59 protein-coding genes and 1 tRNA gene (2 of these 60 only partly in view) are annotated in these 55206 nt (G+C 67.3%); 42 read left to right on the forward strand and 18 right to left on the reverse strand.

The features are described from left to right. A protein-coding gene (locus tag JT720_RS10310) for an acyl-CoA dehydrogenase family protein (protein WP_205481175.1) crosses the window boundary here: on the reverse strand, positions 1 to 594 show its 5' end (the start). 663 nt of this gene lie to the left of the window's left edge; only the first 594 of its 1257 coding nucleotides appear in the window; its start codon is at positions 592 to 594; its stop codon lies off the left edge, out of view. 67 nt (positions 595 to 661) lie between these two features. Here JT720_RS10310 and JT720_RS10315 point away from each other — a divergent pair, with 67 nt between their 5' ends. Next, entirely contained in the window at positions 662 to 1816 is a 1155-nt protein-coding gene (locus JT720_RS10315) for an acyl-CoA dehydrogenase family protein (RefSeq protein WP_205481176.1), read from the forward strand. Between the two features lie 5 nt (positions 1817 to 1821). Continuing rightward, a complete protein-coding gene (locus JT720_RS10320) occupies positions 1822 to 2952 on the forward strand; it encodes an acyl-CoA dehydrogenase family protein (RefSeq protein ID WP_205481177.1) in 1131 nt (376 codons plus the stop codon). Positions 2953 to 3024: 72 nt separating this feature from the next. On the opposite strand, the gene JT720_RS10325 is transcribed toward JT720_RS10320, so the two are convergent. Continuing rightward, positions 3025 to 3405 (reverse strand): PaaI family thioesterase, encoded by a 381-nt coding sequence (locus tag JT720_RS10325; RefSeq protein WP_205481178.1) that lies wholly within the window; start codon positions 3403 to 3405, stop codon positions 3025 to 3027. A 199-nt stretch (positions 3406 to 3604) separates the two neighbouring features. Between JT720_RS10325 and JT720_RS10330 the strand changes: the two genes are divergently transcribed. Together JT720_RS10330 and spt are read left to right on the forward strand one after the other, a co-directional pair. Then, a complete protein-coding gene (locus JT720_RS10330) occupies positions 3605 to 3850 on the forward strand; it encodes an acyl carrier protein (RefSeq protein ID WP_205481179.1) in 246 nt (81 codons plus the stop codon). Positions 3851 to 3872: 22 nt separating this feature from the next. Beyond that, positions 3873 to 5111, forward strand: a complete 1239-nt coding sequence (gene spt / locus JT720_RS10335) for a serine palmitoyltransferase (RefSeq protein ID WP_237219870.1) — start codon at positions 3873 to 3875, stop codon at positions 5109 to 5111. Here spt and JT720_RS10340 read toward each other — a convergent pair. Next, positions 5104 to 6264 carry a chymotrypsin family serine protease gene (locus tag JT720_RS10340; RefSeq protein WP_205481181.1) on the reverse strand — a complete coding sequence of 387 codons (1161 nt, stop codon included), beginning with the start codon at positions 6262 to 6264 and terminating at the stop codon, positions 5104 to 5106. The two genes, spt and JT720_RS10340, sit on opposite strands and share 8 nt — an antisense overlap. Positions 6265 to 6338: 74 nt before the next feature. Between JT720_RS10340 and JT720_RS10345 the strand changes: the two genes are divergently transcribed. Next, positions 6339 to 8288, forward strand: a complete 1950-nt coding sequence (locus JT720_RS10345; protein WP_205481182.1) for an ATP-binding protein — start codon at positions 6339 to 6341, stop codon at positions 8286 to 8288. A gap of 10 nt (positions 8289 to 8298) precedes the next feature. Here the strand turns inward: JT720_RS10345 and JT720_RS10350 are convergent, their stop codons facing one another. Both JT720_RS10350 and JT720_RS13855 read right to left on the reverse strand, forming a co-directional pair. Further along, positions 8299 to 9612, reverse strand: a complete 1314-nt coding sequence (locus JT720_RS10350) for a DNA-packaging protein (RefSeq protein WP_336511987.1) — start codon at positions 9610 to 9612, stop codon at positions 8299 to 8301. After that, positions 9609 to 10124 (reverse strand): hypothetical protein, encoded by a 516-nt coding sequence (locus JT720_RS13855; protein WP_237219807.1) that lies wholly within the window; start codon positions 10122 to 10124, stop codon positions 9609 to 9611. The genes JT720_RS10350 and JT720_RS13855 overlap by 4 nt, the downstream gene beginning before the upstream one ends. A 380-nt stretch (positions 10125 to 10504) precedes the next feature. On the opposite strand from JT720_RS13855, the gene JT720_RS10355 reads away from it, so the two are divergent. Genes JT720_RS10355 through JT720_RS10365 form a run of 3 tightly spaced genes read left to right on the forward strand, consistent with a single transcriptional unit; the run spans position 10505 to position 12470 of the window. Continuing rightward, the gene (locus JT720_RS10355; protein ID WP_336511988.1) at positions 10505 to 11065 is read left to right on the forward strand and encodes a glycoside hydrolase family 108 protein; all 561 of its coding nucleotides are present in this window, start codon (positions 10505 to 10507) and stop codon (positions 11063 to 11065) included. A 30-nt stretch (positions 11066 to 11095) separates the two neighbouring features. Continuing rightward, a complete protein-coding gene (locus JT720_RS10360) occupies positions 11096 to 11509 on the forward strand; it encodes a holin family protein (RefSeq protein ID WP_205481185.1) in 414 nt (137 codons plus the stop codon). Positions 11510 to 11549: 40 nt separating this feature from the next. Further along, positions 11550 to 12470 carry an alpha/beta hydrolase gene (locus JT720_RS10365; protein WP_205481186.1) on the forward strand — a complete coding sequence of 307 codons (921 nt, stop codon included), beginning with the start codon at positions 11550 to 11552 and terminating at the stop codon, positions 12468 to 12470. Here JT720_RS10365 and JT720_RS10370 read toward each other — a convergent pair. After that, positions 12467 to 13039, reverse strand: coding sequence for a hypothetical protein (locus JT720_RS10370; RefSeq protein WP_205481187.1), 573 nt, complete (start codon positions 13037 to 13039; stop codon positions 12467 to 12469). The two genes, JT720_RS10365 and JT720_RS10370, sit on opposite strands and share 4 nt — an antisense overlap. A 152-nt stretch (positions 13040 to 13191) precedes the next feature. Between JT720_RS10370 and hslV the strand changes: the two genes are divergently transcribed. The 4 genes from hslV (at position 13192) to JT720_RS10390 (ending at position 16855) form a co-directional block, all read left to right on the forward strand. Continuing rightward, complete coding sequence (hslV, locus tag JT720_RS10375) at positions 13192 to 13725, forward strand: ATP-dependent protease subunit HslV (RefSeq protein WP_205481188.1); 534 nt, start codon at positions 13192 to 13194, stop codon at positions 13723 to 13725. A gap of 41 nt (positions 13726 to 13766) precedes the next feature. After that, a complete protein-coding gene (locus tag JT720_RS10380; protein WP_336511989.1) occupies positions 13767 to 14882 on the forward strand; it encodes an FAD-dependent oxidoreductase in 1116 nt (371 codons plus the stop codon). 80 nt (positions 14883 to 14962) lie between these two features. Further along, a complete protein-coding gene (gene hslU / locus JT720_RS10385) occupies positions 14963 to 16264 on the forward strand; it encodes an ATP-dependent protease ATPase subunit HslU (protein ID WP_205481408.1) in 1302 nt (433 codons plus the stop codon). 288 nt (positions 16265 to 16552) lie between these two features. Next, the gene (locus JT720_RS10390; RefSeq protein ID WP_205481189.1) at positions 16553 to 16855 is read left to right on the forward strand and encodes a GIY-YIG nuclease family protein; all 303 of its coding nucleotides are present in this window, start codon (positions 16553 to 16555) and stop codon (positions 16853 to 16855) included. Between the two features lie 153 nt (positions 16856 to 17008). On the opposite strand, the gene JT720_RS10395 is transcribed toward JT720_RS10390, so the two are convergent. After that, entirely contained in the window at positions 17009 to 17662 is a 654-nt protein-coding gene (locus JT720_RS10395; RefSeq protein WP_205481190.1) for a TIGR02117 family protein, read from the reverse strand. Positions 17663 to 17754: 92 nt separating this feature from the next. Here JT720_RS10395 and JT720_RS10400 point away from each other — a divergent pair. The 9 genes from JT720_RS10400 (at position 17755) to JT720_RS10440 (ending at position 28241) form a co-directional block, all read left to right on the forward strand. Next, positions 17755 to 17831 (forward strand) — tRNA-Pro (locus JT720_RS10400). Positions 17832 to 17860: 29 nt separating this feature from the next. Continuing rightward, positions 17861 to 18208, forward strand: a complete 348-nt coding sequence (gene yajC / locus JT720_RS10405; protein WP_205481191.1) for a preprotein translocase subunit YajC — start codon at positions 17861 to 17863, stop codon at positions 18206 to 18208. Continuing rightward, positions 18208 to 19803, forward strand: coding sequence for a protein translocase subunit SecD (secD, locus tag JT720_RS10410; protein WP_205481192.1), 1596 nt, complete (start codon positions 18208 to 18210; stop codon positions 19801 to 19803). Before yajC ends, secD begins: the two co-directional genes overlap by 1 nt. Before the next feature lie 14 nt (positions 19804 to 19817). Further along, complete coding sequence (gene secF / locus JT720_RS10415; RefSeq protein WP_205481193.1) at positions 19818 to 20771, forward strand: protein translocase subunit SecF; 954 nt, start codon at positions 19818 to 19820, stop codon at positions 20769 to 20771. Positions 20772 to 20857: 86 nt separating this feature from the next. Then, positions 20858 to 21649, forward strand: coding sequence for an outer membrane protein assembly factor BamD (locus JT720_RS10420; RefSeq protein ID WP_205481194.1), 792 nt, complete (start codon positions 20858 to 20860; stop codon positions 21647 to 21649). A 19-nt stretch (positions 21650 to 21668) separates the two neighbouring features. Next, the gene (recN, locus tag JT720_RS10425; RefSeq protein ID WP_205481195.1) at positions 21669 to 23321 is read left to right on the forward strand and encodes a DNA repair protein RecN; all 1653 of its coding nucleotides are present in this window, start codon (positions 21669 to 21671) and stop codon (positions 23319 to 23321) included. Continuing rightward, the gene (locus JT720_RS10430; RefSeq protein WP_205481196.1) at positions 23318 to 24025 is read left to right on the forward strand and encodes a dienelactone hydrolase family protein; all 708 of its coding nucleotides are present in this window, start codon (positions 23318 to 23320) and stop codon (positions 24023 to 24025) included. Before recN ends, JT720_RS10430 begins: the two co-directional genes overlap by 4 nt. 46 nt (positions 24026 to 24071) lie before the next feature. Next, entirely contained in the window at positions 24072 to 26072 is a 2001-nt protein-coding gene (gene ligA / locus JT720_RS10435; protein ID WP_205481409.1) for an NAD-dependent DNA ligase LigA, read from the forward strand. 63 nt (positions 26073 to 26135) lie between these two features. Next, positions 26136 to 28241 (forward strand): S9 family peptidase, encoded by a 2106-nt coding sequence (locus tag JT720_RS10440; RefSeq protein ID WP_205481197.1) that lies wholly within the window; start codon positions 26136 to 26138, stop codon positions 28239 to 28241. 7 nt (positions 28242 to 28248) lie between these two features. Here JT720_RS10440 and JT720_RS10445 read toward each other — a convergent pair whose 3' ends face one another. From JT720_RS10445 to JT720_RS10465, 5 genes are read right to left on the reverse strand one after another with little or no spacing between them, the layout of a single operon-like run. Then, entirely contained in the window at positions 28249 to 28491 is a 243-nt protein-coding gene (locus JT720_RS10445) for a hypothetical protein (protein ID WP_205481198.1), read from the reverse strand. Continuing rightward, complete coding sequence (gene mce, locus JT720_RS10450) at positions 28491 to 28910, reverse strand: methylmalonyl-CoA epimerase (protein ID WP_205481199.1); 420 nt, start codon at positions 28908 to 28910, stop codon at positions 28491 to 28493. Before mce ends, JT720_RS10445 begins: the two co-directional genes overlap by 1 nt. A 9-nt stretch (positions 28911 to 28919) precedes the next feature. Further along, entirely contained in the window at positions 28920 to 30452 is a 1533-nt protein-coding gene (locus JT720_RS10455; protein WP_205481200.1) for an acyl-CoA carboxylase subunit beta, read from the reverse strand. Next, the gene (locus tag JT720_RS10460; protein ID WP_205481201.1) at positions 30449 to 31483 is read right to left on the reverse strand and encodes a sensor histidine kinase; all 1035 of its coding nucleotides are present in this window, start codon (positions 31481 to 31483) and stop codon (positions 30449 to 30451) included. The genes JT720_RS10455 and JT720_RS10460 overlap by 4 nt, the downstream gene beginning before the upstream one ends. Next, complete coding sequence (locus JT720_RS10465; protein WP_205481202.1) at positions 31470 to 32180, reverse strand: Crp/Fnr family transcriptional regulator; 711 nt, start codon at positions 32178 to 32180, stop codon at positions 31470 to 31472. The genes JT720_RS10460 and JT720_RS10465 overlap by 14 nt, the downstream gene beginning before the upstream one ends. 212 nt (positions 32181 to 32392) lie before the next feature. Here JT720_RS10465 and JT720_RS10470 point away from each other — a divergent pair, with 212 nt between their 5' ends. The 3 genes from JT720_RS10470 to JT720_RS10480 all read left to right on the forward strand — a co-directional run bounded on the left by JT720_RS10470 (position 32393) and on the right by JT720_RS10480 (position 37302). Then, positions 32393 to 32581: a con-10 family general stress protein gene (locus JT720_RS10470; RefSeq protein ID WP_205481203.1), complete on the forward strand. Its 189-nt coding sequence runs from the start codon at positions 32393 to 32395 to the stop codon at positions 32579 to 32581. Between the two features lie 234 nt (positions 32582 to 32815). Further along, positions 32816 to 35125, forward strand: coding sequence for a UDP-galactopyranose mutase (gene glf, locus JT720_RS10475; RefSeq protein ID WP_237219806.1), 2310 nt, complete (start codon positions 32816 to 32818; stop codon positions 35123 to 35125). Between the two features lie 20 nt (positions 35126 to 35145). After that, entirely contained in the window at positions 35146 to 37302 is a 2157-nt protein-coding gene (locus JT720_RS10480; RefSeq protein ID WP_205481204.1) for a family 1 glycosylhydrolase, read from the forward strand. A gap of 47 nt (positions 37303 to 37349) precedes the next feature. Here the strand turns inward: JT720_RS10480 and JT720_RS10485 are convergent, their stop codons facing one another. Both JT720_RS10485 and JT720_RS10490 read right to left on the reverse strand, forming a co-directional pair. Next, on the reverse strand, positions 37350 to 37724 hold the full coding sequence (locus JT720_RS10485; protein WP_205481205.1) for an ammonium transporter: 375 nt from the start codon (positions 37722 to 37724) through the stop codon (positions 37350 to 37352). After that, positions 37721 to 38014 (reverse strand): autorepressor SdpR family transcription factor, encoded by a 294-nt coding sequence (locus JT720_RS10490; protein WP_205481206.1) that lies wholly within the window; start codon positions 38012 to 38014, stop codon positions 37721 to 37723. Before JT720_RS10490 ends, JT720_RS10485 begins: the two co-directional genes overlap by 4 nt. Before the next feature lie 174 nt (positions 38015 to 38188). On the opposite strand from JT720_RS10490, the gene JT720_RS10495 reads away from it, so the two are divergent. After that, entirely contained in the window at positions 38189 to 38962 is a 774-nt protein-coding gene (locus tag JT720_RS10495; protein WP_205481207.1) for a histidine phosphatase family protein, read from the forward strand. Beyond that, entirely contained in the window at positions 38959 to 39828 is an 870-nt protein-coding gene (locus JT720_RS10500) for an NAD(P)H-hydrate dehydratase (protein WP_205481208.1), read from the forward strand. The genes JT720_RS10495 and JT720_RS10500 overlap by 4 nt, the downstream gene beginning before the upstream one ends. A gap of 93 nt (positions 39829 to 39921) precedes the next feature. Here JT720_RS10500 and pyk read toward each other — a convergent pair whose 3' ends face one another. After that, entirely contained in the window at positions 39922 to 41376 is a 1455-nt protein-coding gene (gene pyk, locus JT720_RS10505; RefSeq protein ID WP_205481411.1) for a pyruvate kinase, read from the reverse strand. Between the two features lie 131 nt (positions 41377 to 41507). Between pyk and JT720_RS10510 the strand changes: the two genes are divergently transcribed. The 13 genes from JT720_RS10510 (at position 41508) to pal (ending at position 50681) form a co-directional block, all read left to right on the forward strand. Continuing rightward, positions 41508 to 41750 carry a DUF2312 domain-containing protein gene (locus JT720_RS10510; RefSeq protein ID WP_192584888.1) on the forward strand — a complete coding sequence of 81 codons (243 nt, stop codon included), beginning with the start codon at positions 41508 to 41510 and terminating at the stop codon, positions 41748 to 41750. Positions 41751 to 41759: 9 nt separating this feature from the next. After that, positions 41760 to 42503 (forward strand): YebC/PmpR family DNA-binding transcriptional regulator, encoded by a 744-nt coding sequence (locus JT720_RS10515; protein ID WP_205481209.1) that lies wholly within the window; start codon positions 41760 to 41762, stop codon positions 42501 to 42503. Then, positions 42500 to 42988, forward strand: coding sequence for a crossover junction endodeoxyribonuclease RuvC (ruvC, locus tag JT720_RS10520; RefSeq protein WP_205481412.1), 489 nt, complete (start codon positions 42500 to 42502; stop codon positions 42986 to 42988). The genes JT720_RS10515 and ruvC overlap by 4 nt, the downstream gene beginning before the upstream one ends. Positions 42989 to 43094: 106 nt before the next feature. Further along, positions 43095 to 43691: a Holliday junction branch migration protein RuvA gene (ruvA, locus tag JT720_RS10525; RefSeq protein WP_205481210.1), complete on the forward strand. Its 597-nt coding sequence runs from the start codon at positions 43095 to 43097 to the stop codon at positions 43689 to 43691. Further along, positions 43688 to 44086: a GFA family protein gene (locus tag JT720_RS10530; RefSeq protein ID WP_336511992.1), complete on the forward strand. Its 399-nt coding sequence runs from the start codon at positions 43688 to 43690 to the stop codon at positions 44084 to 44086. The genes ruvA and JT720_RS10530 overlap by 4 nt, the downstream gene beginning before the upstream one ends. Continuing rightward, a complete protein-coding gene (ruvB, locus tag JT720_RS10535) occupies positions 44087 to 45127 on the forward strand; it encodes a Holliday junction branch migration DNA helicase RuvB (protein WP_205481211.1) in 1041 nt (346 codons plus the stop codon). Then, positions 45127 to 46233: a DUF3089 domain-containing protein gene (locus JT720_RS10540; protein ID WP_205481212.1), complete on the forward strand. Its 1107-nt coding sequence runs from the start codon at positions 45127 to 45129 to the stop codon at positions 46231 to 46233. Before ruvB ends, JT720_RS10540 begins: the two co-directional genes overlap by 1 nt. A gap of 129 nt (positions 46234 to 46362) precedes the next feature. Then, positions 46363 to 46821, forward strand: a complete 459-nt coding sequence (locus tag JT720_RS10545) for a YbgC/FadM family acyl-CoA thioesterase (protein WP_205481213.1) — start codon at positions 46363 to 46365, stop codon at positions 46819 to 46821. Continuing rightward, the gene (gene tolQ, locus JT720_RS10550) at positions 46818 to 47507 is read left to right on the forward strand and encodes a protein TolQ (RefSeq protein WP_205481214.1); all 690 of its coding nucleotides are present in this window, start codon (positions 46818 to 46820) and stop codon (positions 47505 to 47507) included. Before JT720_RS10545 ends, tolQ begins: the two co-directional genes overlap by 4 nt. A gap of 2 nt (positions 47508 to 47509) precedes the next feature. Next, positions 47510 to 47953: an ExbD/TolR family protein gene (locus JT720_RS10555; RefSeq protein ID WP_336511993.1), complete on the forward strand. Its 444-nt coding sequence runs from the start codon at positions 47510 to 47512 to the stop codon at positions 47951 to 47953. Then, positions 47950 to 48729, forward strand: a complete 780-nt coding sequence (locus JT720_RS14055) for a hypothetical protein (protein ID WP_205481438.1) — start codon at positions 47950 to 47952, stop codon at positions 48727 to 48729. Before JT720_RS10555 ends, JT720_RS14055 begins: the two co-directional genes overlap by 4 nt. Before the next feature lie 37 nt (positions 48730 to 48766). Continuing rightward, entirely contained in the window at positions 48767 to 50149 is a 1383-nt protein-coding gene (gene tolB / locus JT720_RS10565; RefSeq protein ID WP_237219804.1) for a Tol-Pal system beta propeller repeat protein TolB, read from the forward strand. Between the two features lie 13 nt (positions 50150 to 50162). Next, entirely contained in the window at positions 50163 to 50681 is a 519-nt protein-coding gene (gene pal, locus JT720_RS10570; protein WP_336511994.1) for a peptidoglycan-associated lipoprotein Pal, read from the forward strand. Between the two features lie 131 nt (positions 50682 to 50812). On the opposite strand, the gene JT720_RS10575 is transcribed toward pal, so the two are convergent. Next, positions 50813 to 51121: an SEL1-like repeat protein gene (locus JT720_RS10575; RefSeq protein ID WP_205481216.1), complete on the reverse strand. Its 309-nt coding sequence runs from the start codon at positions 51119 to 51121 to the stop codon at positions 50813 to 50815. 80 nt (positions 51122 to 51201) lie between these two features. Then, the gene (gene panC, locus JT720_RS10580; RefSeq protein ID WP_205481217.1) at positions 51202 to 52029 is read right to left on the reverse strand and encodes a pantoate--beta-alanine ligase; all 828 of its coding nucleotides are present in this window, start codon (positions 52027 to 52029) and stop codon (positions 51202 to 51204) included. A gap of 67 nt (positions 52030 to 52096) precedes the next feature. Between panC and JT720_RS10585 the strand changes: the two genes are divergently transcribed. Then, entirely contained in the window at positions 52097 to 52879 is a 783-nt protein-coding gene (locus JT720_RS10585; protein ID WP_336511995.1) for a division plane positioning ATPase MipZ, read from the forward strand. 124 nt (positions 52880 to 53003) lie between these two features. Then, a complete protein-coding gene (gene pgmG, locus JT720_RS10590; RefSeq protein WP_205481218.1) occupies positions 53004 to 54383 on the forward strand; it encodes a phosphoglucomutase/phosphomannomutase PgmG in 1380 nt (459 codons plus the stop codon). Positions 54384 to 54517: 134 nt separating this feature from the next. Here the strand turns inward: pgmG and JT720_RS10595 are convergent, their stop codons facing one another. Further along, entirely contained in the window at positions 54518 to 54769 is a 252-nt protein-coding gene (locus JT720_RS10595; RefSeq protein ID WP_205481219.1) for a CsbD family protein, read from the reverse strand. Positions 54770 to 54902: 133 nt separating this feature from the next. Here JT720_RS10595 and JT720_RS10600 point away from each other — a divergent pair, with 133 nt between their 5' ends. Next, on the forward strand, positions 54903 to 55206 hold the 5' portion of the coding sequence (locus JT720_RS10600) for a hypothetical protein (protein WP_205481220.1). It continues 68 nt past the right edge of the window; the window shows 304 of its 372 coding nt (coding positions 1-304); it begins with the start codon at positions 54903 to 54905; the stop codon falls past the right edge of the window.

Here is a 55206-nt window from a genome sequence, read left to right on the forward strand (position 1 = left end):
GCGGTCGGTCTTGCCCATCAGGATCGCGACCTTGCAGCGCGGATCGCCTGCGCCGCTGGACCACCACTTGCGGCCGTTGATGACATATTCGTCACCCTCGCTTCGGATATCGCACTGGATGTTTGTCGCATCGGAGCTCGCCACCCCCGGCTCGGTCATCAGAAATGCGGAGCGAATCTCCCCCCGCATCAGCGGCGCCAGCCATTGGTCCTTCTGCGCCCGCGTTCCGTAGCGGTGCAGCACCTCCATGTTGCCGGTGTCGGGCGCCGAGCAGTTGAACACCTCGCTCGACCACAGGATTCGCCCCATCTCTTCGGCGCACAGCGCATATTCGAGGTTGGTCAGCTGCTCGCCCTCGAACGGAAAGCTCTCGTCCACATGCTGCAGCGCGCCGCCCGGCGGCATGAACAGGTTCCACAAGCCCTGGCGCTTCGCCACGGGCTTCAGCTCCTCGATCACCTGCAGCGGCCGCCAGCGGTCGCCGGTCGCCAGCTCACGATAATAATCGCCGACTCGCGGCCGCACATGAGCATCGATGAATTCGCGCACCCGGTCCCGGAAGTGGGCCTGTCTTTCGGTCAGGTCGAAGTCCACTCGATCACCTCCTACTTTCCGTGCGCGTAAAGTGCGCTAGAACGCATGGCATCGGAGGACAAGTGTGATGGCTGACCTGGATCAATTCCGCGCCGAGACCCGTGCCTGGCTCGAGGCGAACTGCCCGGCGGAGATGCGCACGCCGATGCGCTCCGAGGACGACGCCTGCTGGGGTGGCCGCAACTGGACCTTCCAGTCAGATGCCCAGCGCCAGTGGCTCGAGGTCATGGCGACACGCGGCTGGACCGTCCCCGACTGGCCGAAGGAATATGGCGGCGGCGGCCTCTCCGCTGCGGAAGCCAAGATCCTCCGCGAAGAAATGCGCAGCCTCGGCTGTCGCAGCCCGCTGTCCAGCTTCGGCATCTCCATGCTCGGGCCGGCGCTGCTGAAGTACGGCACCGAAGAGCAGAAAAAGCGCTTCCTCCCCGAGATCGCTCGCGGCGAAATCCGCTGGTGCCAGGGCTATAGCGAACCCGGCGCCGGCTCCGACCTCGCCGGCCTGCAGACCAAGGCTGAAGACAAGGGCGACCACTGGCTGGTCAACGGCCAAAAGGTCTGGACCTCTTACGCCGACAAGGCCGACTGGATCTTCTGCCTCGTCCGCACCAGCACCGAATCGAAGCACGGTGGCATCAGCTTCCTGCTGTTCGACATGGAGTCGGAAGGCGTCACCACCAAGCCGATCCTCCTCATCAGCGGCTATTCGCCCTTCTGCGAGACCTTTTTCGACAACGTCCGAGTCCCCAAGGACCAGGTGGTCGGCGAAGTGAACAAGGGCTGGGACGTCGCCAAATATCTCCTTGGCCACGAACGCGAGATGATCAGCGGCATGGGCCTGGGCGGCGGCTCGTCCGTGCTCGGCAAACAGGTCGGCCCGATCGACGACCCCGCTCTGCGCGCCGAGATCGCCATGTTCGATGTCGATGCCCTCGCCTTTACCGCCATGAGCGAGCGCTTCATCGACCAGCTGAAAGCCGGCGAGGCCCACCCGGCCATGCCGTCGATGATGAAATACGCCGGCACCGAGCTCAACAAGCGCCGGCACGAACTGATCATGGCCGCCGGCGGCTCCGAAGCACTCGAATGGGACTCCGACCGCACGCGCGGCGGCAAGCCCGCCCGCGACTGGCTGCGCACCAAGGCCAACTCTATCGAAGGCGGCACCAGCGAAATCCAGCTCGGCATCGTCGCCAAGCACATCCTGCGCCTTCCCGGAGCCTGACCCGAATGACCCTCCTCACCGACGACCAGAAGATGCTGCAGGACACCGCCCGGACGTTCCTGGCGGAAGAAGGCACGATCAAGAAGCAGCTCCGCCACTGGCGCGACACCGGCTGCAAGGACGGCTTCGGCCACGCCCTGTGGAAGCAGTTCGCGGGGCTTGGCCTCACCGGGATTGCCATCCCCGAGTCGGCCGGTGGCCTCGGCCTCGGCTCCACTGAAGCCGCGCTGGTGCTGGAGGAGATCGGCCGCAACCTCACGCCGTCGCCGTTCCTCACCACGGCGGTCGCCGCCACCCGCGCCCTCGACGGCACTGCGCAGGGCGACAAGTGGTTCCCCGGCATCCTCGCCGGCGAGACCGTCGCCGCCCTGGCCATCGATGAGGCCAAGCGCCACGCGCCCGAACAGACCGCGCTGGAGGCCAAGCGCTCCGGCAACGGCTTCACCCTCAACGGCGCCAAGCAGTTCGTGGTCCACGGCGCCTCCGCCGACGTGATCCTCGTCGCCGCCCGCACCGCCGGCAGCCCCGGAGAGCGCGACGGTATCACCCTGTTCGCGGTCGAGCGCGGCGCCTCCGGCCTCGACACGGAAAACCTCGGCCTTACCGACCACAGCAAGGCCGCCCGCCTGACCTTCGACAACGTCGGGGTCGACGCCGACGCCGTCGTCGGGGAAGTCGACCACGGCTGGGCTCCGCTCCAGCGGGCCCTCACCGCTGGCCGCGCCGGCTCGGCTGCGGAGCTCGTCGGCGTCGCCGCCGGCGCGTCCGACATGACTGTCGACTATCTCAAGCAGCGCAAGCAGTTCGGCAGGCTGATTGGCGAGTTCCAGGTCCTCCAACACCGCGCCGCCTACCTCTACGGCGAAATCGAGATCGCCCGCGCCGCCGCCTACAAGGCCGCCGAACTCATCGACTGGGCCGACCCCCGCGCCGAGCTGATGACCAGCGTCGCCAAGGCCAAGGCCATCACCTCCGCGGCGCTCGCCGTGCAGGAAGGCGTCCAGATGCACGGGGGCATCGGCATGACCGACGAGCACGACATCGGCTTCTACATGAAGCGGGAAGCCGTGCTGGCCCAGCTGTTCGGCGACGCGCGCTACCACGCCGCAAGGGTGGCGGAACTCAGCGGCTACTAATGAGACCGCGCTCACCCTGAGCCTGTCGAAGGGTTCTTCCGACGCTTCGACAAGCTCAGCGAGAGCGCACCCTCACCGCTCCAAAAGGAAATTCATCCGCGCACTGGCAATCGGCGTCGCCCGGTCCTTCTGCCACGCAAACGCCTCGACATTGGCGATCCGAGTTCCCAGCCGCTCCACCGTGGCGCAGGCGAACGTGTCCCGGTCCCGCCCGCCGAGCATATAGTCGACCGTCACCGTAATCGGCTTCATCGCGAGCCGCTCGTCCCCGACCCGCTCCAGCAGCGTGGAATAAGCCGCAAACTCCAGCAGCCCCGCAATCGCCCCGCCGTGCAGATAGTCCGGGCGCCCCACCACATCGTCATGGAAGGGCATCACGAACAGCACGCTCCCGTCCTCCCGCCGTTCGGACCGAAGTTGCAGCAGGTGGGCATAAGGAGGAAGCTCGCGCATGCGAGGCACTTACCTCCTGCACCCCCATTCCGTCACCCCCGCGAAGGCGGGGGTCCATCCCCGAAACTCCGCACCTGCTGCGGCGGCTGGAGATGGAGCCCCGCCTTCGCGGGAATGACGGCGCGGCCGGGCCCACCCCCCGCCACCTTCCCGCCCCATTCGATTGTCACGGGCAGCCGCGACCATTAGGAACCCGCCCATGACCGACCGCGACGAACGCTTAGCGACGATCCTCCGCCTGATCGAAGAGTTCAACAAGAAGGGCGTGGAGGTCACCGAAGCCACCCGCTTCGCCCAGGACCTCGAATGGGACAGCCTGACGGTGATGGACTTCGTGGCCGCGGTCGAAGACGAATTCGACATCATCATCACCATGAACCGCGCGGCCGAGATCGAGACCGTCGGCCAGCTGGTCGATGCCGTCGCCGAGCTCAAGGGCGAATAAGATGACCGATCCGGGCCTCGCCATGACCGCCGACGCCGGCAAGCCCGCCCCGCGTGGCACGGCGCCCGACCTGTTCGACAAGTTCCAGCCGCTGATCGACCAGCGCGCCGCGCTGCTGTCGACCGGCCTCACGGACCCGTTCAACCTGGTCATGCAGCGGGTCGAAAGCCCGACCGTCGCCATCTGCAACGGCCGCCGCACCATCCTGCTCGGCACCTACAATTACATGGGCATGACGTTCGACCCGGACGTGATCGCCGCCGGCAAGCAGGCGCTCGACGAGTTCGGCAGCGGCACCACCGGCAGCCGCGTGCTGAACGGCACCTACCAGGGCCACCGCGAGTGCGAGGACGCGCTCCGCGACTTCTACGCCATGGACCACGCCATGGTCTTCTCGACGGGTTACCAGGCGAACCTCGGCATCATCTCGACCATGGCCGGCAAGGATGACTACATCATCCTCGATATCGACAGCCATGCGTCCATCTACGACGGCTGCGCGCTCGGCAACGCCCAGGTCGTCGCCTTCCGCCACAACGACGTGGACGCGCTCGAAAAGCGCCTCAAGCGCCTGCCTGCGGAAGCCGGCAAGCTGGTCGTCCTCGAAGGCGTCTATTCCATGCTCGGCGACATCGCGCCGCTAAAGGAGATGGTCACCATTTCCAAGGCTCACGGCGCGATGGTGCTGGTGGACGAGGCTCACTCCATGGGCTTCATCGGCGAGAACGGCCGCGGCGTGTCCGAAGCCGCCGGAGTGATCGACGATGTCGATTTCATCATCGGCACCTTCTCGAAATCGGTCGGCACCGTCGGCGGCTTCTGCGTCTCCAACCATCCCAAGTTCGAGATCCTGCGCCTCGTCTGCCGACCCTACGTCTTCACCGCTTCGCTCCCGCCAAGCGTGGTCGCCACCGCCGCCACCTCCATCCGCAAGCTAATGCACGGCGGCGACAAGCGCCGGCACCTGCTGGAGAACAGCAAGCGCCTCCACTCCGGCCTGAAGACCCTTGGCTTCCAGCTCGGCACCGACGAACCGCAAAGCGCGATCATCGCCGTCATCATGCCCGACCTCGAACGCGGCGCGGCCATGTGGGAAGCGCTCCTGCACGAGGGCCTCTACGTGAACCTCGCCCGGCCTCCCGCAACTCCGCAGGGCATGACCCTGCTCCGCTGCTCGCTCTGCGCCGAGCACTCGACCGAGCAGGTCGCGGAAATCCTCGGCATGTTCGAAGCCGCGGGGAGAAAGACGGGCGTTATCTAGCCCGCACCAACCGCCAGCCATCAGGCAGGTAATCGACCGACATATAGTAATAAAAGGCGCATTCGCCCCCCGGTCGGTAGGCGCCGCCCTTCAGGATCCCCACCGCCGTTGTCCCAATGAACACCGGCGACCCGCTGTCCCCGCGCTTGCAGGCCGGACCCGTGGCCGTCACCCAGCTGGCGGCACATGGCCCGCCGCACAATTCCCCCGGGGGCGCGAAGTCGACCAACTCGATCGCCGAACAGGCATAGCCGCTGCTCTCGCCGCGCATGCAGACGAAGTCGCCGGCCCGGGTCTGCGGCCGGGTCCGCCAGGTCTGGAGCGGCCGCAATACCGATCGCTCCCGGTCGACGTAGAACCTCCCCTCGGGCGCTCCGACCCCCGTGTTCACCTGCACGTCGCGATAGCTGAAGCCCCATTGCCCGGCGAAAGTCAGCCCGCGCTCTTCCCCATCCGGTCCCCGGTACAGCAGCTGGTCCGGGCAATGCGCCGCCGTGGTGATCCCCGCCCGGCTTCCATCGCTCACCACGAAGCTGGTCGTGCAGACGTAACGCCGCGCGTCCTGGAACCCTTCCACCCGCGATCCGCCCACCGCCGCCGCATTGCGCATCGCGGCCGGGAACGCCCGCACCAGCACGGGCACGCCGGTCAGCGCCGTCAGCTCCTCCGCCAGTCCCGGCATCTCGTCCCGGGGGAGGACCAGCAGCGCACCCGTTCGCGGGTCATGGCCAAGTCCCCGCAGTCCGGGAACCCGTCCGGCGATGGTGAAGCGGTGCCGCGCGATCGCGTCCAGCACCTGCAGTCGGGTTGCCGCCGCACCCACCTGGAAACGCACCGGCACGCCGTCCTCGACGAAGCTCGCCGGCTGCTCCGCGCCCGTCAGCAGCACCGTGATTCCCCAGTCCGGCTGGTGATCGATCGCCATGCCAGCCAGCCGCGGCGCATATTGCACCCGCAGCCGCTCGGTCACCGCCACGCTCGCCTCCTGCAACCGCAGCCGACGCTCCGCCTCGTCCAGCGCCACTCCGAACGCGCGGGCATACTCGGCCGCATCCTGCCGCCATGCGTCGGCCGGTGTCTGCACGGTGGGATCGGCCGCGTTTGCGGGGGCCGCAGCAAGCGCCAGGAGCAGCGGAATAACCGGGAATCGCATCGACCCGCCCCTTATCACGCCTTTGCTGAACGAACGGACTTCCTTCGCTGCGTCGGGAAGCTTACAGAGGTGCCATGACGGCAGTTGCCGAAGAACGGCAGTTCGACTGGCGCCGGGGGGGCGCCGCCGCTGGAGCATTGTTCGCCACGCTGATCCTGCTTGGCATGGTGCTCCTTGTCGCCCTCTCCAACCAGGCCCGCGACACCGCCCTCAACCAGGAGCGGCGGTCCTACGACGTCACCCTGCTGACCCGCACGGTGGACGCCACCATCGCCCGGGCCGAGGCCGCGCTCGGGCGCTTCGTCCTCGACGAACTCCCCGACAAGAGCGGCGCAATCTACTCGGACCAGTGGCGCCTCGCCGAGCTCCAGATCAACCAGCTCGACACGCTGGTCCGACGCAATCCGGATCAACGCCAGCGCGTGGCCGAGCTTCGCCAGCTCTACCAGCAGCGCGGTGCGGAGCTGAACGAGGCCGCTCTCGCCGCGCTCAAGCGCAAGGGCCAGGGCGGCCTCCTCATCTATTGGCAGACTTCCAAGGACACCAACAAGGGGCCCGGCCCGGCGTTGCGCCGCAAGCTCAACGAGATCGCCGATGCCGAACGCGCCGCCTTGCGCGCGAGCATGGCGCAGACCCAGTTCTTCTCGGCCGAAGCGGACCGGCTGACGGACTATCTCTCCTGGCTTGGCGTGATCGTCGGCCTCAGCGCCATCTTCCTTGGCCTGGTCGCCGTCCAGAACGTCCGCCAGATCGCCGCCGCACGCCGCGAGGCCGAAACGCTGGAGCGCGCGGTTGCCCTGCGCACCCTGGAGCTGTCCGAAGCCAACGCCGCTCTGAAGCAGGAGGCGCAGGAGCGGCAGGCCGCCGAGGCGCAGCTCCGCCAGGTCCAGAAGATGGAAGCCGTCGGCCAGCTGACCGGCGGTATCGCGCACGACTTCAACAACATGCTCGCCGTGGTCGTCGGCGGCCTGGACCTCGCCCGCCGCCGCCTCAACGGTCCGAAGCGCGAAGTCCTGCTGCACCTCAACAACGCGATGGAGGGGGCCACCCGCGCTGCCGCGCTGACCCGCCGCCTGCTGTCCTTCGCCCGGTCCGAGCCGCTGATGCCCGCCCGCGTGGACCCGAACGGCCTCGTCACCGGTATGATCGACCTCCTCGATCGCACCATCGGCGAGCGGATCACGATCGAGACCGACACCGCGCCCGACAGCTGGCCGATCTTCGTCGACCCGCACCAGCTCGAGAATGCCATCCTCAACCTCGCGGTGAATGCCCGTGACGCCATGAACGGCGACGGAGCGATGCGCATCACGACCGAGAACGTCCGCCTCGCTGCGAACCAGGTCGGCGACATCCAACCCGGCGATTACGTCCGCATTGCCGTCAGCGACACCGGCTGCGGCATGACGCCCGAAGTGATGGAGCGCGCGTTCGAGCCCTTCTTCACCACCAAGGAGGTCGGCAAGGGCACGGGCCTCGGCCTTTCCCAGATCTTCGGCTTCGCCCACCAGTCGGGCGGCGAGGTCGGCATCGAGAGCACGGTCGGGGTCGGCACCACTGTCTCCATTTACCTGCCCCGCTCCGAAGGCGCGGAGGTCCGCATGCACCCCGCCATGTCGCGCACCGAGGCGGAGCCTGCCGTGCCGGGGGCCCGGATCCTGCTGGTCGAGGACGACCCCCGCGTCCGCGCCGCCACGGTCGGTGCGCTGGAGGACCTCGACTACCAGCCGGTCTCCTGCTCCTCCGGGGCCGAGGCCATCCGCCTGTTCGAGGCGGGCGACTTCGACCTCGTCATCTCCGACGTGATCATGCCGGAGATGACTGGCCCCGAGCTGGTCCGCGAACTCAAGCGCCGCCGTCCCGACCTCGCCGTGCTGTTCGTCACCGGCTATGTCGGCGACGAGGGCGAGGACCTCGTCGGCCACGACCTCCTGCGAAAGCCGTTCACCGTCCACGCCCTCGCGACCGCCGTGGCGACCGCGCTCACCAGCCACCCGCCCCAGCCACAGCGCAAGGCCGGCTGACCCCAAGGCGTTACAACCGCCGGACCCGCGGCGCACCCGCGCCCTGCAGCATCAGTTCGCTCAAGGCCCAGACCATGGCATCGGCTCGGTCCGGCGATCCGTGCCCCTGATAGCCGCCCACGGTCAGCTGCGTCAGTTCGTCCTCCAGTTTCGGAAACATCCCTGCCAGCTTCACCCGGCCAGCCTCGAACAGCGTGGCGATCGGCTCGGCCCGCGCCGCCTTGCCCCGGCTGGCCCATGCGCGCCTGACCGGCAGACCGCAGTCGGCGGCGCGCAGCACCTGCTCCACCATCGCCCCGCCATTGTTCGCCTCCGCGATCACCCGGTCGGCGCCCCATCCCGCAGCCGCCTCCCCCACCCTTCGCGCCCAGCCCTCCGGCCCCTCGCGCTCCACGCTGCAATCGGCCAGGACCGCCGCGGTCTGGTCCGCCAGCCGCGCACAGACCACGATCCCGCAGGCATCGCCCCGGTCACCGGCCGGAGGATCGACCCCGATCACCACCCGGGTGATCGACTCCTGCGACAGCGCACCGACCCGGCAATCCTCCAGCGTCGCCCGCCGCCACAGCGCACCCTCGGCCTCCCCCAGCACCTCGCCGTCCAGCTCTTGCCGGGCGAGCCGCGTGCCCGCGTAGGCTTCCTCCATGGTCTCCAAGAAAGCGGACGGGAGATGATAATTCTCGCGCGTCCGCCCGCCGGTCGTGCGCGTGCCCGACAGCTTCTGGATCTCGCCCAGCAACTCCGTGTTGCCCGGCGTCGTGGTCACGACCACCCGCGGGCAATCACCGAGGCGCAGCCCCATCATCAGATTGTCCCAGGTCGGCTTCGCGTCGCTCCACTTCCCCAGTTCGTCCGCCCACGCGAAATGATGCTGCGGCCCGCGCAGCCGGTTGCCGTCCGCGCCCGAGAACAGCTGCGCGACCGCCCCGTTGGAAAAGCGCAGCTCATGCTTGCCCGGCTTCCAGTCCGGCAGGTCGTTGGGTGGCGCACAGGCCAGTAGGCCGCTCTCGCCTTCCACCATCACGCGCGCCGCCTCGTCCAGGTTGCCGCCGACCAGCGCAATCCGCGCCCCGGGCGTTCGGCGCACCTGTTCGAGCACCCACTCGGCCCCGGCGCGCGTCTTGCCGAAGCCGCGGCCCGCCAGCATCAGCCACACCCGCCAGTCGCCCTCGGGCTCCAGCTGCCGGTCGAGCGCCTGCCAGTCCCACCGGAACGCCAGCCCGCAGCGTTCCTCCGGCGGCAGTTGCAGCCATAGGCCAACCCTCTTCTCCAGGCTCAGATCGTTGGCGCGCCGTAACGCGTCATGCAGTCGCTCCAGGCTCACTCGCCCTGCCCCTGCTTGCGCGCCTTGGCTTCGGCTTCCCGGTCGTAGCGCTTCAATCCTTTCTCCAGCCGCTCGATGATCTTGAGGTCGTCGACCGGCGTGAAGCCCTTCCCCTCCTTCAGCGCTGCCAGCTTGCGTTCGTGGTTCTGGAGCAATGCAAAGGCCAGCTTCGCATCCATCGGAGCCACAAGCTCGCCAGCCCTCCCTCCCGGTGCGATCTCCCCTACCGCTTCCCGGGCCCGCTCCAGCAGCCCGGCCTCCAGCGCGGCATAGCCGTCCTCCAGCACCCGTTCCCACCGCGCGCGGAACTCCGGCTTGGTCCGTCGCCACCGGTATGCGGACGCATAGGACACGCCCGCCCGATCCGCGCTCTGCCGGACATTGGCCGTCTCGGTCAGCGCGTCCAGGAACACCTTCTGCTTGGCCCTGCCGAACGCGTCGGACCGCCCGCGACGCGCCTGCACGACGCGCCCCTTGCCGCCACCGAATGTCCCCTCCTCTTCGCCCATCATGCTCTCCCCTCCCCGGGCACAAAAAAAGCCGCGGAAGGAACACCTCCCGCAGCCCAGTGCCACTCATGCTGCCACTTACCGGAGGAGCGTGACGATGTCAAGCATTTTGTGCCGTTCTGGTTACATATTATTGCTGATCGACCGCGCTCACGCTGAGCCTGTCGAAGCGCTTTTCCGCCCTTCGACAAGCTCAGGGTGAGCGCTCGAAGCTAGAACTCGACCACTAGCGCTTACGCTGAGCCTGTCGAAGCGCGGATTATATGCCTCGAAGTGCTTACGATGGTTCCACGCCCCACTCCACTATCTGGAGAAGACGCTGTCCTACAGCAAACCTGTTTGGTTACCTGCTCTCGACTCGGACCAATCAATGGAGTGCAAACGTGGAAACGCCAGACATCGAAGACCTGATCGACGCCCTGATCGACCGCGAGGGAGGCTTTGTGAACCATCCGGCCGACCGGGGTGGCCCGACCCGCTACGGCATCACGGAGGCCGTCGCCCGCGCACACGGCTATGCCGGCGCCATGGCCTGCCTCCCCCGCCAGGACGCGGAAGCCATCTACCGGCGCCTCTACTGGACGCGGCCCCGCTTCGACGAGGTCGCCTCCCGCGCTCCCCGGGTGGCGGCCGAGCTGTTCGACACCGGCGCCAACATGGGCCCCGGCGTTGCCGCCACCTTCCTTCAGCGTGCGCTGACTGCCCTTAACCGCAATGGCGGGGATTACATGGACCTCGTCCCCGATGGCCGGATCGGTCCGCGCACTCTCAATGCCCTCGACGCCTTTCTCGCGGTCCGCGGCTCCTCCGGAGAGATCGTCCTGCTGCGTGCGCTCGAGGCGCTGCAGGGCGAACGCTACCTGCGCCTGGCCGAAAAAAGGCCTGCGAACGAGGCCTTTCTTTACGGCTGGCTCGCGAACCGGATTGGTGAGTCCGTCGGCTGACCCCGAAACGTAAGATCCCAGGAGACCCCCATGTCCATTCTCGAAGCCGTGATCGGCCCCGTCGCCAAGCTCATCGACAAGATCATCCCCGACCCGCAGGCGCGCGATCGTGCCAAGCTCGAACTGCTGAAGCTCCAGGGCGACCAGGAAATGGCCGCCATCGCCCAGCAGATGCAGGCGATCATCGCCGAGGCCCAGTCCCCCGACCCGTGGACCAGCCGCGCCCGGCCGAGCTTCCTCTACGCCATGTATGCGCTGATCCTGTGGGCCATCCCCATGGGCCTGATCGCGGCGGTGAACCCGGCCATGGCCGACGGCATCGCGCGGGGCATGACTGCCTACCTGCGCGGCATCCCGGAAGAACTCTATGCTTTGTTCGGGACCGGCTACCTCGGCTACACGGCCGCCCGGACCTGGGGCAAGGTGAAGGGCGCCGAGAAGTAGGCGAGGCAACCGAACGGAGGAGGGGAGGGTTGGCAGCGGAATGAACGACAACCGGCCCCTCTCCCGTCCTCGTCCCGCCCCCCACCGGTGGCGCAAGGGACCGGCATGGCTTGCCTCGCTGGCGGCGCTCAGCGGCTGCACGCCCGCCGGCCTGCTCAACGGGCTCGACCGTCTGACACCCACCGCCGAAGGGTCTCGCCGGGCCGCCCGCGGGATCGCCTACGGTCCCGAACCCCGCCAGCAGCTGGATATCTGGGTCCCGAGCGGCAGGCGCCACCAGAACCAGAAGCTCCCCGTGGTGGTCTTCTTCTACGGCGGCGGGTGGAATAGCGGCAGCCGGGGGGACTATGGCTTCGCTGGCGCGGCCTTCGCCGGCCAGGGCTTCGTCGCGGTCGTCCCCGACTACCGCCTCGTGCCCGAGGTCCGCTTTCCCGCCTTCGTCGAGGACGGGGCACTCGCCATCCAGTGGGCGCAAGATCATGCGGCGAGGTTCGGCGGCGATCCCGACCGGATCACCGTCGCCGGCCATTCCGCCGGTGCCTACATCGGCGCCATGCTTGCCCTCGATCCCAAGTGGCTCCGGCAGGCGAGCGTCGATCCGCAAGTGATCAAGGCGGGCGCCCTGCTCGCCGGCCCGTACGACTTCGCCCCGTTCACGGAGCAGCGCGGCCGCGACGCCTTCGGTCATTGGGTGAGCCCGCACGAAACCCAGCCTGTCAACTTCGCCCGGAAAAACGCGCCCCCGTTGTTCCTCGCGCATGGCAGCGCCGACCGCGTAGTCCTCCCTCGCAACAGCCGCCGCCTCGCGCAGCGGCTGCAGCAGGCCGGTGCTCCCGTCACCCTGAAGCTGTACGAAGGCGCGTCCCACACGGACGTGATCGTGGCCCTGTCCCGTCCCTTCCGGCGCAAGGCGACAGTGCTCGCCGACAGCGCCGCCTTCCTGCGCGACAACTCGCGCTAGAAGCGGATCCGCGCCGTCGCCTGCAGGCTGTGGCCCCGCTGGCGGCTCTCCGTGTCCGGCACCGCCATGGAGCCTTCCGGACCGGTCAGGCTCATCATCCGGTCCGCACTGCTCTCGGACGCGGCGCCGGTCGGATCGATCGCTCCGCCCTTCACCCGCGTGAACTGATAATGCGCCCCGATCTCCAGCGGCCCGACCCGACGCTCCAGTCCGGCGCCCATCTGCTTGCCGCTTTCCAGCCGCCCCATGGACCCGGCACCCAGCGCCAGCGGATCGCCCGGCCGGGTGCGCCGCTGGACCTTTCCGCTGCTCGCCACCAGCCGGGTCCTGTCACCGACCGGCACCACCAGCCGCGCGCGCTTGCCGGTAAGGTCGCTTCCGTCGCGCTGCAGGGTGAACGGCGGCGGCTCGACCAGCCCTTCGGTCGACGGGTCGGACAGCTTCATCCGCGCGGTTAGGTCGGCCCGGTGCTGATCCTCGGGAAGGCCGAGTGCAAGACCGCGCACCGGCTCGATGCTGAGCTTGGAATCCTTGGCGATCGCGGGCGCAGCCGCGGGCAGCAGGACCATCAACGACAGCAATCGAAACGGACCCGTCACCATGCCAGGCACAACACTCCGTTCGTCGTTTGGCTCCGGCCTGCATCATGGCGGGACTTGCGCAGCTTGCAACCGGGAAAAACCCTTCCCACTTCGCTGTCCGCACCAGAGCGGGAGAAATCATGGAAAGCTGGCACGGGACCACGATCCTGGGCGTGAAGAAGGACGGGCGGACGGTGATCGCCGGCGACGGCCAGGTCTCGATGGGCAACACGGTGATGAAGCCCAACGCCCGCAAGGTCCGCCGCCTGGGCGCCGACGGCAAGGTCATCGCCGGCTTCGCTGGCGCGACCGCTGACGCCTTCACCCTGTTCGAGCGGCTGGAGAAGAAGCTTGAAGCCAGCCACGGCCAGCTGATGCGCGCCGCGGTCGAACTCGCCAAGGACTGGCGCACCGACAAGTACCTGCGCAACCTCGAGGCGATGATGATCGTCGCCGACGCTGAGGTTCTGCTGATCCTCACCGGCAACGGCGACGTGCTGGAGCCCGAGGGCGGCATCGCGGCGATCGGGTCCGGCGGCAACTACGCCCTCGCCGCCGCCCGCGCCCTCACCGAATATGAGCCCGACCCCGAAAAGCTCGCGCGCCGAGCCATGGCGATCGCGGCCGAGGTCTGCGTCTTCACCAACGACCGGCTCACGATCGAGACCGTCTGACCGCTCGCCTTGCGCGGGCGCAGCCACTAAAGCTCCGGCGGGTGATCGAATCCCCTCTCGCCCGCCGCACGCTTCTTCGTTCCGCCGCCCTCACCGGCGCAGCCCTCGCGCTGCCCGGCTGCGCCACCGTCTCCATTCGCCGCACGGTCCAGGCGACCTGCCTCCCGCCCGTCAACGTCGACCCGAGCCGGGTCATCCGCACCGTCGCGGGCCTGCGCCCCTATCGCGCCTCCGGCTTCGTCGTCCGCGCCGAGCCGCTCGGCTCCAAGCGCCTCGTCCACAATTACGGCCATGGCGGCGCCGGCATCACGCTGAGCTGGGGCAGCGCCCGCCTCGCCACCCAGCTCGGCCTGCAAGGTCACGCCGGTCCCGTTGCGGTCATCGGCGCCGGCGCGCTCGGCCTCAGCACCGCACGCCTGGTGCAGGAGGCCGGCTTCCCCGTCACCCTCTACACCGCCCAGCTCCCGCCGGAGACCACCTCCAACATCGCCGGCGGCCAGATCTCCCCCTTCGGCCACTACCGCGAGGGCTCCGTCACGCCGGAGTGGCAACAGCAGTTCCTGTCCGCGATGGAATACAGCTGGCGCCGCTTCCAGCTGCTGGTCGGCGACGACTACGGCATCCGCTGGCTGACCACCTACACGCAAGGCCACGGCGACCCGGACCCGACCGACCCGCTCCACCGCTTCCACCCGGCCAGCCGCACCCTCACCTCCGCCCAGCATCCCTTCGCGCTCGACGGCATGGCCAGCTACGACACCATGTACGTCGAGACTGGCCGCTATCTCCGCCAGCTCACCCGCGACATCCTCCAGGCCGGCGGCAAGCTGGAGGTGCGCCGCTTCGCGACCCCGGCCGACATCGCCACCCTGCCCGAACCCCTCATCTTCAACTGCACCGGCCTCGGCTCGCGCGAGCTGTTTGGTGACACGGAGCTTCAGCCCGTGCGCGGCCAGCTCGCCATCCTCCTGCCTCAGCCGGAGATCCGCTACGCCTTCACGGGCGACGCCGGCTACATGTTCCCCCGCCCCGACGGCATCATCCTCGGCGGCACCTTCGAGCGCGGCCAGTCCTCCACCATCCCCGAGGCCGCCGCCATTGCCCGCATCCTCCAGACGCACCGGCAGGTCTTCTCCTCCTTCCGCTGCGTCGCTTGAAGTGCCCCGCCCCGCCACTCATCTAGCGGGGGATGAACTACCAATCTCCCATCCCGCAGGGCAGCGGGGAGCAAACTGACATGACCGCCGGCCTCACCCCCAAGGCGATCGTCGCCGCCCTGGACGAGCATATCGTCGGCCAGACCGAGGCCAAGCGCGCAGTCGCAGTCGCGCTGCGCAACCGCTGGCGCCGCCAGCGCCTCAGCCCGGAGCTGCGCAACGAGGTCACGCCCAAGAACATCCTGATGATCGGGCCCACGGGCTGCGGCAAGACGGAGATCAGCCGCCGCCTCGCCCGCCTCGCCGACGCGCCCTTCGTCAAGGTCGAGGCCACAAAGTTCACCGAGGTCGGCTATGTCGGTCGCGACGTCGAGCAGATCGCCCGCGACCTCGTCGAGGAAGCCGTCCGCCTGGAGAAGGAACGCCGCCGCGAGCGCGTCCGCGAAGCCGCGGAGGACGCCGCCATGGACCGCCTGCTCGACGCCCTTACCGGCAAGGGCTCCAGCGAGGCGACCCGCGCTTCCTTCCGCCAGCGCTTCTCCGACGGCAGCCTCGACGGGGCGGAAGTCGAGATCGAGGTCAGCGAGGCACCGCAAATGCCGTTCGACCTGGGCGGCATGGGCGGCCAGGTCGGCATGATCAATCTCGGCGAGATGATGGGCAAGGCGTTCGGCGGCCCGCCCAAGAAACGCCGCAAGCTCAAGGTCCGTGAAGCCTTCCAGCGCCTCACCGAGGAGGAGGCCGACAAGCGCCTCGACCAGGACGACGTCAACCGCACCGCGCTCGCCGATGCGGAGGCTAACGGCATCGTCTTCCTCGACGAGATCGACAAGATCGCCGTCTCCGACGTGCGGGGCGGCTCCGTCAGCCGCGAGGGCGTTCAGCGCGACCTCCTGCCGCTGATCGAGGGCACCACCGTCGCGACCAAGTACGGCCCGATTAAGACCGACCACATCCTGTTCATCGCGTCGGGCGCCTTCCACGTCGCCAAGCCCGCCGACCTGCTGCCGGAGCTCCAGGGCCGCCTGCCGATCCGGGTGGAGCTACAGGCCCTGACGCAGGAGGACTTCGTCCGCATCCTCTCCGACACCCGCGCCAGCCTGACCGAGCAGTATCGCGCCTTGCTGGCGACCGAGGAGGTCACGGTCGAGTTCGCCGAGGACGGCATCCACGCCCTCGCCCGCGTCGCGGCGGAGGTGAACCAGGCGGTCGAGAACATCGGCGCCCGCCGCCTGCAGACGGTCATGGAGAAGCTGCTCGAAACCATCAGCTTTGAAGCGGAGGATCGCCGGGGCGAGACCCTCGTGGTGGACGCCGCCTTCGTCGACCAGCAACTCAGCGGCATCGCCCGCAACGCGGACCTCTCACGCTACGTGCTCTAACGACGCGCCAGGCAACCTGAACACCTCGCGCTCACGCTGAGCCTGTCGAAGCGTGTCCCCACGCTCACGCTGAGCCGGTCGAAGCGTCCTCAACCACCCTTCGACAAGCTCAGGGTGAGCGCGTGGGGAGAAGCCCCCCGACCAAGCCGCGCTCACGCTGAGCCTGTCGAAGCGCGTCCCCACGCTTCACTCAACGCCCGTCGAAGCCCACTCCACATCCATGTCGCCCGCCCCTACAGCCCGCGCGCTCACCCTGAGCCTGTCGAAGGGTGACCAGGACCAAAGCCGATGCCCTTCTTCACCTACATCCTCCGCTGCAGCGACGGCAGCTATTACACCGGCCACACCGACGACCTCGACACCCGCATGGCGCAGCACGCGGTCGGCGAAGGTGCCAAGTACACGGCCGAGCGCCTGCCCGTGCAACTGCTCTGGTTCACGGACTGCCAGACGCGGGAGCAGGCCTTCGAGCTCGAGAAACAGCTGCAAGGCTGGTCTCGCCGAAAGAAGGAAACCCTGATGCGCGGCGACTTTCACCTGTTGCCGGAGCTCAGCCGGTCACGAGGTCACCCTTCGACAAGCTCAGGGTGAGCGCAAAGGAGCCAAGCCTCAACCGCTTGCGCTCACGCTGAGCCTGTCGAAGCGCCGCCCTCGCGCTCACGCTGAGCCTGTCGAAGCGTCTCCCCACCACCCTTCGACAAGCTCAGGTTGAGCGCACCGCCTCCTCACAGCCACCCCCGACCCTCAAGCCGGAGGCGACCCCACCCGATACCGCCACAACAGCCCCTGCGCGAACGGCGACCACACACTCGCCTCCACCCCCGCGATCCGCAGCCGGTCCGCCACCCAGTTGTTGCATGTGCTGAGCGCACTCGCCCGCCCCCGCCCGACAAAGAACGCATCCTCCGGCGTGTACCCGGGATGGTCGATCCGCTGCGGCCGCCCTTCCGCATCCAGCGTCAGCTCGGCCCGGACCGCGGCCCACAGTCGCCGGTACTCCTCGGGCCGCAGCCGCACCGCCCGCATCTCGGTACCCGGATCGTTGGTCCGCTCGACATGCATCACCCGCTCGCCGCCCGCGACCGCAGCCCACAAGGTCCGCGGGCTGATGTCCCACCAGGTCGGCGTTTCCAGATAGACCCGCCGCTCACCAGCCCCGAACGCGAACCACCGCGCATCGGCCGGTGCCCCCCGGAACGCCGACGCAGGAAACAGCGGTCGCCAATCGAGCCCCTCGGCCTCCGCCGGCATGATGATGTCGACGTGGATGCCGTTCGACCGGAGATACACCGTCGTCCCCGCCCCGGCCTCCTCCCACGCCCGATTGACGGGGATCAGCGCACCCGCCAGCGCCGCCGCCAGATACAGCAGGGGCACGGCCGCGAGTGCCAGCAGCACCCTTTTGCCCCAACCCCGACCCCGCCCTCGTCGCCCCAACTCACACCTGCCTTGCCTAGATTGCCGAGCACCACTAGATGCACGCCCTCGGTCGGAGCGTAGCGCAGCCTGGTAGCGCATCACACTGGGGGTGTGGGGGTCGCTGGTTCGAATCCAGTCGCTCCGACCAGCTTTCTTCAGGCACGAGATTCACGAACCATGTCCAGCCTTTACCTGACCACGGCCGCGGCGGCCGGAGCCGCGCAAGCGCCGGGGGGCGCTACGGCATTCTTCGTGCAGATCTTCCCGCTGCTGCTGATCTTCATCATCTTCTACTTCCTGCTGATCCGCCCGCAGTCGCGCCGGATGAAGCAGCACCGTGAGATGCTGGGCGCCCTCAAGAAGGGCGACGAGGTGATCACCGGTGGCGGCCTTCGCGCCCGCGTCACCCGCATCATCGACGACAATGACGTCGAGGTGGAGATCGCCCAGGGCATCAAGGTCCGCGCCGTGAAGAGCACCATCACGCAGGTGATCACGCCGCAGTCGAAGCCGGCCAACGACTGATGCTCGACTTCCCGCGCTGGAAAGTCTGGGCGATCACGCTCACCATCGTGGTGGGCATCCTGCTCGCCATCCCGAGCCTGTTTCCCAAGCACCAGGTCGCGCAATGGCCTTCGTGGGTTCCGCGCTCGCAGATCAGCCTTGGGCTCGACCTCGCCGGCGGCAGCCACCTGCTGTTTGAAGCCGACCTCGCCGACGCGGAGCGGCAGCGGCTCACCGCCATGGAAGAAAACGTCCAGACGGAGCTTCGCCGTTCGCCGCGGATCGCGGTCGGTGACGTGTCCACCAGCGGCGGGCGCATCTCCTTCATGGTGCGTGATCCGGCGCAGCTGGATGACGCGGTAGAGCGGCTGCGCGCGATCACCAGACCGGTCGGCTCCTTCAGCGCCGAACGCGACTGGAACGTCAGCGTGGTCGACTCGACCCGGGTGGTCATGACCCAGACCGAGGCCGGCGCGACCGAAGCGCTGAAGCAGGCGATGACCGTTGCCCGCGACGTTGTCCGCCGGCGCATCGATCCGGGCGGAACCAAGGAAGTCACCGTCCTGGGCCAGGGTGATCGCCGAATCCTGGTGCAGGTCCCGGGGGTCGAGGATCCGGAGGCGCTCGTACGCCTCGTGGGTCAAACCGCCCGTCTCGAGTTCAAGCTGGTCGATCTCAGCGCGGATCCGACCCTGGTTGCGCAGGGCCGTGCTCCGGCCGGAAGCCAGGTCCTGCCCATGGCCGACGGCAGCGGCGCGATCGCGGTGCAGCGCCGCGTGATGGTTTCCGGCGACCAGCTGGTCGACGCCACCCAGGCGTTCGACCCGCAGTCGGGCGCCCCCGTCGTTACCATCAAGTTCAACTCCGCTGGCGCCCGCCGCTTCGGCCGGGTGACGCAGGAAAATGTCGGCAAGCCCTTTGCCATCATCCTGGACAACAAGGTCCTGTCGGCACCGAACATCAACGAACCGATCCTCGGTGGCACCGCGCAGATCAGCGGCAATTTCACCGTCGAGAGCGCCAACGAGCTCGCCAGGGCCCTGGCTTCGGGCAAGCTGCCGGTGAAGCTGAACGTCGTCGAGGAGCGCACCGTCGGCCCCGACCTCGGCCGCGACTCGATCGAGGCGGGCGCCATCGCGTCGGTCATCGCCATCCTGGCCGTCATGACCTTCATGCTGATCACCTACGGCCGGTTCGGCGTCTATGCGAACATGGCGCTGGTCGTTAACGCGCTGCTGATCCTCGGCATCATGGCCATCTTCAACGCCACGCTCACACTCCCCGGAATTGCGGGTTTCGTGCTGACCATCGGCGCCGCGGTCGACGCCAACGTGCTCATCAACGAACGCATCCGCGAGGAGCAGCGACGGGGGCGCAAGATCCTCGACGCCATCGAGACCGGCTACAAGGAGGCGAGCACCGCCATCTTCGACGCCAACATCACCAACGTCATCGCGGCGGTGCTGATGTTCTACTTCGGCTCGGGCCCGATCCGCGGCTTCGCCGTGGTGCTGCTGATCGGCATCGTGACGTCCGTGTTCACGGCCGTGAACTTCACCCGCATGCTGGTGGCGCTCTGGATCAAGCGCAAGCGCCCGCGCGTCCTCCACATCTGAGGCGATAAAGCTCCATGAAGCTGCTCAAGCTCGTTCCCGACAACACCAACATCGACTTCATGCGCGTGCGCAACATCGCGCTCGTGCTGTCGATCCTGGTGACGATCGCCTCGCTCGTGATGGTCGGGGTCCGCGGCCTCAACCTCGGCGTGGATTTCGTCGGCGGCCAGATGGTCCGCGCCACCTTCGCCCAGCCGCTCGACGTCGAACAGCTGCGCTCCAATGTCGACCAGCTCCAGCTCGGCGAATCGAGCATCCAGGAATTCGGCGGCCCCCGCTCCTACCAGATCCGCCTGCCCAAGCCGGACGGGGGCGAAGCGGCCGCCAACGCCGCCGCGGTCAAGGTCCGGCAGATGCTCGGCCAGCAATATCCGGGCAGCCGCGTCGATTCGGTCGAGACCGTCTCGGGCAAGGTGTCGGAGGAACTCGCCACCGACGGCCTCCTCGCCATCAGCCTGGCCATGCTCGGCATCGCCATCTACATCTGGATCCGCTTCGAATGGCAGTTCGGCGTCGGCGCCCTCGTCACCCTGTTCCACGACGTGTCGATGATCCTGGGCTTCTTCGCGCTGACCCAGTTGCAGGTCGACCTCAACATCGTCGCGGCCTTCCTCGCGGTGGTCGGTTACTCGCTCAACGATACCGTGGTCATTTACGACCGGATTCGTGAAAACCTGCGCAAATATCGCAAGATGGCGATCATCCCGCTGCTCAATTTGTCACTCAACGAGACTCTGTCCCGCACGATCGTGACCTCCGGCTCGATCATGCTGGCGCTCGCCATGCTGCTGTTCTTCGGCCCGGACGTGATCTTCGGCCTGACGCTCGCCATCCTGCTCGGCACGTTCATCGGCACTTATTCGTCCATCTACATCTCGGCCCCGATCCTGGTCTGGCTCGGCATGAAGCCCGACAGCTTCCTGCGCTCCGACGAGCCGGTCCCGGGCGTTGAGAAGGCTCCAGCCTGACGCCCGCGAAAGACAGCCGGCATTCATCTGCCTCGCCTATCCAAGCCGCTTGGCTCCCCCCTATGGCAACGCTAGAAGGCCGTCCCATGTCATCGCTTCCCCGCATCGCCTGCGCGATCGCTGCCTGCATCATCCTGGCCACGACGGCGGGCTGCTCCCGCAACCGGTCGAACACGGATGTCGGCTATGTCGCGCGCGACGTCAGCACGCTCTACCTGCTGGCGAAGGAGCGCCTCGACGACCAGCGCTACGAAGATGCCGCCAAGCTGTTCGACGAGGTGGAGCGGCAGCATCCCTATTCCGTCTGGGCCCGCCGCGCGCAGCTGATGAGCGCGTTCAGCTACTACATGGCCAAAAAGTATCCGGAGACGGTCAGCTCGGCCCAGCGCTTCCTGACCGTGCACCCCGGCAACAAGGACGCGCCCTACGCCAACTATCTGATCGCCATGAGCTATTACAACCAGATCGCGGACGTCACCCGCGACCAAAAGCTCACGAGCCAGGCGTCCGATTCGTTCAACGAGCTCATCCGCCGCTATCCCGAAAGCGGCTATGCCGCGGACGCGCGGTTGAAGCTCGATCTCATCAACGACCATCTCGCCGGCAAGGAGATGGAGGTGGGCCGTTTCTACCAGCGCTCCGGCAACTGGCTCGCCAGCGTCACCCGCTTCCGCGCCGTGGTCGACAAGTATCAGACCACCAGCCACACGCCCGAAGCGCTGATGCGCCTGACGGAAAGCTACCTCGCGCTCGGCGTTCCCGACGAGGCTCGCAAGTCCGCCGCCGTGCTCGGCCGCAACTATCCAGGCACGGACTGGTACAAGCGCGCCTTCGCGCTGATCCAGCGGCACGCGCCGCAGACCGCCCAGCAGAGCTGAGGAGCGCCGACGCCGCGCGATGCTGAGGCAGCTCGTCATCCGCGACGTGGTGCTGATCGACCGGCTGACCCTTGATTTCGGCGAAGGGCTCGGCGTCCTCACGGGTGAAACCGGCGCGGGCAAGTCGATCCTGCTCGACGCCTTAGGCTTAGCGCTGGGAGCACGGGCCGACAGCGGCCTGGTGCGGTCGGGCCAGGACGGCGCGTCCGTATCCGCCGAGTTCGACCTTCCCGCCGCGCATCCGGCGGTCGCCCTGCTGGACGAGAACGGCATCGACGTTGAGCCGGGCGAGCCGCTGATCCTGCGCCGTCAGGTCAAGGCCGACGGCGGCAGCCGCGCCTTCCTCGGCGGCTCCGCCGCTCCCGCCTCCACCTTGCGAGACGTGGGCGGCACACTGGTCGAGATCCATGGCCAGCACGACGACCGCGGACTGCTGAACCCAAAGGGTCACCGTGCCCTGCTCGACGCCTTCGGGAAGATCGACACGCGTGGCATCGCGGCTGCGTGGAGCGAGGTGACGCGGCTCACGGCCGAGCTCGAGCAGGCTCGCGCCATCGCCGCCGAAGCGGAACGCGACCGCGACTATCTTACTCATGCGGCCGAGGAGATTGCCAAGCTGGCGCCGGAGCCCGGCGAGGAAACCAGCCTCGCCGAGCAGCGCGCCGCCATGCAGGCTGGCGCCAAGGCCGGTGAATCGCTGCAAGGACTTGACGAACTGCTCGGTGGCTCGGACGGAGCGCTCGCGCAGCTCCGGCTGGCGGCGCGCCGCATCGAACGCGGCGTAGCCGACCACCCACTGCTCGCCGAGGCGCTCGCCGCACTCGACCGGGCCGTGATCGAAGCCGCCGAGGCCGAGGACAAGATCGAGCGCGCGGCGGACGCCCTGGCATTCGATCCCTCCCGGCTCGAGCTGGTCGAAAGCCGTCTGTTCGACATCCGGGCCCTCGCCCGCAAGCACCGCGTCGAGCCCGATGCGTTGGCCGCGCTCGGACAGGAGATGCAGGCAAAACTCGCCCTCATCGAGGCGGGCGGCGAGCGGATCGCTGAGCTCGAACGGTTTCTCGAACAGTCACGGGCTGCTTACGACGAAGCGGCGCAGATCCTGTCCGACCAGCGCCGCGCCGCCGCTTTGCGCCTGGACAAGGCCGTCGCCACCGAACTCGCGCCACTGAAGCTCGAAGCCGCCACCTTCCGCACTGTGGTCGCCCCGGGACTGTCGGGCCCCTCCGGCACCGACCGAGTCGAGTTCGAGGTTTCGACGAATCCCGGCGCACCTTTTGGCGCTCTCACGAAGATCGCCTCTGGCGGTGAGCTGTCCCGCTTCATCCTGGCGCTGAAGGTCGCGCTGGCTGAGGCCGGCGGCGCATCCACCATGATCTTCGACGAGATCGACCGCGGTGTCGGGGGCGCCGTCGCCAGCGCCATCGGAGAGCGACTGTCGCGCCTGTCGCAGCGCTCGCAATTGCTGGTCGTCACCCACTCGCCGCAGGTAGCGGCGCGCGCTCAGCATCATTATCGCATCGAGAAGAGCCACGGCCCCGATGGCACCCGCACCACGGTGCGCAAGCTGGACGCGGCTGAACGGCGAGAGGAAATCGCCCGCATGCTGTCCGGCGCTGCCGTCACCGACGAGGCCCGGGCGCAGGCGGCACGTTTGTTGGAGGCAGCATGAGCGAACAGAACATCCCCCACGATTTCCGCGGCGAGGCGCTGGAACATGTTTTCATGCCCGCGTCCGATCAAGCCGACGGAACGGTCATCATCGTCCCCACCGTCATGGGCATCACCGACCTGGAACGCGGCTTCGCCGCCCAGCTGAACGCCCGCGGGCTCAACGCCTTGATCGCCGACCTGTTCGGCAAGCAGTTCCGCGGCGCCGACCGCGACACCATGTTCGGCGAGATGGGCCGCCTCAAGGGCGACCGCGCGGCCCTGCGCGACCGGATGCTTGAGGTGCTCGAGGTCACTCGCCAGCAGCAAGGCGTCGCGACCGACCGCATCGCGGCCATCGGCTTCTGCTTCGGCGGCCTCTGCGTCCTCGACCTCGCCCGTGCCGGCGCAGAGGTAGCGGGTGTCGCCAGCTTCCACGGCCTCTTCGACCCGCCCGGCCTCGATCGCCAGCCGATCAGCGCCAAGGTCGTCGCCTACCACGGCTGGGACGACCCCATGGTGCCGCCAGAGGCTGTCGTCGCGCTCGGTCAGGAGCTGACGGAGGCGGGCTGCGACTGGCAGATTCACGCCTACGGCCATGTCGGCCACGGCTTCACGAACCCACAGGCGCACCAGATCGGCATCGAGGGCGTCGCCTACGACGAAGCCGCGGCGCGCCGTAGCTGGGCCTCGCTGAACCTCTTCCTGGACGAACTGTTCGGCTGAGGTGGCCACGCACGACCTGTCCGAAGCTGACGCCGCCAACCGCCTGATGCGGCTGGCGCGGGAGATCGCGCGCCACAACCGGCTCTACCACGACCAGGACGCGCCGGAGATCAGCGACGCCGAGTATGACGCGCTGGTGCGGGAGAATCTGGAGCTGGAAGTCCGCTTCCCGCATCTGGTTCGCGCAGACTCGCCCTCCAGCGTGGTCGGAGCGGCCCCCAGCGGCCCGCTGGCCAAGGTCACGCATGCGCGGCCGATGCTCAGCCTGGAGAATGCCTTTTCGACCGAGGAGGTGGAGGAGTTCGTCCGCCGCGTCCGCCGCTTCCTGAGCCTGGGCGAGCAGGAGCCGGTCGCGCTCACCGCCGAGCCGAAGATCGACGGCCTGAGCTGCTCCCTCCGGTACGAAAGCGGGCGCCTCATCCTCGCCGCCACCCGCGGCGACGGCACGGTGGGGGAAGACGTCACGCCCAACGCTCGAACGATTGGCGACATCCCGCAACAGCTAACCGGAGCACCCGTCGTCCTGGAGGTCCGCGGCGAGGTCTACATGTCCAAGACAGACTTCGCCGCCCTCAACGCGCGTCAGGAAGCTAGCGCGGCCAAGATTTTCGCCAATCCGCGCAACGCCGCTGCCGGCTCACTCCGCCAGAAGGACCCGAGCATGACCGCGGCGCGTCCGCTGCGCTTCCTTGCCCACGGCTGGGGCGAGTGTTCGGAGCCACTGGGCGCCACCCAGGCCGAAGCGGTCGAGCGGCTCCGCACCCTAGGCTTCCCCATCGCCGACCAGTTCCGCCGTTGCGACACGGTTGAGGACGCCCTCGCCCACTATGCCGCCATCGAACATGCCCGCGCGGACCTGCCGTTCGATATCGACGGCGTGGTGTACAAGGTCGACCGCCTAGACTGGCAGGAGCGCCTTGGCTTCGTCGCTCGCGCGCCGCGCTGGGCCCTCGCCCACAAGTTCCCGGCCGAGAAGGCGGAGACCACGCTCGAGAAGATCGAGATCCAGGTTGGCCGCACCGGCAAGTTGACACCGGTCGGCCGTCTCACGCCCGTCGGCGTCGGCGGCGTGATCGTCTCCAACGTTACTCTCCACAACCGCGACGAGATCTCCCGACTGGGCCTCCGGGAGGGCGACCGCGTCCGCATCCAGCGGGCCGGCGACGTCATCCCGCAGGTGGTCGAGAACCTCACCCGCGACGAACCTCGGACGCCCTTCGTCTACCCCGACCATTGCCCCATCTGCGGCAGCGAGGCCGTTGCCGAGGAAGGCGAGGTCGACATCCGCTGCACCGGGGGCCTGATCTGCCCCGCCCAGCGCATCGAGCGCCTGAAGCATTTCGTCAGTCGCGGCGCGCTGGACATCGATGGTCTGGGCGAAAAGACCATTGAGGAGTTCACGACGCTGGGTTGGCTGCATGGACCCGCCGACATCTTCCGCTTGGCCGAGCACCGCGCCGACCTGTTGGGACGGGAGGGCTGGAAGGAGAAAAGCGTCGACAACCTCCTCGCCGCGATCGATGCGCGCGTGGGGTTCGACAGCGCTCGCCTGCTGTTCGGACTTGGCATCCGGCACATCGGCGCCGTCACGGCCAAGGACCTGCTCCGCCACTTCGGCACCATTGAAGCCCTCCGCGACGCGGCGACCGGCCCCGACGCCCAAGCCGAGCTCTCCGCGGTCGAAGGCGTCGGACCTGCGGTCGCCGAAGCCATCGTCGACTTCTTCCACGAGGAGCATAACCAGGACGAACTCGCCGATCTGCTCGCCCTCGCCCGTCCAGCGCCGTTCGTCAGCAACGCACGCCAGACCGAGTGGACCGGCAAGACCATCGTCTTCACCGGCAGCCTTGAAACCATGAGCCGTGACGAGGCCAAGGCACAGGCCGAGCGCCTCGGCGCCAAGGCGGCTGGCTCCGTCAGCGCCAAGACCGACCTGGTGGTCGCAGGCCCTGGCGCAGGCTCGAAGCTCAAGAAAGCGGAAGAACTCGGCATCCGCGTGGTCGGCGAGGAGGAATGGGCCCGGATCGTCGCCGGCGCCACGGGCTGAGGCTTGTAAGCGACCCCTCGCGGATGCAACGCTATGGCCCGATCAGTCTTGCGAGGGCCTTTCATGAAGCGCGTTACGTTCCTCCTTGCCGCGGGCATTTCGTCCGCCGCCCTGGCCCAGTCCGCGCCGGTGCCGCCCGTCGCCGAACAGCGACCCCACACCGTCAAAGGCCCGGTGGAGCGCGACGACCCTTACTACTGGCTGCGCGACGACACGCGGAAGGACCCTAAGGTTCTCGCCTACCTCAATGCCGAAAACGCCTATGCCGACGCCGTGCTGACGCCACTCGCCTCGTTCAAGCAGAAGCTATTCGCCGAGTTCACCAGCCGCATCAAACAAGACGACGCCAGCGTGCCGGTCCGCGATCGCGGCTACTGGTACTACAGCCGATTCGAGACCGGTGCCGACTACCCGATCATCGCCCGCCGCAAGGGCAGCATGGACGCGCCCGAGGAAGTCCTGCTCAACCAGCCCGAAATGGCGAAAGGCCACGGCTTCTTCTCCGTCAGCGATTACCAGGTCAGCCAGGACAATCGCCTGCTCGCCTACGCCGAGGACACGGTGGGGCGGCGCCAGTACAACCTGAAGGTCAAGGACATCGCCTCCGGCCGCGTGCTGGCCGACGAGGTGAAGAACGTCGAGCCGAACCTCGTCTGGGCGGACGACAACAAGACCATCTTCTACATCGAGAAGGACCCGGTCACCCTGCTGAGCAAGCGCGTCAAGGCGCATGTCCTCGGCACTCCGGCGTCGGCCGATCGCCTCATCTACGAGGAGAAGGACAACAGCTTCTACATGGGGCTGATGCGCACGCGCGACGACAAGTTCGTCTGCATCATCCTCCAGAGCACCGTCAGCAACGAGCAGCGCTGCACCTCCGCCGCGACTCCGGGCGAGTTCGTCGTCCTGTCCCCCCGCGAGCGCGACCATCTGTATGGCGCGGACCACGTTGGCGACCGCTGGGTCGTCCGAACGAATTGGCAGGCACCCAACTACCGGTTGATGACGGTGGAGGACTCCGCCGTTGCTCGAGGCCGCTCCGCCTGGCGAGACCTCGTTCCACACGATCCCAAGGCTTTCATCGAGGACTTCGCGGCGTTCGACGGCTTCCTGGCCATTGAGGAACGGAGCGATGCCAACAAGCGGCTGAGGCTGGTGCCGACCGGCGGCAAGGGCAGCTTCGTCACCTCTGACGAGCCGGCCTACAGCATGACCCTCGCCACCAACCCGGAGGTCGATGCGACCAAGCTGCGCTACACTTACGACAGCCTGACGACGCCCCAACGAACTTACGAGGTGGACGTCGCCAGCGGGAAGCGCACCCTGCTAAAGCAGACCCCCGCGCCCGGCTACGATCCCTCGCAATATGTCACCGAGCGCGTGTGGGCGAGCGCGCGTGACGGGACGAAGGTGCCCGTCAGCCTGGCGTACAGGAAGGGCTTCACGCGCGACGGCACTGCCGCCATGCTGCAGTACGCCTATGGCAGCTACGGCAGCTCGACTGATCCACGCTGGTCCACCACGACCACCAGCCTGCTCGACCGCGGCATGGTCTATGCCATTGCCCACATCCGAGGCGGTCAGGAGCTGGGCCGCGCCTGGTACGACCAGGGCAAGCTCCTGAACAAGAAGAACACCTTCACTGACTTCATCGACGTGACCCGCTTTCTCACGGGCCAGGGCTACGCCGCCAAGGACCGCGTCGCGGCGATGGGCGGCAGCGCCGGCGGCCTATTGATGGGTGCGGTCACCAACATGGCACCGCAGGATTATCGCGTGATCGTCAGCCAGGTCCCGTTCGTCGACGTGGTTACCACCATGCTCGACCCCACCATCCCGCTGACCACCAACGAGTGGGACGAGTGGGGCAATCCCGTGAACCGCGAATATTACGACTACATGCTGAGCTACTCACCCTACGATCAGCTGAGCCGGCAGGCTTATCCGGCCATGTTCGTGGGCACCGGCCTGTGGGACAGCCAGGTGCAATATTTCGAGCCTTCGAAGTATGTCGCGCGCCTCCGGACGGTGAACACCGGGACCCACCCGGTTATTTTCCGCACCAACATGGATGCGGGGCACGGCGGCAAGTCGGGACGCTTCCGCCGCTACGAGGAGACCGCGGAATACTACGCCTTCATGCTCGACCAGCTCGGCGTGAGGCAGTGAGGCGGGACTAAAGACGGAAGCCCAGGCCGAGCAGCAGGTCGGCGGCGATCACGAACAGCAGGACGAACAGGCCCGCGTTGATCGCCACCAAAGTCCAGAACCGCGCGTCCCCCGCCTCAGCGCGGTTCAGGCGGGTGCGATAAAGGGGGATCTCGCCGCTGCGAAGTGCAAGCGCAATGCGACGTAGCAGCAATAGTGCGAGCACGACGCACACCGCACCGACGAATAATTCTTCCGCACGCCCGGTCATCAATGCGCCTGCTTCGGCGACTCCATGATCTCGGTCAGCACCCCGCCCATGTCCTTGGGGTGGAGGAAGAAGATCGGCGTTCCGTGTGCGCCGATGCGCGTCGGACCGAGGATGCGGGCGCCCTGCCCTTCGAACCAGGCGCGTGCTTCCTCAATGTCCGGCACCTCGAAGCAGAGGTGATGCTGCCCCCCTTCGGGGTTTTTTTCGAGGAACTTCGCGATCGGCGACTCCGGCCCGAGGGGCTGGATCAGTTCGATCTGCGTGTTCGGTGCATCCACGAAACACACGCGAACGCCCTGGGTGGAAAGATCGAAGGGCGCCCCGTGCGGCTCTGCCCCGAACTGGGTTCGGTAGACCTCAAGGCTCCTCTCGATCGAAGGCGTCGCAACGCCAACATGATTCAGTCGGCCGAGTGTCATCGCGCACCGTCACAACGGAATGTTGTCATGCTTCTTCCACGGGTTCTCCAGCTGCTTGTTCCGCAGCTTGCGTAAGCCGAGCGCCACGCGCCGCCGGGTCGAATGCGGCATGATGACTTCGTCGATGAAGCCCATGCTCGCCGCCACGAAGGGGTTGGCGAAGCGCTCTTCATACTCCGCCGTTCGAGCCGCGATCGCTTCCGCGTCCCCGATGTCCTTGCGGAAGATGATCTCCACCGCGCCCTTGGCGCCCATCACCGCGATCTCGGCGGTTGGCCAGGCGTAGTTCAAGTCCCCGCGCAGGTGCTTGGAGGCCATGACGTCATAGGCGCCGCCGTACGCCTTGCGCGTGATCACCGTGATCTTCGGCACCGTCGCCTCGGCGTAAGCGAACAGCAGCTTGGCGCCGTGCTTGATGATGCCGTTATGCTCCTGCCCGACACCGGGGAGGAAGCCCGGCACGTCCACGAAGGTCAGGATCGGAATGTCGAACGCGTCGCAGAAGCGCACGAAACGCGCCGCTTTCTTCGACGAATTGATGTCCAGCACGCCCGCCAGCACCATTGGCTGGTTCGCGACCACGCCCACAGTGCGGCCCTCGACCCGGCAGAAGCCGATGATGATGTTGCCGGCGTGGTTCGGCTGAAGCTCGAAGAAGTCGCCCTCATCGGCGACCTTCCGGATCAGCTCATGCATGTCGTAGGGCTGGTTGGCCGAAGGCGGGATCAGCGTATCGAGGCTCTCCTCGACGCGGTCCCACGGGTCGGACGAGGGCCGCTCCGGCACCTCCATCCGGTTGGACAACGGCAGGAAGTCGACGAACTCCCGCGCCGCCAGCAGCGCGTCGATGTCATTCTCGAACGCCACGTCCGCCACGCCCGACTTACTGGTGTGCGTCACCGCGCCGCCCAGTTCCTCCTGCGTCACTACCTCGTTGGTGACGGTCTTCACCACCTCCGGCCCGGTGACGAACATGTAGCTCGAATCCTTCACCATGAAGATGAAGTCGGTCATCGCCGGTGAATAAACGGCGCCGCCCGCGCAAGGCCCCATGATCAGGCTGATCTGGGGAATGACGCCGCTCGCCAGCACATTGCGCTGGAACACCTCCGCATAGCCCGCGAGGCTCGCCACGCCCTCCTGGATGCGCGCGCCTCCGGAATCATTCAGTCCGATCACCGGCGCGCCGTTGCGCATCGCCGCGTCCATGATCTTGCAGATCTTCTGCGCGTGACGCTCCGATAGCGACCCGCCGAACACGGTGAAGTCCTGCGCGAAGACATAGACCAGCCGCCCATTGATCGTGCCCGATCCGGTGACCACGCCGTCGCCCGGGATCTTCTGTTCGGCCATGCCGAAGTCGGTCGCGTTGTGCTCGACGAAGGTATCCACTTCCTCGAAGCTGCCTTCGTCCAGCAGCACGGCCAGCCGCTCCCGCGCTGTCAGCCGGCCCTTGGCGTGCTGCGCGTCGATGCGCTTCTGCCCGCCGCCCATCCGCGCGGCTTCCCGCCGCCGCTCCAGTTCCGCAATCGTGCTCGTCATGGGCGCGGCTCTTCGGACTTCCGCTCGCCCTCGTCAACGTAGGGGAGCGGCACGAATAAGGTGTAGCTGAAGCCGTTCTTCCCGAAGTGCATCGCCGACTTGGCCTTGAGCTCATAGGCCAGCGTGCGCGTCAGCAGCTCGGTCCCGAAGCCGGTCCGTCGTGGCTTCCGCAAAGTGCGGCCGAGCTTGGTCTCCTTCCAGCTGAACCCGAGCACCCGCGACTCCGCTTCACCCGACAGTGACCAGCGGACCTCCAGTTCACCGGCGCGAGCACCCAGCACGCCATGCTTGACCGCGTTGGCGGACAGTTCGTGCACCGCCAGGCTGATCCGCTCCGCCGTTCTGGGGTCGAGCAGCACGTCGGGCCCTTCCAGCACCAGCGAGCGCCCTTCCTGCGCGCCATGGGCGAGGAGCTCGTCCTGCGCGATCTCCCGCAGCGACACCCCCGCGTCTGGAGCGCGCGTAACCAGGGCCTGCACCCGCGCAAAGGCGGCGAGGCGCCCGTCGAGATGGGTCGAAAACTCCCGAACGTCACGCGACCGCTCCGCAGTCCGCCGCGCGATCGAGCGCACCACGCCAAGCGTGTTGCGGACCCGGTGCTGGAGTTCGGCCAGCAGAAGCCTGGCCCTTTCCTCGCTTTGCGCCAATGCCTCCAGGGCGCTCTTTTCCTCGGTGATGTCCCGGGCGATGCCGGCGATGGCCTGGACCTTCCCGTCCGACCCGAACAGGGGAAAGCCCTTGTCCCGGATCCAGCGGACCGCTCCATCGCTCGGGCGGATGATGCGGTAATCGATCTGGACGACCTCACCCTGTTCGGACCGCGGGAGCGCAGACAGGGCGATCCCAAGATCATCGGGATGGACCAGCGCGGCCCACTGATCCCGATCAAAGCCCTTCCCCGCCGGCATGCCGAACATCGCCTCGAAAGTTGGGCTGAGGTAAGCCATCGTGCCGGGAGGTTCCTGCAGCCACAACGTGTTGTCGGAATGCGCCGCAAATTCGGTGAACCACCTCTCCTCAGCTGTTGGCATCGAACTGGGACCCCTCCTGGCCCAAATGCAGGTACTCGGGCGTGAACAGCGCAACGTCCTTGAGGCGCGGGAGGTCCGGAATCGTCAGCCGACGACTTCCAAGCGAAATGAGCCCCGCCCGCCGAAGGTCCTGCAGGGTGCGGTTGACGTGCACGGACGTCAGCCCGGTGATGTCCGCCAGATCGTTCTGCACGATCGGGAAATCGCAACTGTCACCCTGGGTCATCCCAAGCGCTTCCAGTCGAACAAAGGTCTCGCACAGGAAATGGGCGATCCGCTCGAACGCGCTGCGCTGGCCTAGGTTGAGCGTCCATTCGCGCTGGATCGCAGCGCCGACCAGTTCCATCCACCAGAACGCCCGGCAGAGCCGGGTCGAATGGTCGAGCGCGGGCTCCAGTCTCTCTCGCGTGACTTCCGCCACGCGCATCCGGGTCAGTGCGTGAATACCGTGGTCCGTGCGCCGAAGCACGTAATTGTGCGCGTCGCAGACATCGCCCGGTAGGATCAGCCCGACGATCTGACGGCGACCGTCCTCAAGCATCTTCGTCCGGACGGCCCATCCTTCCTGGATGACGAGCACGTGCCGTGGCGGATCCCCTTCAAGAACCAGGTCTCGACGTGGCGCGACCCGGCGCGACGACCCGGCTGCAAGCTCATGGAGAAGCTGCCGCTCCTCCTCGGAGAGACGCGTGTACAACTCGACCTTGCGGATCAGCGCCTGCGCCAGTGCGTTCCCCTCCTGTCGATATCCGGCCGCGTGACCGGGAGCTTAGCCGCAGGCTGCCGATCGGCAATGCAGCGCCGCAGCATTTCTGCTTAACACAGATTAGTTCCATGAACGAAGCTGCCAGTCCTCGCGTTCACGCACTGCTCGGTTCGGCCGAGCGCAGCAGACGGGAGGCTCTTTTCATGACTGACACGCACCGGACCCCTGCCAAACGCGGGTTCGCAGCGATGGACCCGCAACGACAGCGCGAGATCGCCAGCAAGGGCGGAAAGTGCAGCGGAGGCAATTTCGCGAACAATCGTGAACGCGCGGCTGAGGCCGGCCGTGAGGGTGGCCGCGCAAGTCGTCACCGCGAAACTGCGCACGCCTGAGCGGAGGTTCCCGGCCGCGCGAGATGCCCAAGCGCCTCGGCGCTTGGGCGGTGCGCTTTGTCGCACTGCAGCATGCAGCGAAGCTGAACCTCAGCTGACAATGGAACCCGAATCGGGGTTTCATTGTTCACCTGTAATCAACCTTACAATCACACGAGGTGCTTGAAGATGTTCGAGAATGTCGGCGTGCGTGGTGAAGGCAGTTCTTCTGTTCCGACATCCTCGACCAAGCCTATGACCCTGATTTGTTTTTCGCACCTGCGGTGGGACTTCGTGTTTCAGCGGCCGCAGCATCTGATGAGCCGGTTTGGCCAGTCCATGCCCGTGGTCATCTGGGAAGAGCCTGTGGCGGCTGCGGCTGGCGAGGGCCCGTCCCTGGACGTCCGCCCGGCGAAGAACATTGCCAACGTAACGGTCGTGACTCCACGCCTGCCCGCGGGCCTCGACGCCAAGGCGCAGCAGACGATCCTCAAGGGCCTGCTGGACGGGCACGTCGCAACTCTGCCCGGGCGGTTTGTGCGCTGGTATTATACGCCGATGATGCTGCCCTTCTCGCGGCATCTCGACGCAATTGCGACCGTGTACGACTGCATGGACGAGCTGTCCGCTTTTCGTTTCGCGCCGACGGAACTGCTGCAGCTGGAGCAGGAACTGCTCGACGCGGCCGACCTGGTCTTCACGGGCGGCTATTCGCTGTACGAAGCGAAGAAGAAGCGCCACGGCAACGTGCATCCTTTCCCATCATCCGTCGATCGGCGGCACTTCGCCAAGGCGCGGGAGGGAGATCGATCGCCCGCCGACCAGGCCAGCATTCCGCGTCCGCGGTTCGGCTTTTACGGCGTCATAGACGAGCGCATCGATCTCGACCTGCTTGCAGCGGTCGCCGACGCGCGCCCCGACTGGCAGCTCGTAATGGTCGGTCCGGTCGTGAAGATCAGCGAGGACGACCTCCCCCGCCGCGACAACATCCATTACCTCGGCGGCAAGAGCTACGACGAGCTGCCGACCTACCTGTCGGGCTGGGACGTGGCGCTGATGCCGTTCGCCATCAACGAGGCGACGCGCTTCATCTCGCCCACGAAGACCCCGGAGTATCTGGCGGGCGGCCGCCCGGTGGTCTCGACGCCGATCAAGGACGTGAAGCGCCACTACGAGAAGGTAGCCGGCGTGCGCATCGCCGGCACGGCCGAGCAGTTCATTGCCGGTTGCGATGCGCAGCTCGCACTCGTTCGCTCAGGCGACGACTGGCTCGCCGAGGTCGATCTGCTGCTCGCCGACATGAGCTGGGACACGACCCAGGCGCGCATGGCCGCGCTGCTGGCAGAAGTCACCGAACAGGGCCAGAAGATCGAGCGCCCCGCCTTCGGCAAGGGCCAATACACTCACGTGCCGCGCGCCAGGAAGTACGATTACCTGATCGTCGGCTGCGGCTTCGCGGGCTCCGTCCTGGCCGAGCGTCTTGCATCCCAGCATGGCGCCCGCGTGCTGATGCTGGACAAGCGCCCGCACGTCGCGGGCAACGCCTATGACGAACTCGATGCGAACGGCATCCTCTACCACAAGTACGGGCCGCACATCTTCCATGCGAACTCGGACGAGATCGTCAGCTACCTGTCGCAATTCACCCAGTGGCGGCCTTACGAGCATCGGGTCCTTGCAAACGTGCGCGATCAGCTGGTGCCGATCCCCATCAATCGGACCACGCTGAACAAGCTGTTCAACGCGGGCCTCAAGAACGACGAGGAGGCGGCCGCCTTCCTCGCTTCGCGCGCCGAACCGGTGGCGAACATCCGCACGTCGGAGGACGTGGTCATCAACGCCGTCGGGCGGGAGCTCTACGAGCTGTTCTTCCGTGGCTATACCCGCAAGCAGTGGGGCCTCGATCCGTCGGAGCTCGACAAGCAGGTCACCAGCCGCATCCCGACGCGGACCAACACGGACGACCGCTACTTCACCGACAAGCACCAGATCATGCCGCTCCACGGCTACACGCGCATGTTCGAGAAGATGCTCGACCACCCGTTGATCGAGAAGTCGCTCGGGACCGACTACCGCGACGTCAAGGACGAGATCGACGCCGCTCACACCATCTACACGGGGCCGATCGACGAATATTTCGACTGGCGCTTCGGCAAGCTGCCGTACCGCTCGCTGCGGTTCGTCCACTCGACCATCGACAAGGAGCAGTTCCAGCCGGTGGCGGTGGTCAACTACCCGCACCCCGACGTGCCCTACACCCGCATCAGCGAGTACAAGCACATGACGGGCCAGGAGCACCCCAAGACCACGATCACGCTCGAATATCCGAGCGCGGAGGGCGACCCCTATTATCCGATCCCGCGGCCGGAAAACCAGGAGCTGTTCAAGAAGTACGAGGCGCTGGCCGACTCCACGGCGGGCGTGACCTTCGTCGGACGGCTCGCGACCTACCGCTACTACAACATGGATCAGATCGTCGGACAGGCGCTCGCCACCTTCCGGCGGATGGACGAGGATCGCCGCAAGATCGGGGCGGCCAGCAGGGAGCTGCGCCTGGCCATCTAGGCCAGGACAGTGGAACAGGAATGACCGAACCGACAAACCAGCACCCCCCGCTCCAGCTATGGGGCGGGGTGGAGTGCACCGTCGTGCGCCTCGGCGACGACTATCGCGACCAGGTTGTCGAAACCGGCCACGCCCATCGATTGGCGGATCTCGATGCCATCGCCGAATTGGGCATCAAGACTGTCCGCTATCCGATTGTGTGGGAGCGGGTCGCTCCCGACAGTCCCGAGCAGCTGGACTTCAGCTGGCACGACGAGCGGCTCCGGCGGCTTCGGGATCTGGGAATCAAGGTCATCGGCGGACTGGTTCACCATGGCTCAGGGCCGCGCTACACCAGCCTGCTCGATCCTGGCTTCGGCCGGAAGCTCGCCGACTATGCCGCCATTGTCGCCGAGCGTTACCCGTGGATCGACATGTGGACGCCGGTCAACGAGCCCTTGACCACGGCCCGCTTCGCGTGCCTCTATGGCCATTGGTATCCGCACACGCGCGACCTCGCCAAGACCATGCAGGCGCTGGTCAACGAGTGCGAAGCTTCGCTGCTCGCTATGCGCGCCATCCGCGCCGTGAACCCGGGCGCGCTGCACGTCACGACGGAGGACCTCGGCAAGACGTTCGCCACTCCAAAGCTTGCGTATCAGGCGCGGCACGAGAATGAGCGGCGCTGGCTCAGCCTGGATCTCCTCACCGGCCGGGTCGATGAACGGCACAGCTTCTGGAAGCTGCTGAGCAAGGCTAAGGTTCCCGCGGTAAAGCTGCAGGCCTTGATGAGCGGCGAAGCAGCGCCCGACATCGTCGGCATCAACCATTACCTCACCAGCGAGCGCTACCTGGACGAGCGCCTGGCCCGCTACCCTCAGGTGGCGCCCGGCTCCAACGGGCGCCACCGCTACGTCGACCTCGAGGCAGTGCGCATGCCGCATCTTGCCGGCAAAACGGGTCCAACCGCCCGCCTGCGCGAAGCGTGGAAGCGCTATGGCATTCCCCTCGCCATCACCGAAGTCCATCACGGCTGCACCCGCGAGGAGCAGGTCCGCTGGTTCCACGAAGTCTGGCAGGCTGCGGAGAAGGTGCGCGGCGAGGGCGTCGACTTGCGGGCCGTGACCCTCTGGTCGCTGTTCGGCAACGTCGACTGGCGCTCGCTGCTGACCCGGCGCGAGGGCATCTATGATGTCGGTGCCTTCGATACGCGCGGCGGCAAGCTCCGCCCGACCATGGTCGCCAAAGCGGCCGCCAGCCTCGCCAAGGGGCAGCTGCTCCAGCATCCCGCCATGCAGGGCCGTCCCTGGTGGCGCCGGCCCGAGCGCTTCACGGTCGGCGCAAGCTCCTGCAAACCGCACCACCTCGGGAGGCATCCCTTGCTGATCACCGGCGCGACCGGCACGCTCGGTCAGGCATTCGGCCGCATCTGCCATCATCGCGGCCTCGCCCATGTGGTCACGGACCGGCAGGCCATGGACATCACGGATGCGGCGAGCATCGAGGCGGCACTCGATCGGCTCCAACCCTGGGCCGTTATCAACACTGCCGGCTTCGTCCGCGTGCCGGAGGCGGAGCACCAGCCCGACGATTGCTTCCGCATCAACACCACCGGCGCCGAGTTGCTTGCCGCCGCCTGTCACAAGCGCGGCATCCCTTTCGTTACCTTCTCCTCTGACCTGGTGTTCGACGGCAAGCTCGGGCGCCCCTATGTCGAGCCTGACCCGACCAGCCCCGCGTGCGTCTATGGGGAGAGCAAGGCCCAGGCCGAGGACAGGGTGATGGCCATGGATCCGCAGGCGCTCATTGTCCGAACCAGCGCCTTCTTCGGACCTTGGGACCGCTTCAATTTCCTCTGGGGCACGCTCGATCGGCTGACCAGGGGTGAGGAGGTCCACGCCAGCGACAATGCGGTGGTCTCACCGACCTACGTTCCGGACCTGGTCCATGCCACGCTGGACCTGCTGCTGGACGGCGAGACTGGGCTCTGGCACCTCGCCAACGAGGGCAGCATCAGCTGGCACGGCCTCGCCCGCGAGATGGCCGACCGCGCTGGCCTGTCGCCCAAGAAGATCCGCAATAGCGGCGGCGACAAGGCGGATAACACGCTTGGCACCAGCCGAGGCCAGATCCTCCGCCCGCTCGGCCGGGCACTCGAGGACTTCATGCTCCACGCGGAGGCACTGCCGGGGCGGTGAGATTGCCCGTGCGTCGGTAGAAGTCCGACAGAGCACCTGCGTTCATCTCAGGCTGTTCTTTCCCGTCCTCGCAGCACGCGGCCGTAGCCAATCGTTACCACGATACCCGCGATGATCGCGCCGCAACCGACCACCAGCGCGATGTCGAAGGGAGCGAATGCCCACACGCCCGCATAGACGAGCCCGCTGATCGCCATGGACCAGCCACCAACCCGCGCGACCTTGCGAGCGCAGGCGCTGGGAAGAAACGCCTTGGGCATGCGATTCCCGTACCAAGCCACCATGAGCCCAGTGGCACCCAGGACGATGCGCGTGGTGGTATCCTCATCGATGTAGTGCAACTGGCGTGCGACGGTCGCGGCCAGCGCCAGAACGATAATGCCCCCACCCCAGGCTAGGTCTCCGTATGGTATGTTCTTCATCGTGCTGGCTCCTTGGGAAGCTCGAGCACGTCCTTGGTCCCGAAGGACTGGACAAAGCCGAGCAACGCGTCTTCGAGCACGGATAGTTTCAGGTGATAGATCACCGACTTACCCGACTTCTCCGCGTGGATCAGGTCAGCCTCCCTCAGCACGGCGAAGTGTGCAGACATGGTCGGCTTGGAGACGTCGAACTGCTCACTGAGCTCGCCGGCGCTTAGCGGTCCTCTGCGGAGAAGCTGAAGCACCCGGCGCCTCGTAGGATCAGACAAAGCCTTGAACACCTTGCTCATGTAAGACGATTAGCTAATCGTCTAATCGTTGTCAAGCGAGATAGGCTGGTGAAGGAACTGTCCGAACAATTGCTTGAGCCGTCTCATGCTCCCAAGGCCTGCGAGCCCAACCAAGCCCCGAACTGGACCCATCCCGCCGCTCATGCTTTCTCCTGAACCGAGCAGGAGGCGCAATTGGCGGATCGCACCACTCTTCACTGGCCCGACCGGCTTTACCTCGTCCGGCACGGGCAGAGCCAGGGCAACGTCGCGCGTGACAAGGCGGATGCGGAGGGGCTCGCCCACATCGGCATCAGCATCCGCGATGTCGACGTTCCCCTGTCCGACCTCGGCCACAGCCAGGCGATCGCGGCCGGACGCTGGTTCGCTGCGCTGCCCGACGACCAGAAGCCGGAGGTCATCCTCTCCTCGCCCTACCTGCGCGCGCGGCAGACCGCCAAGCACATCTGCGAACAGGGCGGGCTCGCCGGCGGCAAGGCTCGAACCGTCATCGACGAGCGCCTGCGGGAGCGGGAGTTCGGCATCTTCGACGGCCTGACGACCATCGGTATCCGCGAAAAGTATCCGGAAGAAGCCGCCCACCGCCGGCGGCTGGGCAAATTTTACCATCGTCCCCCCGGCGGCGAGAGCTGGGCCGACGTCATCCTTCGCCTCCGCTCGGCGATGAACTCGATCAACCTCCATTATCCCAGCCGCCGCGTCCTGATCGTCTGCCACCAGGTCGTCGTGCTGTGCATGCGCTACATCCTGGAGGAGCTGGAGGAGCAGCAGATCCTCGCCATCGACCGCGAGGCGGAGATTCTAAACTGCGGCATTTGCGCGTTCGACTTCGAGCCGCATGAACTGGACTGCGCGCCCAGGCTGACCCACTGGAACCATCCGGCGCCGCTGGAGCAGGACGAAGCGCCGATCACGGCTGAACCCGACCAGATCACCGGCACCCGATGAAGGTCAACGAGCTCAATCCTGCCACTCTGAAGAAGCACCCGCTTCCACCGATCGGCGCGGGCGACAAGAACGAGCGCGGCTCCATCCTGGTCATCGCCGGCAGCCGCGACCTGGGCGGCGCCGCGCTGCTGTGCGCGCTCTCAGCCATGCGCGCAGGCGCCGGCCGGCTGCAGATCGCAACCGTAGACCTGGTCGCCCCCCACCTCGCGATGGCAATGCCCGAAGCCATGGTGGTCGGCATGGCGACAGGACGGGATGGAGGCTTCGCACCTTCAACGGTGAAGCCGCTGGCCGAACGGGCCGCCAAGGCCGATGCCGTGGTCGCAGGCCCAGGCCTCCAACGCGGGAAGGTCGCCGAGCAGCTGGCAGCGGCGCTGCTGAAGAATGGCAACCACCTCGCCCTCGACGCCGCCTTGCTGCACGCCCTGCCTGCCCGCGAGAAGGATGCGAAGCGCGCCGAAACGCCGCCCATCCTCCTGCCCCATACCGGTGAGATGGCAAGCCTGCTCCAGTGCGATGCTGAGGACGTCGAGGCCGACCCCCTCGCCGCCGGCCACGCCTGCGCCGATCGCTACGACGCGGTCACCCTCGTCAAGGGCGTTCAGAGCCACATCGTCGCGCCGGACGGGAGCAGCTTTCGTTACCGTGGCGGCGGACCCGGCCTTGGGATCAGCGGCAGCGGCGACACGCTTGCCGGAATCGTCGGCGGCCTCCTCGCCCGGGGCTGCGACCCGCTCACCGCGCTGTTGTGGGGCGTCTGGTGCCATGGCGAGGCCGGGCGGCGGCTGGGCGAGACCGTGGGAACCCTGGGCTACCTTGCGCGCCAGATCCCGGACGAGGTGCCGGCCTTGCTGGAAAGCCGGTAACGTCATCCCGGCGCAGGGGGAATCCATCTCCCGACCTTAGGTGCTTGAGCGCAGCTACCGAGATGGACTCCCGCCTTCGCGGGAGACGGCACATCAACTCACCCCGTAATCATCCAGTTCGTCCCCGACGATCTTCGCGACGTGGATGACGTTCGTCGATCCGCTGGTGGCAAAGGGGATACCCGCCATGATCACGATCCGCTGGCCCGCCCCGGCGATCTTGTGGCGCAGGACCATGCGCTTGGCCTTGCCGACCATCTCCTCGAAGTTCGACACGTCGCGCGTGTGCACGGCATGCACGCCCCAGACGAGGCCCATGCGCCGCGCCATCCTGAGGCTGGCGCTCATCGCCATGACCGGCACGGGCGGACGTTCGCGTGCGATGCGGCGGGCAGTCGAACCCGTGGACGTGTAGCAGACGGTCGCCGCCACCTCGACCGTGTTGGAAATCAACCCCGCGCTTTCGGCCAGCGCATCGGCCGTCGTCGCCTCGGCCGGAGTGGCGGTGAAATGCACCCGGCTCTGGTAGGCCGGGTCGCTCTCCACCGAGCGCCCGATCCGGTCCATCATCAGCACCGCCTCGCACGGATAATCGCCCGCCGCGCTTTCCGCCGACAGCATGACCGCGTCCGCCCCGTCGTAGATCGCGTTGGCGACGTCGTTCACCTCCGCCCGGGTAGGGGTCGGCGAATTGATCATCGACTCCAGCATCTGCGTGGCGACGACAACCGGCTTGCCCAGCTCACGGCAGCGGGCGACGATGCGCTTCTGCAGCGGCGGCACACCCTCGGGCGGAAGCTCGACGCCAAGGTCGCCGCGCGCCACCATCGCCGCATCCGCAAGCGAGAGGATCTCCTCCAGCTTGTCGATCGCCGCCGGCTTCTCGATCTTGACCATCAGAGCCGCCTTGTCGCCGATCAGCCGGCGCGCTTCCTCGACGTCTTCCGGCCGCTGGACGAACGACAGCGCAATATAGTCCGCGTCCTGCTCCAGCGCGAACTGCAGGTCGCTGCGGTCCTTTTCGGTCAGGGCCGGGATCGGCACCAGCACGTCGGGCACGTTGACGCCCTTGTTGTTGCTGATCCTGCCGCCAACCTCGACAATCGTCTCGATCCTTTCGGCCGTGACCGCCGCGACGCGCAGGCGGATCTTGCCGTCGTCGATCAGCAGCCGGTCACCCTCGCTCACCGCCTGGAACAGTTCGGGATGCGGCAGGTGGACGCGGGTCGCATCACCCGGGTCCGTCGACTGGTCGAGGGTGAATCGCCCACCGGTCTCGACCGTTGCGGACCCACCCGTGAACGAGTCCACCCGCAGCTTCGGCCCTTGCAGATCGAAGACGATGGTGGTCGGACGCTTGCTCTCCTTCTCAAAGCTGCGGATGATCTCGACCAGCCGCGCCTTGGCCTGCTGGTCGCCGTGGCTCATGTTGATGCGAAAGGCGTCCGCGCCGGAGCGCATCAGCTTGCCGATCATCTCGGGCGTGTCGCTCGCCGGGCCGAGGGTCGCTAGAATCCGTACCTTGCGCCCACGCGGGCCGACCGGCATCGCCACTCGTCATCTCCTTGTTGCGCGCTTGCCATAGCCGCTCCCGCTCCATGTTCAACCGGCTTGAGCGCGGAGGTTCGCTCGCCTAACGAGTCGGCCGAATCCTTAGAACTCAAGGGGCGGGGAAAACCATGTCAGACGGAAACGTCGCGGCAGATCAGCTGCGACTGTTCATCGAACGCATCGAGCGGCTCGAGGAAGAAAAAAAGGGCGTCGCGGACGACATCAAGGATGTCTACGCAGAGGCGAAGGCGAACGGCTACGACAGCAAGATCATGCGTCAGATCGTCCGACTGCGGAAAATGGAAAAGCATGCGCGGGACGAACAGGACGCGCTGCTCGAGACCTACCGCAACGCGCTCGGGCTGGTGTAAGGGCGCACCATGGCAGGCCATTCCAAATTCAAGAACATCATGCATCGCAAGGGCGCGCAGGATAAGAAGCGCTCGGCGATGTTCTCCAAGCTCAGCCGCGAGATCACCGTGGCGGCGAAGATGGGCCTGCCCGATCCGGACATGAACCCGCGCCTGCGCGCCGCGGTGCTGGCGGCCAAGGCGCAGTCCATGCCCAAGGACAATATCCAACGGGCGATCGACAAGGCGTCCGGCGGCGACGTCGAGAACTACGAGGAGATCCGCTACGAGGGCTTCGGCCCGGGTGGCGTCGCGCTGATCGTCGAGGCGCTCTCCGACAATCGCAATCGTACCGCCACCAACGTTCGCACCGCGTTCAGCAAGAACGGAGGCAATCTCGGCGCCAGCGGCTCGGTCAGCCACGGCTTCGAGCGGCTCGGCCTGATCGAATATCCGGCAAGCGCGGGTGACGCCGACAAGGTCCTGGAAGCAGCGATCGAAGTGGGTGCCGACGACGTCGAAAGCGACGAAGACGGCCACCGCATCTGGACAGGCATCGACGGCATGCACGACGTTGCCAAGGCGCTCGAAGCGGCGCTTGGCGAGCCCGAGAGCGTGAAGCTTGCCTGGAAGCCGCAGACCCCGGTCGAGGTCGGCGAGGATGACGCGACCTCGCTCATCAAGCTGATCGACACGCTAGAGGACGACGACGACGTCCAGACCGTCTGGGGCAATTACGAGATCAGCGACGAGGTGATGGAGCGACTGGGCTGATCATCCTCGGCCTCGACCCCTCCCTCACCTCGACCGGCTGGGGCGTGGTCCGGGCGGACGGCAACCGGCTTGCCCATCTCGCGAACGGACAGATCAAGACCCGCACTGCCGATCCGTTGCCCCAGCGCCTGGCCGAGCTTGCGGACGCGCTGGAAGCGCTGATTGCCGAGCACCGCCCGGACGCGGCGGCCGCCGAGGAGGTCTTCGTCAACCAGAACCCAGCCTCCACCCTCAAGCTCTCCCATGCGCGCGGCGTCGCGCTGATGTGTGCCGCCCGCGCCGGCCTTCAGGTCGGGGAATATGCGCCGACGCTGGTCAAGAAGGCGGTCGTCGGCACCGGCGGAGCGGCCAAGGACCAGGTCCACGCCATGGTCTCCCGCCTCCTGCCCGGCACGAAGGTCGCGGGTCCGGACGCCGCCGATGCCCTCGCCGTCGCCATCACCCACGCGCACCATCTGGCGAGCACGCGACGGGGCGTGCAATGATAAAGCCCTTGCGCTCACCCTGAGCTTGTCGAAGGGTGGCCGGGAGACCAGCCCAAGCGCTCGCGCTTCGACAGGCTCGGCGTGAGCGCAGGGGAGGGCGCCATATTTGATCGCTAGACTTGCAGGCGTTCTCGTCGAAACCACTGCCGACAGCGCCGTCATCGACGTGAACGGCGTCGGCTATCTCGTCCTCGCCTCGACCAAGACGCTGGACGCCATCGGTCCCATCGGCGGCAGTGTCATCCTGCTGACGGAGCTTCAGGTCCGCGAAGACAGCATGACCCTGTTCGCCTTCGGGTCGGCCGGCGAGCGGGAATCCTTCCGGCACCTCACCAGCGTCCAGGGCGTGGGCGGCCGGCTGGCGCTTGCCATCCTGTCGATCCTTGGCCCGGACGACCTCGCCCGCGCCGTGTCGACCGGCGACAAGGCGATGATCTCGCGAGCCAGCGGCGTCGGTCCCAAGCTCGCCCAGCGCATTGCCATGGAGCTGCAGGGCAAGCTCGGCATGCCCGGGCTCGCCAGCGCTGCCGGAACACCGGTGCCGCGAGGCGGCACTGCCCACGACGCCTTGTCGGCCCTCGCCAATCTCGGCTTCAAGCCTGCCGAAGCCAGCGCCGCCGTTGCCGCAGCGCAGGAGGAGCTCGGCCCGGACGCAACCCTGGACGCGCTGGTTCGCCTGGCGCTCCGTAAGGCAGCGAAGTGACCAGCCACGCCGCCTCCTGTCGCTGCGGACAATTGCGCGTCATGGCGACGGGCGAGCCGGTTCGCATCTCGGTCTGCCACTGCCTCGACTGCAAGAAGCGCAGCGGGTCTTCCTTCGCGGCGCAAGTGCGCTTCCCTGCTGAACAGGTCATCACGGAGGGAAGCTCGAGCGAGTTCGCGCACCAGGGCGACAGCGGCAAAACCACCCGCTTCCACTTCTGCCCGAGTTGTGGCGCCGGCCTCTTCTATCGGCACGACGATGCTCGGGAGACGATCGCCATCGCCATGGGCGCGTTCGACGACCCCTACGCCTTTTCTCCAACGGTGTCCGTCTGGGAAGAACGCAAGCACGAGTGGGTTGAGATTTCCGGCAAAGGCGTCGAACACAGCTTCTGAATGGCAACCGACCCCGCCCGCCTGACCACGCCCGAGCGAACGGCCGAAGACGCCGATGCCGCCCTGCGCCCCAAGTCGCTCGACGAGTTCGTCGGGCAGAAGGGCGCGCGTGAAAACCTGCGGGTGTTCATCTCCGCCGCGAGGGCACGTGGCGAAGCGCTCGACCATGTCCTCTTCTTCGGCCCGCCGGGCCTTGGGAAGACCACCCTCGCGCAGATCGTCGCGCGCGAAATGGGCGTCGGCTTCCGCGCCACTTCTGGCCCGGTCATCGCCAAGTCGGGCGACCTCGCGGCGCTGCTGACCAACCTCGAGGACGGCGACGTCCTGTTCATCGACGAGATCCACCGCCTCAACCCCGCGGTCGAGGAGGTGCTCTACCCCGCCATGGAGGACCGCGCGCTCGACCTGATGATCGGGGAAGGGCCGTCGGCCCGTTCGGTCCGCATCGACCTGCCGCGCTTCACGCTCGTCGGCGCGACCACCCGCCAGGGGCTGCTGACAACGCCGCTGCGCGACCGGTTCGGCATCCCCGTGCGTCTCAACTTCTACACGGTGGAGGAGCTGGAGCAGGTCGTCCGCCGGGCCGCCCGCCTGCTCGGCGCGGGTCTGGGCGAGGACGGCGCGCACGAGATCGCCCGGCGCAGCCGCGGTACACCGCGCATCGCCGGCCGCCTGCTCCGCCGCGTGCGCGACTTCGCCCATGCCGCCGGATCCGATCACATCGACGCCGCCACCGCCGATCGCGCCCTCACCCGGCTTGAGATCGACAGCCTCGGCCTCGATGCCATGGACCGCCGCTACCTCCACATGATCGCCGACCTCTACGGCGGTGGGCCTGTCGGGGTCGAGACGCTCGCCGCCGGTCTCAGCGAGCCGCGCGACACGATCGAGGACGTGATTGAGCCTTATCTCATTCAGCTCGGCCTCATCGCCCGCACGGCACGTGGGCGCTGCCTCAACGGGCGCGGCTGGAGCCATCTCGGCCTCAACCCACCCGCGGGCGCGCAAAGCGGATTGTTCGACGGTAACGGAGTGAAATGATGGCGTTTGCGTTGGCTCTTGTTCTTGCCGCCCAGGCCGCACCCACGGCGCCGGACTACAGCAAGGACGCCAGCTGGCTTTGCCTGCCCGGTCGGACCGACGCCTGCTCCACGCACCTCGCCACCACCGCCCTCAACCCGAACGGCTACGGCTCCACCGGGCGCAGCAACGTTGCCAAGAACCCGCCGCTCGACTGCTTCTACGTCTACCCGACCGTCTCGCGGGACCGGGGCATGAACAGCGACTTGAACGCTGTCGAGGAGCGCGCCGCAGCCGAGACCCAATTCGCGCGCTTTGCAAGCGCCTGCCGCACGTTCGCGCCCATCTACCGCCAGATGACCACCCAGGCGATCGCCGCAGCCGCGATCGGCGCCGATCTCAGGCCGTCGCAGAACCTTGCCTACAGCGACGTCCGCGACGCCTTCCGCCAGTATCTCGCGACCCGCAATAAGGGTCGCCCCTTCGTCCTGGTCGGTCACAGCCAGGGCAGCTGGCACCTCCAGCGCCTCATCGCCGAGGAGATCGAGGGCAAGCCCGTGGCCCGGCAAATGCGCCTCGCCATCATTCCCGGCTTCAACGTCCTCGTGCCGCAGGGCAAGCTCGTTGGCGGCACGTTCAAGTCCACCCCCCTCTGCTCCCGCCCAGGGGAGGCCGGCTGCGTCATCAGCTACGTCAGCTACCGCACGAAGAACCCGCCGCCGGAAGGCGCCCTGTTCGGCTATGCGCCCGCGCCCGGCATGACCGTCGGCTGCGTCAACCCGGCCAAGCCGGGCAGCACGCAATGGGAGCCGCTCGACAGCTACTGGTTCGCGCGTTCGGCCATTCCCGTTCCTGGCGGCCCGATCCAGTGGAGCACCGAAGGCGCGCCGCCCACGCCCTACCTCCGCACGGAAGGCCTGGTCTCCGCCCGTTGCGTCAACGACGGTCCGCGCGGCTACCTGGAGGTGCGCATCAACGCCGACCCGAACGACAAGCGCACCGACCGCATCGGCGGCGAAGTCGGCGCGGCCGGCTTCTTCCTGCCCGGCTGGGGCATGCACCTCGCCGACATCAGCGCACCCCAGGGCGACCTCGTGCGGCTGGTGGAAGCAACAGGCGCAGACTAGCCGGACGGCGCTCACTCTGAGCTTGTCGAAGCGCAAGCACTCTCCGGCGGCAGCCACCCTTCGGCAGGCTCGGGGGGAGCGCGGTTCAAAGGGTTCCCCCCTGACTCCCCGCCCGCTAAAGCCGCCGCAATGACGTCAGACCTCCTCACGCCCTATCGTGGCGGCTTCGTCGGTGCGGAGCATCGCTTCGCCCTCACCGTCTACTTCGAGGACACGGACACGGCCGGCATCGTCTATTATGCCAATTACCTGAAGTTCATGGAGCGCGCCCGCTCCGACATGCTGCGCGCGGTCGGTGTCGACCAGAAGGCTGCACTGGACCGGGGCGAGGGCGTCTACGCCGTGGCCGAGATCAACCTTCGCTACCAGCGCCCGGCGAAGCTTGGCGACGACCTCGTCATTCTCTCCACCGTCCAGCAGGTCCGCGCCGCCTCCGTCCTTATTCATCAGCGAGTCATGCGGGGAACCGAACAGTTGACCGACGGAAGGGTGACGGCCGCCTTCCTCACCCTCGACGGCCGGCCCACTCGCCAGCCCGCCGAGTGGGTGCAGAAGTTCAAGGCGCTGGTCGCGAGGGAGGAAGAATGACGCCGGCCGTGAATGCCGCTGACATGATGTCGCCACTGGCGCTCTTCCAACACGCGGACGCGGTGGTGAAAACGGTGATGGTGGGCCTGCTGCTTGCAAGCATCTGGACGTGGGCGATCATCTTCACGCACGCGACCCGCCTCAAGCGCATCAACAAGGCGACGGACACCTTTGAACGCGACTTCTGGGCAGCGGAGGACATCGACGCCTTTCACGCGAAGCGGGGCAAGGACAACCTTCCCACCGCGCGCATCCTCACGGCGGGCCTTGACGAATGGCGCCGCTCGACGCGCGTGAAGACCATCGACCGCCCCGGCACCCGCGAGCGTCTGGAGCGCCGCATGAACGCGGAGGTCGCGGCCGAACTCGACAAGCTTTCCGATCGCCTCAACATTCTCGCAACGGTTGCGTCTGCCGCGCCCTTCGTGGGCCTGTTCGGCACGGTTTGGGGCATCATGCGCAGTTTCACCGCGATTGCGGGCGCCAACAACACCTCACTAGCGGTCGTCGCGCCCGGCATCGCCGAGGCCCTGTTCGCGACGGCCATCGGCCTGTTCGCCGCCATCCCGGCCCTCATCGCGTACAACCGCCTGACCCATGGTCTCGACAAGCTGGAAGCCCGCATGGGCCGCTTCGCCGACCGCTTCCACGCGACCTTGAGCCGCGAGCTGGAGCTGGAGGCCTAGGGGTGGGCGCCTCCGTCTCCTCCCGCCGGGGCCGCGGCCGCCGCCGCCGCGCACCGATGGCGGAGATCAACGTCACCCCGCTGGTGGACGTCATGCTGGTGCTGCTGATCATCTTCATGGTGACCGCACCGCTGCTGGTCGCGGGCGTGCCGGTCGACCTGCCGGAAAGCCGCGCCGGCGCGCTCGAACAGCAGGCGCAGCCGGTCCAGATCGCGATGGACGGTAACGGGGCCATCTTCATCGATGACGCGCCCGTCCCCGAGGCCGCCCTGAGCCAGCGCCTGGCCACCATCGCCGCCGAGCCCGCCCCGCCGGAGGGCCGCCGCGTCTACCTCCGTGCAGACCGGGGTCTCGACTATGGCCGCGTCATGCGGGTCATGGGCGAGCTCAACCGGGCGGGTCTCAACCGCGTCGCCCTCGTATCTGTCGGTGGCGACCAGCCATGACGGTCGACCGTGGAGAGCTCGCCGGCACCGGTGCCGCCATCCTCTTCCACTTCGCCCTTGTTGCCGCACTTACGACCACGCTCGCCGGCGTCGCGCCCAAGCCCGAGCCGCCTGCCATGGAGGTGGAGATGGTCGACGCCGAGGAGATCGGCCTCATTGCGGCGGCCCCGCAGCCGGTCACGACACCTCCCCCGAGCCAGGCTCCCGAAATAGCGCAGGCCCCGCCCGCCGAAGTCGCGCCGCCGCCGCCGCTGCCGACCCCAGCGCCTCCGCGCATTGATCCCGTTCCGGCGCCGCGGCCCGCTCCGACAACTCGCCCCACGGCCCAGCCGCGCCCGACGCCCGCCAGACCCACGCCCGCACCGCGCGTCTCCCGCCTTGGCGACGACTTCCTCAAGGGGCTGCCCGACGCCCCGTCCCGCTCCACCGCCAAGCCGGCCGCCGCCACCTTCAACGCCGAAGCCCGCGCCAGCATCGACGGTGCGATCAAGCGCCAGATACAGCCCTGCGCCGACGACGAGCCCTTCATCGGGGCCGGCGCCGACCGCATCCGACTGACGCTGAACCTCCGCCTCGCGCCCTCAGGCCGGCTGCAGAGCCTGAACGTCGTTCTCGTGGCCGGCGACGACGAGGAGAACGCCCGCTACGTGCCGCTGGTCGAGGACCAGGCAAAGCGCGTCTTCGCCAAATGCAGCCCGCTCCGCCTGCCCGCCGAGCTCTACCGCACGCCGCAGGGCGGCTGGAGCAACATCAACATGACCTACCGAGTCCAGTGAGGTGACCATGAACCGATCGAACCCACCTGCGCTCCCCATGAGCAAGTCGAAGGGTCTTTCGACCAGTGCTCGCCTGAAGACACGCTTCGACAAGCTCAGCGTGAGCGCACTGCTGGCGGCGGCTCTCGTTTCCTCACCCGCCCTGGCCCAGGAAGAACCACCGCCCGTCGAAGTCGAGATCGTCGGCGGCAGCGTGAAAGCCGGCACAATCGTCGCCGTTCCGGCCATGCCGACCCCGGTCGACATCCCGACGCCGGCCGGCAGCACCGCCACCATCGGCCGCGCCGTCGCCGACGTGATCGCCTCCGGCCTGCGCGCCAGCGGACAGCTTAACCCGCTCGGTCCCGAAGGCCTCCCGGCCTACACCTATCCGCAAGCCACCCGCCCCAGCTTCCCCGATTGGCGCCAGACTGGTGCCCAGCAGCTCGTCGCGGGCTTTGTCGAGGCGCGTCCGGACGGCCAGATCACCGTGGGCTGCTACCTGTATGACGTGACCACCGGCCGGGAGCTTACCCGCCAGGGCTTCGTCGTCGCGCCCGCCAGCTGGAAGCGCGCCGCCACCAAGTGCGCGGACACCGTCTATTCCCGACTGACCGGCGAAGGCGCCTTCCTCGACACCCGCGTCGTGTTCGTGGCGGAGACGGGACCGAAGAGCCAGCGCATCAAGCGCATCGCCATCATGGACTCGGACGGCTCCAACCTTCGCTACCTCACCCAGGGCGAGGCGACCGTTGTCACTCCCCGCTTCTCGCCGGACGGCAGCCGGCTGGCCTACGTCAGCTACCAGGGCCGGCGCGCACGCGTGTGGGTGCTGGACCTTGCCACCGGCCAGAAGCGCCTGCTGGTCCCCGGCCTCGCCCAGACCTCCGCTCCACGCTTTTCCCCGGATGGCCGCCGTATTGCCTATGCCCTCTCGGCGAATGGCAACACCGACATCTGGATCGCGAATGCGGACGGCAGTGGCACGCCGCAGCAGCTGACCACTGCGCCGGGGATCGACACGAGCCCCAGCTTCTCGCCCGATGGCGGTCGCATCGTCTTCGAAAGCGACCGCAGCGGTTCGCAGCAGCTCTATGTCATGAATGCGGATGGTTTGAGCCAGCGCCGGATCAGCTTCGGCGGCGGCGCCTACGGCTCGCCTGCATGGAGCCCTGACGGCAGCCGCATCGCCTTCGTCCGAGTTGGCGCCTTCCGCATTGGCGTCATGAACGCGACCGGCGGGGGCGAGCGCATCCTGACCGACGGCTGGCAGGACGAGTCTCCCTCCTGGGCTCCCAACGGCCAGTTCGTCATGTTCAATCGCTTCAACCGCGGCGGCAATTCCAGCCTGTTCGCCGTGCCCGTGAACGGTGGCACCGCCCGACGGCTGCCCACTCCGCAGGACGGCTCCGACCCGTCCTGGTCGCCCCTTCAGCGCTAAGGAGAATATAAACGTGCGCAAAACCCTGACCCTGGCGACCATCGCGGTGGCCCTCAGCCTGTCGGCCTGCGGTCGCAAGCCGCTGGAGACCGCCCCGCCGCCGACCGACCAGACCGGCATCGACCCGAACCTGCCGCCGCCCAATGACGAGATCGGCCTGACCGAGCTTCCCAACCAGCAGGCCGCCATGGTCGCGGCGGCGGGCTCCGACACCATCTACTTCGGGACCGACAAGTTCGACCTCGACGACGCCAGCCGCGCCACCCTGACGGCCCAGGCCAAGTGGCTCATCGCCAATCCCGCCGTCCGCGCGAGCGTCGAAGGTCACGCGGACGAACGCGGCACACGCGAGTACAACCAGGCGCTCGGCGAACGCCGCGCCAACTCCGCCAAGAACTTCCTGATCGCCCAGGGTGTGCCAGCCAACCGCCTGCTGACCATCAGCTGGGGCAAGGAACGTCCGGTCGCAACCGGCTCGGACGAGAGCGCGTGGGCGCAGAACCGCCGCGCCGTGACCGTGGTCGTGCGATAGACGCCAATCGCAAGAACCCGCTGTCCGGAGCGCAGCGCAGCGAAGTCGAAGGGCGTCGACGTGACAGAACGCCCTTCGACTTCGGCCCTCCGGGCCTACGCTCAGGGCGAGCGGGTTACCCTGCTTCCGTTCTACGCCACCAACCGCTGCGGGCCCTGCGTGGCACCGAGCCACGCCCTCGCCTGGCGTTGCGCCTCGGCGATCTCTCGCGCGGTCATCTCCACGCTGATTTCTGCTCGGCAGGCCTGACCCCGCGTGCAGCCCGACAGCGCCGCCAGGTTGAACCACTTGTGCGCCTCGATCAGGTCCACAGCCACGCCACCTCGACCGGTAGAGTAGGCCACGCCTAGGTCGAACAGCGCATCCACATCCCCGCCCTCTGCATCGGCGATCCGGCTGCGGATCAGGAACTCGGCGCTCTTCTGGCTGATGGCTGACATCGTGAACTTCCCCCTGTTTGTTGGAGCGAAGTTCGGTCCGATTCGCCTACGAAATGGTTAACGCGAAAAATACCAGCTTTTCAGACGGCTAGATTGTCGATCAACCGCGTAGAGCCCAGCTTCGCCGCCGCGATCAGCCGCATCTCGCCCCGCGGCGCGTCGAGCGGATCCAACGTCGCCGCATCGACAAGTGCGAGGTAATCGACCGGACCGAACCCCGCCTCGTCCAGCGTGGCCCGGGCCGCCGCCAACGCCGCGCGAACCTCCCACCCGCTCAGGATATCGCGCCGCGCCTGCCCCAGTGCCGCTGGCAGCGCGACCGCCCGCCCGCGCTCTTCCGCGCTGAGGTATGCGTTGCGCGACGACAGCGCCAAGCCATCCGCATCCCGCACCGTCGGCACCCCGGCGATCTCCACCGGCAGCGCCAGGTCGGCCGCCAGCCGCCGGATCACCGCCAGCTGCTGGAAATCCTTTTCCCCGAACACCGCCACGTCCGGCGCCGCCGCGATCAGCAACTTGGCCACGACGGTCGCCACCCCCTCGAAGTGCCCGGGCCGAGCCTCGCCTTCCCACCGATCGCTCACCCCCGCCACGCTGATCCGCGTCGCAAAGCCATCCGGATAGAGATCGCCGACCGCCGGCAGCCACACCAGTTCCACGCCAGCAGCGTCGAGGGCTGCCAGGTCCGCTTCCTCCTGCCGAGGGTAGCGGGCCAGATCCTCCCCCGCCCCGAACTGCAGCGGATTGACGAAGATCGACACCGCGACCCGATCCGCTCGGCGCCTCGCCTCCTCGACCAGCTTCAGGTGCCCGGCGTGCAGCGCACCCATTGTCGGCACCAGCGCCAGCGTGCCCGGCAAGCCACGCCGCGCCTGACGCAGCGCTGCCATGTCACGGATGATTTGCACCGCTGACTCCCCCGCATTAAACCGCCGGTCTCGAGGGCGCTTTGGAGTGCGCCGGGGGAAAATTCCAGTGACCAATCCACACTTCATTGTCTTCGCGAACGAGAAGGGCGGCACCGGCAAGTCGACGACCGCCGTGCACACCGCCGTCGCCCTAGCCGCCTCCGGCCACCGGGTCGCCGCGCTCGATCTCGACAATCGCCAGCGCACGACCACCCGCTATCTCGAGAACCGCGCGGCCACGATCCGCCGCACCGGCACCGACCTTCCGCAGCCCGCCTTCGAGGTGCTGGACGAGCTGAGCGAAACCGCGCTCGATGCCGCCCTCGCCCGCCTCGCGAGCCAAGCCGACGTCATCGTCGTGGATACCCCCGGACGCGACGACCCGATCGCTCGCGCCGCCATTCTCAAAGCCGACACCCTTGTGACGCCGATGAACGACAGCTTTGTCGACCTCGACCTCATCGGCCAGGTCCACCCGGATAATTTCAAGATCACCAAGCCGAGCTTCTATGCCGAGCTGATCTGGAACAGCCGGACCCAGCGCGCAAAGTCCGCCGGGAAGTCCGTCGACTGGGTGGTGCTCCGCAACCGGATGCAGCACATCGGCTCCCATAACCAGCAGCGCGTCGGCGCCGCCATGGACGAGCTCGCCCGCCGTGTCGGTTTCCGCGTCATCCCCGGCCTCGGCGAGCGCGTCATCTACCGCGAGCTCTTCCCCAAGGGGCTGACCCTGCTCGACCTCAAGCAGCTCGGCGAAGTCGGCCTCGGCCACATCGCCGCGCGCCAGGAGTTGCGCGAGATGGTGGCGGGGCTCGGGGTGCCGGGGACCGAAGCCGCACGCGCGGCATAGCGTTCTGTCGCACTCACGCTCAGCCTGTCGAAGCGTATTCTCCAGCATCCTTCGACAAGCTCAGGGTGAGCGCAATGTTGGAAGCTGGATGAACAAAGCCAGCCTTGCTACGTTCGGCCCCGTAATGACTCACAGCTTCGACCCCACCATCCTCCGCGAATATGACATTCGCGGAATCGTCGGCTCCACGCTCCACGAAGCCGACGCCTACGCCCTCGGCCGCACCTTCGGCTCGCTTGCCCGCGACGAGAACGTCACCCGGCTCGCGGTCGGGCGGGACGGGCGGACGCACTCGCAGCTCCTGCAGGACGCCCTCATCCGCGGCCTTACCGAAAGCGGCATAGACGCTGTCCGCATAGGCATGGGCCCGTCTCCCATGCTCTATTTCTCGACCTACGAGCTCGACGTCGGCGGCGGAATCCAGATCACCGGCAGCCACAATCCGGCCGACTATAACGGCTTCAAGATGCTGCTGAACGGCCGCTCCGTGTTCGGGGCGGAGATCAAGGAACTCGGCCGCCGGGCCGCCGCGGGCGAGTGGCACTCGGGCGAAGGCCAGGTCAGCGACGAAGACGTCATGGACCGCTACGTCGACCGGCTCGTTTCCGACTTCTCCGGCAACGGCTTCCGCATCGGATGGGACGCGGGCAACGGAGCCGCCGGCCCGGCTCTGGAGAAGCTGATCCAGCGCCTGCCGGGCGAGCACCACACGCTCTACACGAACGTCGACGGCGCGTTCCCGAACCACCACCCGGATCCCACGGTCGAGAAGAACCTGGAAGACCTCAAGCGCCTGGTGGCCGAGAAGAACCTCGATTTAGGCATCGCCTTCGACGGCGACGGCGACCGCATCGGCGCGGTGGACGGCCGCGGCCGCGTGATCTGGGGCGACCAGCTGGTCTCCATCCTTGCCGTGCCCGTGCTCAAGGACAATCCCGGCGCGCCGATCATTGCCGACGTCAAGGCCAGCCAGATGCTGTTCGACCGCATCGCCGAACTCGGCGGCCAGCCAATCATGTGGAAGACCGGTCACAGCCTCATCAAGTCCAAGATGAAGGAGACCGGAGCCCCGCTCGCCGGCGAAATGAGCGGCCACATCTTCTTCAAGCACCGCTGGTATGGCTTCGACGACGCCCTCTACGCCGCCGTGCGACTGATCGAGGCGGTAAGCCAGTCCGGTCGCAGCCTGACCGAGCTCAAGGACGCCATGCCCGAGACGTTGGTCACGCCGGAGCTGCGCTTCCCCGTCGACGAAAGCCGCAAGTTCGCGGTGATCGACGAAGTGCTTGAGCGCCTCTCCAGCAACGGCGCCCGCGTGGACCGCACCGATGGCGCCCGCGTCATGAATCAGCACGGCTGGTGGCTGCTTCGCGCATCCAACACCCAGGACGTCCTCGTCGCCCGCGCCGAAGCCCAGGACGGCGCCGGTCTCGAAGCCCTCATGGCCGAGATCGACGACCAACTCGCCGCATCCGGCATCGAGCGCGTCGAGGCGGACCACTAAGGTCGTCACCCCAGACCTGATCCAGGGCTTGCCTTCCTTTAACCTCCCGGTCAGCGCAGCTGATGGGGAGGGGCGACGCCGCCACCGACGGTGGTGGTGGAGGGGCCAACCGCCCTCTCCACCATGCCGCTAGGCTAAATCCGCGCGCCGCGACCTCGCAGCGTCTTCAGCAGCCCGAACCCGAACAACGCCGCCGCCGCGGCCGTTGCCACCGGCTGCCGCTTGGCAAAGTCGCGCACCGCGCCGACGCCCTTGCGCACGCCGCCCGACAGTTGGTCGGCCGCGCCGTCCTGCCGAAGCTTCGGGTCACCCGTCGCATCACCCAGGGCCGACTTGAAGTTGCCCTTCATCTGCGTGCCTTCACCCGCAAGCGTATCGATGTTCATGTGTCACTCCGTTCCTTGATGGTCGGCGTCCAAACGCGCGGGGGCGCAACGAAGTGCCACGCTGCCAGGCAATGAGCGGAGTGTCTGCTTTCGACGGATTGCAGACTTTTGTGCTCCCACTAGAATTTCACATATGCGCAGACCGCTAATCGCTTCCGACGGCAATTTGTGGCGGAATGCTTTCGGCATAGTCGCGACGGCCATCATCGTCCCAGTGGCCTTCGTCGTGAAGATTGTGACCATGCCTTTTGAGCGCCCGGTGCAGAGGACGGCGAGTGAAGTTGCGCGCTACATTCGAGAGTTCATTGAGGGCACTGGCGGCGACTGGGACTGGGACGATTTTCAGAGCATCCCCATTGCCAATGCCGCACTCAATTCTATCCGCGAAAGGGCTTCCCGTGTCATGGAGCCGGTGGACGAGGAAGGAATGACGACCC

Origin of the sequence: Sphingomonas arenae (genome assembly GCF_016924655.1) — a bacterium.
Classification (GTDB): domain Bacteria; phylum Pseudomonadota; class Alphaproteobacteria; order Sphingomonadales; family Sphingomonadaceae; genus Sphingomicrobium; species Sphingomicrobium arenae.

Excerpts from the sequence above, each read along its gene's own strand:
- JT720_RS10345 (WP_205481182.1), top strand. The coding sequence starts at position 6,339 with ATGACGGCAGTTGCCGAAGAACGGCAGTTCGACTGGCGCCGGGGGGGC.
- JT720_RS10430 (WP_205481196.1), top strand. The coding sequence starts at position 23,318 with ATGAGCGAACAGAACATCCCCCACGATTTCCGCGGCGAGGCGCTGGAA.
- JT720_RS10460 (WP_205481201.1), bottom strand. The coding sequence starts at position 31,483 with ATGCCAACAGCTGAGGAGAGGTGGTTCACCGAATTTGCGGCGCATTCC.
- JT720_RS10330 (WP_205481179.1), top strand. The coding sequence starts at position 3,605 with ATGACCGACCGCGACGAACGCTTAGCGACGATCCTCCGCCTGATCGAA.
- pgmG (WP_205481218.1), top strand. The coding sequence starts at position 53,004 with ATGACTCACAGCTTCGACCCCACCATCCTCCGCGAATATGACATTCGC.
- hslU (WP_205481408.1), top strand. The coding sequence starts at position 14,963 with ATGACCGCCGGCCTCACCCCCAAGGCGATCGTCGCCGCCCTGGACGAG.
- JT720_RS10445 (WP_205481198.1), bottom strand. The coding sequence starts at position 28,491 with ATGACCGGGCGTGCGGAAGAATTATTCGTCGGTGCGGTGTGCGTCGTG.
- JT720_RS10360 (WP_205481185.1), top strand. The coding sequence starts at position 11,096 with ATGTCCATTCTCGAAGCCGTGATCGGCCCCGTCGCCAAGCTCATCGAC.
- JT720_RS10540 (WP_205481212.1), top strand. The coding sequence starts at position 45,127 with ATGGCGTTTGCGTTGGCTCTTGTTCTTGCCGCCCAGGCCGCACCCACG.
- glf (WP_237219806.1), top strand. The coding sequence starts at position 32,816 with ATGACCCTGATTTGTTTTTCGCACCTGCGGTGGGACTTCGTGTTTCAG.
- JT720_RS10510 (WP_192584888.1), top strand. The coding sequence starts at position 41,508 with ATGTCAGACGGAAACGTCGCGGCAGATCAGCTGCGACTGTTCATCGAA.
- ligA (WP_205481409.1), top strand. The coding sequence starts at position 24,072 with ATGCGGCTGGCGCGGGAGATCGCGCGCCACAACCGGCTCTACCACGAC.
- JT720_RS10595 (WP_205481219.1), bottom strand. The coding sequence starts at position 54,769 with ATGAACATCGATACGCTTGCGGGTGAAGGCACGCAGATGAAGGGCAAC.
- secF (WP_205481193.1), top strand. The coding sequence starts at position 19,818 with ATGAAGCTGCTCAAGCTCGTTCCCGACAACACCAACATCGACTTCATG.
- JT720_RS10575 (WP_205481216.1), bottom strand. The coding sequence starts at position 51,121 with ATGTCAGCCATCAGCCAGAAGAGCGCCGAGTTCCTGATCCGCAGCCGG.
- recN (WP_205481195.1), top strand. The coding sequence starts at position 21,669 with ATGCTGAGGCAGCTCGTCATCCGCGACGTGGTGCTGATCGACCGGCTG.
- JT720_RS10315 (WP_205481176.1), top strand. The coding sequence starts at position 662 with ATGGCTGACCTGGATCAATTCCGCGCCGAGACCCGTGCCTGGCTCGAG.
- JT720_RS10515 (WP_205481209.1), top strand. The coding sequence starts at position 41,760 with ATGGCAGGCCATTCCAAATTCAAGAACATCATGCATCGCAAGGGCGCG.
- yajC (WP_205481191.1), top strand. The coding sequence starts at position 17,861 with ATGTCCAGCCTTTACCTGACCACGGCCGCGGCGGCCGGAGCCGCGCAA.
- JT720_RS10480 (WP_205481204.1), top strand. The coding sequence starts at position 35,146 with ATGACCGAACCGACAAACCAGCACCCCCCGCTCCAGCTATGGGGCGGG.
- JT720_RS13855 (WP_237219807.1), bottom strand. The coding sequence starts at position 10,124 with ATGATGGGCGAAGAGGAGGGGACATTCGGTGGCGGCAAGGGGCGCGTC.
- JT720_RS10365 (WP_205481186.1), top strand. The coding sequence starts at position 11,550 with ATGAACGACAACCGGCCCCTCTCCCGTCCTCGTCCCGCCCCCCACCGG.
- JT720_RS10340 (WP_205481181.1), bottom strand. The coding sequence starts at position 6,264 with ATGCGATTCCCGGTTATTCCGCTGCTCCTGGCGCTTGCTGCGGCCCCC.
- pyk (WP_205481411.1), bottom strand. The coding sequence starts at position 41,376 with ATGCCGGTCGGCCCGCGTGGGCGCAAGGTACGGATTCTAGCGACCCTC.
- tolB (WP_237219804.1), top strand. The coding sequence starts at position 48,767 with ATGAGCAAGTCGAAGGGTCTTTCGACCAGTGCTCGCCTGAAGACACGC.
- ruvB (WP_205481211.1), top strand. The coding sequence starts at position 44,087 with ATGGCAACCGACCCCGCCCGCCTGACCACGCCCGAGCGAACGGCCGAA.
- JT720_RS10325 (WP_205481178.1), bottom strand. The coding sequence starts at position 3,405 with ATGCGCGAGCTTCCTCCTTATGCCCACCTGCTGCAACTTCGGTCCGAA.
- spt (WP_237219870.1), top strand. The coding sequence starts at position 3,873 with ATGACCGCCGACGCCGGCAAGCCCGCCCCGCGTGGCACGGCGCCCGAC.
- JT720_RS10545 (WP_205481213.1), top strand. The coding sequence starts at position 46,363 with ATGACGTCAGACCTCCTCACGCCCTATCGTGGCGGCTTCGTCGGTGCG.
- secD (WP_205481192.1), top strand. The coding sequence starts at position 18,208 with ATGCTCGACTTCCCGCGCTGGAAAGTCTGGGCGATCACGCTCACCATC.
- JT720_RS10470 (WP_205481203.1), top strand. The coding sequence starts at position 32,393 with ATGACTGACACGCACCGGACCCCTGCCAAACGCGGGTTCGCAGCGATG.
- JT720_RS10320 (WP_205481177.1), top strand. The coding sequence starts at position 1,822 with ATGACCCTCCTCACCGACGACCAGAAGATGCTGCAGGACACCGCCCGG.
- JT720_RS10440 (WP_205481197.1), top strand. The coding sequence starts at position 26,136 with ATGAAGCGCGTTACGTTCCTCCTTGCCGCGGGCATTTCGTCCGCCGCC.
- JT720_RS10500 (WP_205481208.1), top strand. The coding sequence starts at position 38,959 with ATGAAGGTCAACGAGCTCAATCCTGCCACTCTGAAGAAGCACCCGCTT.
- tolQ (WP_205481214.1), top strand. The coding sequence starts at position 46,818 with ATGACGCCGGCCGTGAATGCCGCTGACATGATGTCGCCACTGGCGCTC.
- JT720_RS14055 (WP_205481438.1), top strand. The coding sequence starts at position 47,950 with ATGACGGTCGACCGTGGAGAGCTCGCCGGCACCGGTGCCGCCATCCTC.
- JT720_RS10490 (WP_205481206.1), bottom strand. The coding sequence starts at position 38,014 with ATGAGCAAGGTGTTCAAGGCTTTGTCTGATCCTACGAGGCGCCGGGTG.
- JT720_RS10455 (WP_205481200.1), bottom strand. The coding sequence starts at position 30,452 with ATGACGAGCACGATTGCGGAACTGGAGCGGCGGCGGGAAGCCGCGCGG.
- JT720_RS10390 (WP_205481189.1), top strand. The coding sequence starts at position 16,553 with ATGCCCTTCTTCACCTACATCCTCCGCTGCAGCGACGGCAGCTATTAC.
- mce (WP_205481199.1), bottom strand. The coding sequence starts at position 28,910 with ATGACACTCGGCCGACTGAATCATGTTGGCGTTGCGACGCCTTCGATC.
- JT720_RS10370 (WP_205481187.1), bottom strand. The coding sequence starts at position 13,039 with ATGGTCCTGCTGCCCGCGGCTGCGCCCGCGATCGCCAAGGATTCCAAG.
- hslV (WP_205481188.1), top strand. The coding sequence starts at position 13,192 with ATGGAAAGCTGGCACGGGACCACGATCCTGGGCGTGAAGAAGGACGGG.
- JT720_RS10420 (WP_205481194.1), top strand. The coding sequence starts at position 20,858 with ATGTCATCGCTTCCCCGCATCGCCTGCGCGATCGCTGCCTGCATCATC.
- JT720_RS10485 (WP_205481205.1), bottom strand. The coding sequence starts at position 37,724 with ATGAAGAACATACCATACGGAGACCTAGCCTGGGGTGGGGGCATTATC.